Source organism: Alkalihalophilus lindianensis, from assembly GCF_032843265.1.
Taxonomy (GTDB): Bacteria; Bacillota; Bacilli; order Bacillales; family Bacillaceae_D; genus Alkalihalophilus; species Alkalihalophilus lindianensis.
This window is the reverse complement of the sequence record NZ_JAWJBA010000005.1, coordinates 173,014-230,684: the sequence shown is the minus strand read 5'-3', so window position 1 is coordinate 230,684 and position 57,671 is coordinate 173,014. Positions and strand designations below refer to the sequence as shown.

Annotated in this window: 60 protein-coding genes (1 of these 60 running past the window's edge); 23 read left to right on the top strand and 37 right to left on the bottom strand. The window is 39.6% G+C overall.

The annotated features are described in order from the left end of the window. Positions 1-181 precede the first annotated feature (181 nt). The 6 genes from RYX56_RS16005 to RYX56_RS15980 all read left to right on the top strand — a co-directional run bounded on the left by RYX56_RS16005 (position 182) and on the right by RYX56_RS15980 (position 3,890). Positions 182-742 (top strand): GNAT family N-acetyltransferase, encoded by a 561-nt coding sequence (locus RYX56_RS16005; RefSeq protein WP_317123079.1) that lies wholly within the window; start codon positions 182-184, stop codon positions 740-742. 65 nt (positions 743-807) lie between these two features. Continuing rightward, the gene (locus RYX56_RS16000) at positions 808-930 is read left to right on the top strand and encodes a YfhE family protein (protein WP_082153778.1); all 123 of its coding nucleotides are present in this window, start codon (positions 808-810) and stop codon (positions 928-930) included. A gap of 91 nt (positions 931-1,021) precedes the next feature. After that, complete coding sequence (locus tag RYX56_RS15995) at positions 1,022-1,186, top strand: hypothetical protein (RefSeq protein WP_198530591.1); 165 nt, start codon at positions 1,022-1,024, stop codon at positions 1,184-1,186. A gap of 366 nt (positions 1,187-1,552) precedes the next feature. Next, the gene (gene ectA / locus RYX56_RS15990; RefSeq protein ID WP_317123078.1) at positions 1,553-2,029 is read left to right on the top strand and encodes a diaminobutyrate acetyltransferase; all 477 of its coding nucleotides are present in this window, start codon (positions 1,553-1,555) and stop codon (positions 2,027-2,029) included. 97 nt (positions 2,030-2,126) lie between these two features. Further along, entirely contained in the window at positions 2,127-3,410 is a 1,284-nt protein-coding gene (gene ectB, locus RYX56_RS15985; protein ID WP_317123044.1) for a diaminobutyrate--2-oxoglutarate transaminase, read from the top strand. Between the two features lie 93 nt (positions 3,411-3,503). Beyond that, positions 3,504-3,890 (top strand): ectoine synthase, encoded by a 387-nt coding sequence (locus tag RYX56_RS15980; RefSeq protein WP_047973466.1) that lies wholly within the window; start codon positions 3,504-3,506, stop codon positions 3,888-3,890. A gap of 78 nt (positions 3,891-3,968) precedes the next feature. On the opposite strand, the gene RYX56_RS15975 is transcribed toward RYX56_RS15980, so the two are convergent. Continuing rightward, positions 3,969-4,265, bottom strand: coding sequence for a hypothetical protein (locus RYX56_RS15975; protein WP_317123043.1), 297 nt, complete (start codon positions 4,263-4,265; stop codon positions 3,969-3,971). Between the two features lie 395 nt (positions 4,266-4,660). On the opposite strand from RYX56_RS15975, the gene RYX56_RS15970 reads away from it, so the two are divergent. The 3 genes from RYX56_RS15970 to RYX56_RS15960 all read left to right on the top strand — a co-directional run bounded on the left by RYX56_RS15970 (position 4,661) and on the right by RYX56_RS15960 (position 6,931). Then, complete coding sequence (locus RYX56_RS15970) at positions 4,661-5,467, top strand: glutamine ABC transporter substrate-binding protein (RefSeq protein ID WP_317123042.1); 807 nt, start codon at positions 4,661-4,663, stop codon at positions 5,465-5,467. Positions 5,468-5,579: 112 nt separating this feature from the next. Further along, on the top strand, positions 5,580-6,209 hold the full coding sequence (locus RYX56_RS15965; RefSeq protein WP_317123077.1) for an amino acid ABC transporter permease: 630 nt from the start codon (positions 5,580-5,582) through the stop codon (positions 6,207-6,209). Next, positions 6,209-6,931 (top strand): amino acid ABC transporter ATP-binding protein, encoded by a 723-nt coding sequence (locus RYX56_RS15960; RefSeq protein ID WP_317123041.1) that lies wholly within the window; start codon positions 6,209-6,211, stop codon positions 6,929-6,931. Before RYX56_RS15965 ends, RYX56_RS15960 begins: the two co-directional genes overlap by 1 nt. A gap of 143 nt (positions 6,932-7,074) precedes the next feature. Here the strand turns inward: RYX56_RS15960 and RYX56_RS15955 are convergent, their stop codons facing one another. Then, entirely contained in the window at positions 7,075-8,709 is a 1,635-nt protein-coding gene (locus tag RYX56_RS15955) for a M20/M25/M40 family metallo-hydrolase (RefSeq protein WP_317123040.1), read from the bottom strand. A gap of 135 nt (positions 8,710-8,844) precedes the next feature. On the opposite strand from RYX56_RS15955, the gene RYX56_RS15950 reads away from it, so the two are divergent. Beyond that, entirely contained in the window at positions 8,845-9,600 is a 756-nt protein-coding gene (locus RYX56_RS15950; RefSeq protein WP_317123039.1) for a (S)-benzoin forming benzil reductase, read from the top strand. Positions 9,601-9,646: 46 nt separating this feature from the next. On the opposite strand, the gene RYX56_RS15945 is transcribed toward RYX56_RS15950, so the two are convergent. Next, complete coding sequence (locus tag RYX56_RS15945) at positions 9,647-10,549, bottom strand: aldo/keto reductase (RefSeq protein ID WP_317123038.1); 903 nt, start codon at positions 10,547-10,549, stop codon at positions 9,647-9,649. Positions 10,550-10,723: 174 nt separating this feature from the next. Between RYX56_RS15945 and RYX56_RS15940 the strand changes: the two genes are divergently transcribed. Beyond that, positions 10,724-10,996, top strand: a complete 273-nt coding sequence (locus RYX56_RS15940) for a hypothetical protein (RefSeq protein ID WP_317123037.1) — start codon at positions 10,724-10,726, stop codon at positions 10,994-10,996. Between the two features lie 46 nt (positions 10,997-11,042). On the opposite strand, the gene RYX56_RS15935 is transcribed toward RYX56_RS15940, so the two are convergent. Next, positions 11,043-13,445 (bottom strand): penicillin acylase family protein, encoded by a 2,403-nt coding sequence (locus tag RYX56_RS15935; protein ID WP_317123036.1) that lies wholly within the window; start codon positions 13,443-13,445, stop codon positions 11,043-11,045. A 130-nt stretch (positions 13,446-13,575) separates the two neighbouring features. After that, entirely contained in the window at positions 13,576-14,994 is a 1,419-nt protein-coding gene (gene rlmD / locus RYX56_RS15930) for a 23S rRNA (uracil(1939)-C(5))-methyltransferase RlmD (protein ID WP_317123035.1), read from the bottom strand. A gap of 135 nt (positions 14,995-15,129) precedes the next feature. Here rlmD and RYX56_RS15925 point away from each other — a divergent pair, with 135 nt between their 5' ends. Then, positions 15,130-15,492, top strand: a complete 363-nt coding sequence (locus RYX56_RS15925) for a hypothetical protein (protein ID WP_047973730.1) — start codon at positions 15,130-15,132, stop codon at positions 15,490-15,492. A gap of 60 nt (positions 15,493-15,552) precedes the next feature. On the opposite strand, the gene RYX56_RS15920 is transcribed toward RYX56_RS15925, so the two are convergent. The 9 genes from RYX56_RS15920 to RYX56_RS15880 all read right to left on the bottom strand — a co-directional run bounded on the left by RYX56_RS15920 (position 15,553) and on the right by RYX56_RS15880 (position 24,448). Next, the gene (locus RYX56_RS15920) at positions 15,553-17,007 is read right to left on the bottom strand and encodes a CoA-acylating methylmalonate-semialdehyde dehydrogenase (protein WP_317123034.1); all 1,455 of its coding nucleotides are present in this window, start codon (positions 17,005-17,007) and stop codon (positions 15,553-15,555) included. Between the two features lie 62 nt (positions 17,008-17,069). Then, complete coding sequence (locus RYX56_RS15915) at positions 17,070-18,257, bottom strand: iron-containing alcohol dehydrogenase (protein ID WP_317123033.1); 1,188 nt, start codon at positions 18,255-18,257, stop codon at positions 17,070-17,072. Between the two features lie 146 nt (positions 18,258-18,403). Continuing rightward, positions 18,404-20,185, bottom strand: coding sequence for a sigma 54-interacting transcriptional regulator (locus RYX56_RS15910; RefSeq protein ID WP_317123032.1), 1,782 nt, complete (start codon positions 20,183-20,185; stop codon positions 18,404-18,406). 127 nt (positions 20,186-20,312) lie between these two features. Beyond that, positions 20,313-21,116 carry a delta-lactam-biosynthetic de-N-acetylase gene (pdaA, locus tag RYX56_RS15905; protein ID WP_317123031.1) on the bottom strand — a complete coding sequence of 268 codons (804 nt, stop codon included), beginning with the start codon at positions 21,114-21,116 and terminating at the stop codon, positions 20,313-20,315. 112 nt (positions 21,117-21,228) lie between these two features. Next, positions 21,229-22,773, bottom strand: coding sequence for a fumarate hydratase (locus RYX56_RS15900; RefSeq protein WP_317123030.1), 1,545 nt, complete (start codon positions 22,771-22,773; stop codon positions 21,229-21,231). A gap of 159 nt (positions 22,774-22,932) precedes the next feature. Further along, the gene (locus RYX56_RS15895; RefSeq protein ID WP_047973212.1) at positions 22,933-23,130 is read right to left on the bottom strand and encodes a cold-shock protein; all 198 of its coding nucleotides are present in this window, start codon (positions 23,128-23,130) and stop codon (positions 22,933-22,935) included. Positions 23,131-23,295: 165 nt separating this feature from the next. Continuing rightward, the gene (locus tag RYX56_RS15890) at positions 23,296-23,469 is read right to left on the bottom strand and encodes a hypothetical protein (protein ID WP_198530578.1); all 174 of its coding nucleotides are present in this window, start codon (positions 23,467-23,469) and stop codon (positions 23,296-23,298) included. Between the two features lie 139 nt (positions 23,470-23,608). Then, positions 23,609-24,247, bottom strand: a complete 639-nt coding sequence (locus tag RYX56_RS15885) for a histidine phosphatase family protein (protein WP_317123029.1) — start codon at positions 24,245-24,247, stop codon at positions 23,609-23,611. A 12-nt stretch (positions 24,248-24,259) separates the two neighbouring features. Next, positions 24,260-24,448 (bottom strand): SE1561 family protein, encoded by a 189-nt coding sequence (locus RYX56_RS15880; protein ID WP_047973214.1) that lies wholly within the window; start codon positions 24,446-24,448, stop codon positions 24,260-24,262. A 220-nt stretch (positions 24,449-24,668) separates the two neighbouring features. Between RYX56_RS15880 and yfkAB the strand changes: the two genes are divergently transcribed. Further along, positions 24,669-25,787: a radical SAM/CxCxxxxC motif protein YfkAB gene (yfkAB, locus tag RYX56_RS15875; protein ID WP_317123076.1), complete on the top strand. Its 1,119-nt coding sequence runs from the start codon at positions 24,669-24,671 to the stop codon at positions 25,785-25,787. Positions 25,788-25,824: 37 nt separating this feature from the next. Here yfkAB and RYX56_RS15870 read toward each other — a convergent pair whose 3' ends face one another. Next, positions 25,825-26,625, bottom strand: a complete 801-nt coding sequence (locus RYX56_RS15870; protein WP_317123028.1) for a YfkD famly protein — start codon at positions 26,623-26,625, stop codon at positions 25,825-25,827. A 120-nt stretch (positions 26,626-26,745) separates the two neighbouring features. On the opposite strand from RYX56_RS15870, the gene proC reads away from it, so the two are divergent. Then, positions 26,746-27,549: a pyrroline-5-carboxylate reductase gene (proC, locus tag RYX56_RS15865; protein ID WP_317123027.1), complete on the top strand. Its 804-nt coding sequence runs from the start codon at positions 26,746-26,748 to the stop codon at positions 27,547-27,549. Positions 27,550-27,598: 49 nt separating this feature from the next. On the opposite strand, the gene RYX56_RS15860 is transcribed toward proC, so the two are convergent. From RYX56_RS15860 to RYX56_RS15850, 3 genes are all read right to left on the bottom strand, one after another. Continuing rightward, positions 27,599-28,213: a YczE/YyaS/YitT family protein gene (locus RYX56_RS15860; RefSeq protein ID WP_047973218.1), complete on the bottom strand. Its 615-nt coding sequence runs from the start codon at positions 28,211-28,213 to the stop codon at positions 27,599-27,601. Between the two features lie 34 nt (positions 28,214-28,247). Next, entirely contained in the window at positions 28,248-29,618 is a 1,371-nt protein-coding gene (locus RYX56_RS15855; RefSeq protein ID WP_317123026.1) for an MATE family efflux transporter, read from the bottom strand. A 105-nt stretch (positions 29,619-29,723) separates the two neighbouring features. Further along, on the bottom strand, positions 29,724-30,104 hold the full coding sequence (locus RYX56_RS15850; protein ID WP_317123025.1) for an OsmC family protein: 381 nt from the start codon (positions 30,102-30,104) through the stop codon (positions 29,724-29,726). A 142-nt stretch (positions 30,105-30,246) separates the two neighbouring features. On the opposite strand from RYX56_RS15850, the gene RYX56_RS15845 reads away from it, so the two are divergent. Next, entirely contained in the window at positions 30,247-31,455 is a 1,209-nt protein-coding gene (locus tag RYX56_RS15845) for an MFS transporter (protein WP_317123024.1), read from the top strand. Between the two features lie 473 nt (positions 31,456-31,928). Here RYX56_RS15845 and RYX56_RS15840 read toward each other — a convergent pair whose 3' ends face one another. The 4 genes from RYX56_RS15840 to RYX56_RS15825 all read right to left on the bottom strand — a co-directional run bounded on the left by RYX56_RS15840 (position 31,929) and on the right by RYX56_RS15825 (position 34,238). Further along, on the bottom strand, positions 31,929-32,291 hold the full coding sequence (locus RYX56_RS15840; protein WP_317123023.1) for a hypothetical protein: 363 nt from the start codon (positions 32,289-32,291) through the stop codon (positions 31,929-31,931). 102 nt (positions 32,292-32,393) lie between these two features. Continuing rightward, positions 32,394-33,353 carry an MBL fold metallo-hydrolase gene (locus tag RYX56_RS15835; RefSeq protein ID WP_317123022.1) on the bottom strand — a complete coding sequence of 320 codons (960 nt, stop codon included), beginning with the start codon at positions 33,351-33,353 and terminating at the stop codon, positions 32,394-32,396. 77 nt (positions 33,354-33,430) lie between these two features. Next, on the bottom strand, positions 33,431-33,577 hold the full coding sequence (locus RYX56_RS15830) for a hypothetical protein (RefSeq protein WP_317123021.1): 147 nt from the start codon (positions 33,575-33,577) through the stop codon (positions 33,431-33,433). 238 nt (positions 33,578-33,815) lie between these two features. After that, entirely contained in the window at positions 33,816-34,238 is a 423-nt protein-coding gene (locus tag RYX56_RS15825) for a hypothetical protein (protein WP_317123020.1), read from the bottom strand. 190 nt (positions 34,239-34,428) lie between these two features. On the opposite strand from RYX56_RS15825, the gene RYX56_RS15820 reads away from it, so the two are divergent. From RYX56_RS15820 to RYX56_RS15810, 3 genes are all read left to right on the top strand, one after another. Beyond that, positions 34,429-34,569 carry an FbpB family small basic protein gene (locus RYX56_RS15820; protein ID WP_317123019.1) on the top strand — a complete coding sequence of 47 codons (141 nt, stop codon included), beginning with the start codon at positions 34,429-34,431 and terminating at the stop codon, positions 34,567-34,569. 127 nt (positions 34,570-34,696) lie between these two features. Continuing rightward, the gene (locus tag RYX56_RS15815) at positions 34,697-36,040 is read left to right on the top strand and encodes a cytochrome ubiquinol oxidase subunit I (RefSeq protein ID WP_317123018.1); all 1,344 of its coding nucleotides are present in this window, start codon (positions 34,697-34,699) and stop codon (positions 36,038-36,040) included. A 36-nt stretch (positions 36,041-36,076) separates the two neighbouring features. After that, entirely contained in the window at positions 36,077-37,111 is a 1,035-nt protein-coding gene (locus RYX56_RS15810) for a cytochrome d ubiquinol oxidase subunit II (RefSeq protein ID WP_317123017.1), read from the top strand. A 35-nt stretch (positions 37,112-37,146) separates the two neighbouring features. On the opposite strand, the gene RYX56_RS15805 is transcribed toward RYX56_RS15810, so the two are convergent. The 4 genes from RYX56_RS15805 to RYX56_RS15790 form a co-directional block, all read right to left on the bottom strand. Next, entirely contained in the window at positions 37,147-38,844 is a 1,698-nt protein-coding gene (locus RYX56_RS15805; RefSeq protein WP_317123016.1) for a methyl-accepting chemotaxis protein, read from the bottom strand. 173 nt (positions 38,845-39,017) lie between these two features. Further along, positions 39,018-40,790, bottom strand: coding sequence for a M3 family oligoendopeptidase (locus tag RYX56_RS15800; RefSeq protein WP_317123015.1), 1,773 nt, complete (start codon positions 40,788-40,790; stop codon positions 39,018-39,020). Positions 40,791-40,923: 133 nt separating this feature from the next. Beyond that, a complete protein-coding gene (locus RYX56_RS15795; protein WP_317123014.1) occupies positions 40,924-41,466 on the bottom strand; it encodes a chromate transporter in 543 nt (180 codons plus the stop codon). After that, entirely contained in the window at positions 41,463-42,032 is a 570-nt protein-coding gene (locus RYX56_RS15790; protein ID WP_317123013.1) for a chromate transporter, read from the bottom strand. The genes RYX56_RS15795 and RYX56_RS15790 overlap by 4 nt, the downstream gene beginning before the upstream one ends. A 226-nt stretch (positions 42,033-42,258) precedes the next feature. Between RYX56_RS15790 and RYX56_RS15785 the strand changes: the two genes are divergently transcribed. Further along, positions 42,259-42,708 carry an Lrp/AsnC family transcriptional regulator gene (locus RYX56_RS15785; RefSeq protein ID WP_317123012.1) on the top strand — a complete coding sequence of 150 codons (450 nt, stop codon included), beginning with the start codon at positions 42,259-42,261 and terminating at the stop codon, positions 42,706-42,708. Positions 42,709-42,777: 69 nt separating this feature from the next. On the opposite strand, the gene RYX56_RS15780 is transcribed toward RYX56_RS15785, so the two are convergent. After that, a complete protein-coding gene (locus RYX56_RS15780; protein ID WP_317123011.1) occupies positions 42,778-44,397 on the bottom strand; it encodes a gamma-glutamyltransferase family protein in 1,620 nt (539 codons plus the stop codon). Positions 44,398-44,603: 206 nt separating this feature from the next. Here RYX56_RS15780 and RYX56_RS15775 point away from each other — a divergent pair, with 206 nt between their 5' ends. Further along, positions 44,604-45,152 carry a GNAT family N-acetyltransferase gene (locus RYX56_RS15775; protein WP_317123010.1) on the top strand — a complete coding sequence of 183 codons (549 nt, stop codon included), beginning with the start codon at positions 44,604-44,606 and terminating at the stop codon, positions 45,150-45,152. Positions 45,153-45,190: 38 nt separating this feature from the next. Here the strand turns inward: RYX56_RS15775 and RYX56_RS15770 are convergent, their stop codons facing one another. The 6 genes from RYX56_RS15770 to rnhA all read right to left on the bottom strand — a co-directional run bounded on the left by RYX56_RS15770 (position 45,191) and on the right by rnhA (position 51,457). Further along, the gene (locus tag RYX56_RS15770) at positions 45,191-46,651 is read right to left on the bottom strand and encodes a catalase (protein WP_317123009.1); all 1,461 of its coding nucleotides are present in this window, start codon (positions 46,649-46,651) and stop codon (positions 45,191-45,193) included. A gap of 70 nt (positions 46,652-46,721) precedes the next feature. Continuing rightward, entirely contained in the window at positions 46,722-47,174 is a 453-nt protein-coding gene (locus tag RYX56_RS15765) for a TlpA family protein disulfide reductase (protein ID WP_047973500.1), read from the bottom strand. Positions 47,175-47,256: 82 nt separating this feature from the next. Continuing rightward, positions 47,257-47,802: a peroxiredoxin gene (locus RYX56_RS15760; RefSeq protein WP_317123008.1), complete on the bottom strand. Its 546-nt coding sequence runs from the start codon at positions 47,800-47,802 to the stop codon at positions 47,257-47,259. 271 nt (positions 47,803-48,073) lie between these two features. After that, positions 48,074-49,387: a lysine N(6)-hydroxylase/L-ornithine N(5)-oxygenase family protein gene (locus RYX56_RS15755; protein WP_317123007.1), complete on the bottom strand. Its 1,314-nt coding sequence runs from the start codon at positions 49,385-49,387 to the stop codon at positions 48,074-48,076. 35 nt (positions 49,388-49,422) lie between these two features. Further along, positions 49,423-50,784: an aldehyde dehydrogenase gene (locus RYX56_RS15750; RefSeq protein WP_317123006.1), complete on the bottom strand. Its 1,362-nt coding sequence runs from the start codon at positions 50,782-50,784 to the stop codon at positions 49,423-49,425. Between the two features lie 40 nt (positions 50,785-50,824). Continuing rightward, the gene (gene rnhA / locus RYX56_RS15745; RefSeq protein ID WP_317123005.1) at positions 50,825-51,457 is read right to left on the bottom strand and encodes a ribonuclease H; all 633 of its coding nucleotides are present in this window, start codon (positions 51,455-51,457) and stop codon (positions 50,825-50,827) included. 84 nt (positions 51,458-51,541) lie between these two features. Between rnhA and RYX56_RS15740 the strand changes: the two genes are divergently transcribed. Together RYX56_RS15740 and RYX56_RS15735 are read left to right on the top strand one after the other, a co-directional pair. Next, positions 51,542-51,679: a hypothetical protein gene (locus RYX56_RS15740; RefSeq protein ID WP_317123004.1), complete on the top strand. Its 138-nt coding sequence runs from the start codon at positions 51,542-51,544 to the stop codon at positions 51,677-51,679. A 62-nt stretch (positions 51,680-51,741) separates the two neighbouring features. Further along, positions 51,742-51,993 (top strand): hypothetical protein, encoded by a 252-nt coding sequence (locus RYX56_RS15735; protein WP_012957520.1) that lies wholly within the window; start codon positions 51,742-51,744, stop codon positions 51,991-51,993. Between the two features lie 46 nt (positions 51,994-52,039). On the opposite strand, the gene RYX56_RS15730 is transcribed toward RYX56_RS15735, so the two are convergent. The 4 genes from RYX56_RS15730 to nadB all read right to left on the bottom strand — a co-directional run bounded on the left by RYX56_RS15730 (position 52,040) and on the right by nadB (position 57,028). After that, positions 52,040-53,404: an MATE family efflux transporter gene (locus RYX56_RS15730; protein ID WP_317123003.1), complete on the bottom strand. Its 1,365-nt coding sequence runs from the start codon at positions 53,402-53,404 to the stop codon at positions 52,040-52,042. A gap of 132 nt (positions 53,405-53,536) precedes the next feature. Continuing rightward, positions 53,537-54,634 carry a quinolinate synthase NadA gene (gene nadA, locus RYX56_RS15725; RefSeq protein WP_317123075.1) on the bottom strand — a complete coding sequence of 366 codons (1,098 nt, stop codon included), beginning with the start codon at positions 54,632-54,634 and terminating at the stop codon, positions 53,537-53,539. A 1-nt stretch (position 54,635) separates the two neighbouring features. Next, on the bottom strand, positions 54,636-55,490 hold the full coding sequence (nadC, locus tag RYX56_RS15720; protein WP_317123002.1) for a carboxylating nicotinate-nucleotide diphosphorylase: 855 nt from the start codon (positions 55,488-55,490) through the stop codon (positions 54,636-54,638). Between the two features lie 14 nt (positions 55,491-55,504). After that, positions 55,505-57,028, bottom strand: coding sequence for an L-aspartate oxidase (gene nadB, locus RYX56_RS15715; RefSeq protein WP_317123001.1), 1,524 nt, complete (start codon positions 57,026-57,028; stop codon positions 55,505-55,507). A gap of 83 nt (positions 57,029-57,111) precedes the next feature. Between nadB and RYX56_RS15710 the strand changes: the two genes are divergently transcribed. Then, a protein-coding gene (locus RYX56_RS15710) for an IscS subfamily cysteine desulfurase (RefSeq protein ID WP_317123000.1) crosses the window boundary here: on the top strand, positions 57,112-57,671 show its 5' portion. 586 nt of this gene lie beyond the right edge of the window; only the first 560 of its 1,146 coding nucleotides appear in the window; it begins with the start codon at positions 57,112-57,114; its stop codon lies off the right edge, out of view.

The following is a 57,671-nucleotide window of genomic DNA, read 5'->3' as shown; positions in this document are numbered from 1 at the left end:
GATAATATCGCATTATTTGACCTTATAAACAATTATATAAGCTTTGGGAAGGCAATTGGTGCGCCACCATTTCACTGGTTCTAGTGGGTTCGATTCCCACCCCGAATTTGATACTTCATTATATTAAATTCGAGGGTGGAAGAACTCATCTGCCCTCTTTAAAAAGGAGGGCTTTTTTGTGATTTTAAAGAGACGAGACGTCGCTGATTCTCATGCTTTGTTCGAACTGTTGGTTGACCCGGCTGTATTTCCATATGTTCGTCATAAAGCTTCTTCCTATGATGAGTTTGCTTTCTTAACAAAGCAAACCATAGAAGCTGAGGAGCGCGGCGAACTCATATCCCGAACGATCGTCGACGAGTGGGGCGAACCGATTGGTACCATTAATTTATTTGATGTGGCAAAACAAAGCGGGTTTTTAGGAACTTGGATTGGCAAACCATACTTTGGTAAAGGCTATAATCAATTAGCTAAAGATGCTTTCTTTGATGAGCTGTTTTTTCAGTGTGAGATTCAAACTGTTTTTATGCGAATTAGAAAGGAAAATATCCGTTCTCATAAAGCAGCAGCAAAGCTTCCATACACGACTTTAGCCAATGAGCTTAGACCCGATATTTATCAACAAATAAATGAACAAGCAGATGTGTATGATTTATTTCAAATAGAGAAGGATCAATACCACCTACACTTAATGAGAAAAGACTTGCAACATACACAATCATTTGAAGCAAAAGAAGCTTAATTGGATTATTTTCCTATTCTTTGCCCACACTATGACTATCCATGAGTGAAAGTGAGGGGATTTAGATGGAAAGTAAAAAGCGCCATGCTACCGAAGAGCGTAGTACATTACGTAAAGCTCAAGAAGTTCGATTTGCCTCTGAATTTAGAGCAGCAGATCGCGCAGCAAGAAGAGCTTCCAAAAGCTAACACTAATAATTAAACAGATCACATCCATACTATAGGTAGAAAAGCAACGCACTTGCTTTTCTAACATATCAACCTTTAGGGGGAATTGATCATGGGTAAGAAAAACCGCAACAAACAACAACAAGAAATGCAACAACATCAGCAACAACATCAGGCTGAATTTGCTAACGAGTTGGATCCTGCTGGTCATAGTGAACAACAACGTCAACAGCAACAAAAGGCTGCTGGAAAACGCTCTAAAAAGAATCAACAATAATTTTACAAAAAAACAGATAAGCGGCTTTGTTCCGCTTATCTGTTTTTTGATGTTATAAAACCTTCCATACCCTTTGTGCTATAAGGGTTTATGACTTTCATCCTCTTTTTTTCTGACTTTTTAAAAATATCAATTTGTTAGAATACTTAACGATAGCGTAGGATTTAAAACCTTCATAGCCCTTACCTACCTTCATCCCACCTAAGCCCTATTTAAGCGGAATAATCCTTGTTAAGCTCGTTTGCCATCCTTATCTCATCATCATATGATTAAATACGTATTAGTGAGGACCAAAAAGAATATTTTAAGGAGGAAACTGACATTAATAGTCAACAAGCAACTACAACTGCTAAAAAAACAAATCATATTAGCCTCTTAAAACCAACAGTTAATGATGGAGCAGCAATGTGGGAGTTAGTTAACAATTCTACATTGGATCAAAACTCTGCTTATAAGTACATTATGATGTGCGATTTTTTTGCAGAAACATGTGTTGTTGCCAAAGATGATGAAGAAAAACTAGTTGGCTTCATCACTGCTTTCATCCCTCCCACTAAACCAGATGTCGTTTTTGTATGGCAAATTGGAGTGGATCCCTCTCAACGAGGAAAAGGCCTTGCTTCTCAAATGTTAAATGAATTAGTACAAAGACAAGGTGCTAAGGATATTCGATATGTAGAGGCCACTGTCACCCCATCCAACAAAGCGTCACAATCACTGTTCCGCAGATTAGCTCGTGCTCACGATACAAATTGTGAAGTTCTCGATTGTTTCTCTGAAGAATTATTCCCTGGTGACAATCATGAAGAAGAATTGACGTTTCGAATAGGACCATTGCGGTAATTAAGTATTTAGGCAATGTCTCAAGTTACCTGCGAGTTCACGATATACCCACACAAATTAAAGGTATTGGATTTATTTAAAGGAGGAGAAAGTAACGATGAAACAAACTGACATGAATATATTTTCACAATTAGAATCTGAGGTAAGAAGTTATTGCCGTAGTTTCCCTACTGTTTTCACCAAAGCAAAGGGCTATAAGATGTGGGATGAGGCAGGTAAGGAGTATCTCGATTTCTTCTCTGGCGCCGGTGCCTTGAATTATGGTCATAACGAAGAAAGCATGAAGCAAAAGTTAGTCGATTATATTATGAGTGACGGAATTACTCATTCACTTGATATGGCGACCGCTCCAAAAGCTGACTTTCTAGAGACTTTCAATAACGTCATTTTAAAGCCCCGTGGTCTAGAGTATAAAGTGATGTTCCCAGGACCAACTGGTACAAACACAGTTGAAAGTGCATTAAAACTGGCACGTAAGGTAACGGGACGCACGGACATTCTTAGTTTCACGAATGGTTTTCATGGAATGACGATTGGTTCACTTTCTGTTACAGGAAACTCTTTCAAACGTAAAGGTGCAGGAATTCCATTACAAAATACAGTAACAATGCCATACGACAGCTTTGTAAACGATGGCCTCGACACTCTGGAGTATCTCGAACGTTTCCTAGAGGATAGTGGTAGTGGAGTTGCGATCCCTGCTGCAATGATTCTCGAGACAGTCCAAGGTGAAGGCGGTATTAATGCTGCAAGATTCGAGTGGTTACAACGAATCGAAGAGATTTGTAAGCGTTGGGGCATTTTATTAATTGTCGATGATGTTCAGGCTGGTGTCGGGCGTACTGGTACATTCTTCAGCTTTGAGAAAGCTGGTATTAAGCCTGATATCGTTTGTATGTCTAAATCTATTGGTGGGTATGGTCTTCCACTTGCCATCACTTTAATTCGTCCTGATCTTGATATCTGGGCACCAGGTGAGCATAACGGTACGTTCCGTGGAAACAACCATGCTTTCATTACAGCAACTCAAGCTCTTGAGTTCTGGAAAGATCCTGACTTTGAGAGTGAAATTCAAAGACGATCTGAACATATCTACTCATTCTTAGAAGAGATTGTAAATAAATACCCTGAAGTCAAAGGTGAAGTACGCGGTCGTGGTTACATGGTTGGTATTGCAACTAAAGTTGATGGATTAGCTGAAAAAGTTGCCGCTGAAGCATTCAATCGTGGCTTAATCATGGAAACATCAGGACCAAAAGATGAGGTGTTCAAACTATTCCCACCATTGATCATCGATGATGCAGGACTAGAAGCAGGATTTGAAATCATAGAAGCGAGTGTTAAAACAGCACTCGAAGCATCTGAGGTTGTTCCTTCATAATTTAGATGGCCTATCAAGGGGGGGTTATTGACTAACTTAGCCCCCCCATATCAACTAAGACATTTCACACTAACAATACGGAGGTATGCAGACATGAAAGTAGTAGCACTTAAAGACATTATCGGTTCAGAACAAGAAGTAAAAGGTGAAAACTGGACAAGCCGTCGTCTTCTTCTAAAGAAAGATGGCATGGGATATTCTGTACATGATACGGTGATTAAAGCTGGTACTGAAACACATATCTGGTATCAAAATCATCTTGAAGCTGTTTATTGCATTGAAGGTGAAGGTGAAGTAGAAACACTTAAAGATAATAAAGTGTGGCCAATTAAAAAAGATGAAATCTATGCGTTAGATCAGCATGATGAGCATCTCTTACGTGCTAAAACAGATATGCGTATGGTTTGTGTATTTAACCCACCTATCACAGGTAAAGAAACGCATGACGAGAATGGTGTTTATCCAGTTGATGAGGATTAATCAATAGTTATTAAAAAAGCCCCGTAAAAGTTTAATTTTTACGGGGCTTTCGCTATAAGAAATAAAGAATCTGCTTCTTTAATGTATGAGCATTTGTTTAAATTCTACATCAGCCTCATCTACACCTAGCTTCGTCAAAAACAAGATCGCTTCGGACAAATCATCTACCGGATATTGAGTCAGACAAATATTCGATGCTTGCTCAAGATTCACTTGGAATAGCGTATCTTCTCTTAATTCATCCTTCAATTCAAATAATACTTTTAAAACATCTTCATCTTTTTCAAACGTTACATACCCATCGCGTTCATTGAAATAGACGATCAATGGAATTTGAGTATGCGGATGAACAATATGAGCTTTAAACAGATTCATACTAGCTCCCCCCTAACTTTTCCATCCTTGGTACTTATACATTCTTTATTTAGATATTTACTACAGTATGATTATCTTCTGCTTCAATTAACTTCTTTTTTTGTACACATCTAATCCTCAGTTAAGCTCATTTTACCATGCGTCCATTCAACTACCCTCTTCTACCAGAATTCAACCATCCTTTTATTACTAGTTTTAATATACCAGTTTTTGAGCCCAATCGGGACAAAAGTATGAATTTCCATGCCTAATCGTTGGAAATAAATATATCTTTACCATTTTTATCATAAGTCCACTAATTATTTTCAGAAAATTTTATTTTATGTTATAATTCTGTAACATAGAGTCTTAAGCAATCCTACATATGACTCTTATATAAAAAAAGGGGGAATTTGATGAAGAAGAGTTACTGGAAATCCATATTGTTCGGTGGTCTATTACTAGTAGCCACGGCCTGTGGATCGAGTGAAGACACTAGTGGTGAGGCTGAGGGAGAAGCTACAACAGACGAGGGTGAAAGAGAATCTTATGTTGTTGCAACAGACAATGCTTATGTCCCGTTTGAATTTCTTGATGAGGAGACAGGAGAACTTGTTGGATTTGATATTGATCTAATGACTGCTATTGCTGATGAGGCAGGGTTCGATATTGAATTTGAAGCCATGGAATTTGATGGAATTGTTGCAGGGATTGGTTCTGGTCGCTTTGATATCGGAATCGCTGGTATGACGATTACAGAAGAACGTAAGGAAAACATCGATTTTTCTCAACCTTATTATGAAGCTGGATTGATTGTTGCGGTTCAAGCTGATAATGATGAAATTAATTCGGTTGATGATCTAGATGGTAAAACAGTAGCAACTCGTACTGGCTCAACTAGCGAAACGTATATCCGTGAAAATACAGGCGGCACCCCTGAAGCATTCCCACAAATTACAGAAGCGTACCAGAATGTCATTCAAGGACGTGCTGATGCAGTTATTTATGACATTCCAAACGTTCAGTATTATGCCTCTACAGAAGGTGGCGGCCAATTAAAAACAATTGGTGAACCATTAACAGGTGAAGAATACGGAATTGCTTTTCCAAAAGGATCTGAGCTTCGTGATATAGCGGATGAAGCACTTACTACTCTTATGGAAGATGGCACGTATGCTGACTTATATGAGAAATGGTTTGGTGAGCGTCCTGAAGGCATGTAAATAAATAGGTGGCGCGACAATAAGTGTCGCGCCTTTTTTATTAAATCCTACCAAATATAAAAAAATTGAGGTGAGAACGTTGACAACATTCGCATTCATCAGTCCTCATTATATGAATGTCCTTCCTTACTTACTAAAAGGTGTTCAATTAACCTTACTCATTACACTTGTCGGGGTATTAATTGGTTTTGTCATTGGTGCATTTGTTGGACTTGCTAGAATTTCTAATAACAAATTCATCTACGGTCTGGCAACGGTTTATGTAGAAGTCGTTCGTGGTACTCCTATTTTAGTACAGATCCTATTCATTTATTTTGGTTTTCCAGACTTACTAGGGATTACATTAGATAAAGTGACAGCCTCTATTATTGCCATTGCTCTTAACGCTGGTGCCTATATCGCAGAAATCGTTCGTGGATCCGTTGAATCAATTGAAAAAGGACAACGAGAAGCAGGTCGCTCATTAGGTTTAAGTTCAACTCAGACAATGCGTTATATCATTTGGCCTCAAGCATTAAGAAGAATGATCCCACCACTCGGGAATCAATTTATTATTAGTTTAAAAGACACGTCTCTCTTCTCGGTAATTGCTGTTGGAGAGCTGTTGTATCAAGGTAGACAATACTCAGCCGCAACGTTTACATATTTCGAACCGTATTTAATGGTGTGTGCACTCTACTTACTCATCACCATACCAGCTAGTGTATTTTTACGCCGAATTGAACGGAGGTTAGATCGCTAATGATAAAAGTAAATGACCTACGAAAATCTTTTGGAGAAACAGAAGTATTAAAAGGGATCACGACTCAGATTCATGAAAAAGAAGTAGTTTGTGTAATTGGTCCTTCAGGATCTGGTAAAAGTACATTCTTACGTTGTATAAATCTACTTGAAGATATTACAGCTGGTGAGATTATAGTAGATGGTAGTAATTTAGTTGACCCAAAAGTAAATATTAATGACGTACGCTCAAGAGTCGGAATGGTATTTCAGCATTTTAACCTTTTCCCTCATAAGTCGGTGCTAGAGAACATTACATTAGCACCTATCAAAGTTAAAGGCATGGCGAAGGCTGAAGCAGATACACTTGCTAGGTCCTTACTTGATAAAGTAGGACTATCAGAGAAAGCTGACGTCTATCCTAATAGCTTATCAGGCGGTCAAAAGCAACGGGTAGCCATTGCTAGAGCTCTTGCAATGAATCCCAAAATCATGTTGTTTGACGAACCAACCTCTGCCCTTGACCCAGAGCTTGTAGGAGAAGTGCTTGAGGTCATGAAGGATCTTGCCAAAGAAGGAATGACGATGGTTGTCGTCACCCACGAAATGGGCTTTGCCAAAGAAGTTGGCGATCGTGTCTTCTTTATTGACGAAGGCATTTTCATGGAAGAAGGCGAACCAAACCAAATCTTCGATGACCCACAACACCCAAGACTAAAATCCTTCCTAAGTAAAGTGCTGTAAGAAAAGCGGAGGCAACTTGTCTGGCTGCAGCTAGACAAGAAAACGGAAGTGTTCGGTTAGGTGAGAGGTCGGTGGAGCTTTGGCAATGAGAAGTGGAATCGATAAAGGGAGAAAAGATGCCTTGGCGTCCTTTCTCCCTTTTCTTATTTTTTCGTCATTTGATCAATAAACCGTATCAACATCTGTGGTGCTATATCCGTAAAGAACGGCACATGCAGTCTCTCTGTGCGCTTGTGCGCATCTTTTCCGAAAGGTCCGATATTTACGGTTGGCATTTGCAACTTTTGCATTGCATCTAGGGGTAGGTCATACCCATTTGAGAGCGTAGGCATTTCTTTTTCAAGCGTTTGTTTGACTGATAATCCATCCTCTATCTTCCCATAGCTCACATCAGAAAGTCCTGGAAAGTAATCTTTTTGAGTAATCACCTCACCAAACCTTTCTTCAGTCCATTTTTGCAATTCCCCTACTTCCTCTAGTAATCTCGCCTCAAAAGGTTCTTGAGCATTTAAACGGACCGCTGGGTAATACGGTGGTGCTAATGTGACGAGATAAAAAGGAGCAAGTTCTATAAAGTAATCCCCGACCTCTTTAGCTAATGCGATCGTAACATCACGCGTATCTCCCCCATTTTGGTAAACACGCTTTGAAATGGACTCCAATTGGTCGAGAAACGTTTGCCCATACAAGGCGATCCCTTTTTCTTTTAGCTGACCATATGTATAAACGGAGATAGGTGGATTTTTCTGCTTAACATAATACCTCTGATACCGTTTTTCTAAGCGCTGATCCATTTTCTCTCCACACTCTTCAGCCACTTTCTTCACTTCAGTTAATACCTCTTGAGCCGTTTTTGTGTAGGTAAGGACATTGAAGGTGGCATAGGCAAACGTCGGGGTTTGCACATTGTATTCATATTTCAAATCACTTAAACGTAATACAGTAGGTGGTGGGACTAACTCATCTTTACTCTGCTCAAAAAAACGTTCAGATAGCTCCATCTCACTGACCACTTCAGAAATCATCCAAGAAGCGTTCACCCCAGCTAGTGGTTCTCCTACATGTGTTTCCTTTCCTACCGCACAGACAAGAGGCAACATTTTTCCAACCGAGCCCGTATAAATATATTTAGCTGTGTCCCCTGGAAAGCTAGTGAAGCTAGGTTCAGAACATAACCCTATTATATGCTGATATTGTTTTGATTCTTTAAGACAAGCTAACCACTCAATTGCAGCTAACATCCCTTCTGAATTGCGTTCTTCATCAGGTGTGGAAAGTAATATTAAATTTACTTTCTTCTTTTGTTCAATCGCATCAGCTAAAACAGCCATTTGAATAGCTAGCCCTGCCTTCATATCCATCACACCTCGCCCAAATAGCCACTCGCGGCTTTCAATATCTGCTGCGACCTCTGGTGAGACATCTTCTAACTGCTGCATTTGCTTGGTGTAACGGTCACTATCAAACGCTATATGTTTGTATTGACCAAAGTCATCAATACCTACTACATCAAAATGGCTAAGTAAGACATACGCTTTTTGATCATTGGGATCGCCTTCATATATAGCGGCAACATTAAATCGATTCCAATGATCGTTTTTAACAGGAATACGGTAGACCTTGTCTTGATATTCTTTGAAATATTCAATCTCTCCGAGTAATTGTTCAATCTTCTCTCCCATTTCAACTTCCTTGGATGTTCCTACTACACTTTCAACTGTTGTTAGTTGTTTTAATAAGTTTATAAGCTCATCTTTTGTGCTCCATTTCCCTTTCATAAAGCCACCCCAATTTCAGCAATAATCTCCTTATGTCAGAATATCACAAGTATTCTTACTTTGATATGCAGCAATACAGTATTTAACTCTAACTCTATGATAAAATAATAATTACTAATGAATGGGAGGAAAAATATGAACTATTTAATTGTGACTGGTGCTTCTAAAGGATTAGGCCAAGAGATTGTAAAAACCTTTGCAAGTGGTAACTCTCATATCATAAGTATTGCTCGCACTGAAAATACTGATTTACAACAGTATGTAAGTGTGAAAGGTGGGATACTCTCACAACTTTCCTTTGATTTGGCTAATATTCATGAGATCGACTCTCTCATGAAACAAGTATTTGATGTCATCAACCTGAAGGATGCAACAAGCATTCATTTAATTAATAACGCTGGAATGGTGGCCCCTATTAAGCCGATTGAGAGATGCGAACCAGAAGAAATCATTAAAAATCAACATGTAAACTTATTAGCTCCTATGTTAATCATCTCGTCCTTCTGTAAAATAACCTCTTCTCTCCCTATTGAAAAGCGGATCATTAATGTGTCTTCTGGTGCTGCTAAGAAACCAATTTACGGATGGAGTAGTTATGGAAGCGCGAAGGCAGCACTAGATTTATTTAGTCAAGGTGCTGCTCTCGATCAACAAGAAGCGAATCTTCCTGTTAACATTATCTCTTTTCATCCTGGGATTATGGATACCGACATGCAAGAAGAAATTCGCTCCTCCTCACAAGAAGACTTCCTGAATGTCGAGACCTTTCAGAATTACAAAAAAGAAGGAAAGCTCCTTCCTCCCCAAAGAGTCGCTGATGTTCTCTTTTCGCTAGTTTCGAGCGAAGCATTTCCTAATGGCCAAGTTGTAAGTGTTCAAGATTATCTATAAAAAATAGCCCTCTAAGCGATCACTTAGAGGGCTATATCCTGTTTTATTAAGGTACGTCATGTCCCATTGAACTGTGTAAAATCTCAAACCATTGATCTAGATTTAATTCCATATTTTTAGAATCTATTGCTTGTTTGATACGATTAATATTACCTGACCCCACAATTGGCATAATCTTAGCTGGGTGTTTTAAAAGCCAAGCATAGGCAACTTGATCAATACCAGTTGCTCCTATTTCCTCTTGTACTTTAGTTAGCGTCTCACGTAGACGAAGACTTTTGTCGTCCGTCCCAGTGAAAAGCTTTCCTCCTGCAAGAGGTGACCATGCCATTGCGGTTAGGCGCTCACGCAGACAAAGATTAAGCGTGCCATCATCCATGTTCTCTAGTTCATAAGGCGAGACTTCAATCTGATTTGTCACAAGCTTCTCTTCTAAATAAGATTGTAGCATTGTGAACTGATGGTCTTTGAAGTTCGACACGCCAAACGCTCTTACTTTTCCGTCCTTTTTTAAGGTGGTAAATGCTTCAGCAACCTCACTCGGGTCCATCATTGGATCAGGGCGATGAATTAAGAGCACATCAATATAGTCAGTTTGTAAATTATTCAATGAGCGGTCAGCGGAAGCTATAATATGTTCCTTAGACGTATTATAGTGATGAGACTGATGCTCTGGTCGATTCTTCGATTCAAGTACAATCCCGCACTTTGTGACAATTTCAATCTTCTCACGCAATGAAGGATTCAATGCTAAAGCCTCACCAAATAGCTCCTCACATGTATAACTCCCATAAATATCAGCATGGTCATACGTTGTAATTCCTGCTTCATATGTCTTTAAGAGGAGCGACAATGTCTCTTCCTTTGTGAGATTCCAATCTGATAATCGCCATAAACCATGCACAAAACGAGAGAATGATAAATCTTCTGTTAGCTGAATGCGTTCCATTCGTTAAATCCCTCCACCCCTTTAATCGTCTCATTATAACGCGCTTACCCTTTAAAAGAAAATCTTTTCATTTGTGGACCTAAAAGAATAAATTACTCTTTTCTGACATACATAATGATGTACTGCTTTTTCATCCCATCCAAACGTACATCAACTTAGAAATGAGGCGATTAGATGTCACCACCCGTGCAACCGCTAAAAAATGCTGGTCTTGCAGCAGTATTAAGTGCATTATGGTGCGGTCTTGGTCAAATCTATAATGGTCAAATTGGTAAAGGGCTATTATTCATGTTCATTCAATTTATCAATGCACTGCTCTGCTTTGTTATCATTGGCTTTATCACATATCCAATTATGTGGATTTGGGGTATGGTTGATGCCTATAAGCAAGCAGAAGAGCTCAATCAACAACAAACAACTATTACTCAACATCAACCCGAAGCTTAAGCAAAGACAAAGTCCTCTATGCGAATCATTGCATAGAGGACTTTTTTTATGGTGTTAATAGAAGCTGCTTACTTTCCGTTTGATATTCTTCAGGATTCAATAATGTCTTATGGTATCCTGCTGATGTCCAGTCTTCAATTTGATTGTGATACCAAGGACTTCTCACATGTCCTGATTGACCAGGACCTACCACATGCTCACTTCTAGATAAATCAGCAAGGTCCATCACACCTCTCCAACCTGCTCCACTTGTAACCTTTCCTGTTTCTGCATTCCAACTAGCTGCCATGACTGTTACTCGACTTCCACTTAATGGAGTTGGCTCTTGGTTAAAGAGTAAGTGTAATGGCTTAACACTTGAAAGTGGATGTGCAAACGCAATGGAATGAAATTCACCCCAATTCCAATCATTTGCATCCCTTCCTTGAAGATCAATGATACGGTCTGTTGTTTTCTGCAAGGAGGTTAATAGCCACTCCTCCATCCCACCTTGCGCTTCGATCCATTGACTCTCCTCGCCTCGATTTACCCGACGTATTATTTCATCAACCGCTCCAGCTCGGTTATCAAATAAGTCCATCATCGATTCATCAATTCGTTCTTTAAACAACTCATCTGATAGTTGCTGCATCCATAAATGGAAAACAAGAGGAGCACCTAAACTTTTATGATCTTTAAAATCCCACTCACTCAATAAGAGTAGCGCACCTTCATCTTCTTCTCTTAGTTCTGACGATTCGTTAACTCCATCAAGCAAAATAGGAAGCATTTCTTCAGCTTGTAAGTTATGAATATCATTTTGAAGCATTTTCATATCCTCTGTGGTGAGCATATCTCCATTTTCTAGCACATCATAAATTCGTTGCTGCCTGAAAGGTTGGGCCCACGTATGAGTAAGGTGATGAGGGTATTCATCATCCACAATTTTATTATTGGCGGTTGCGATAAAGCCCTTTTCCGGATTTACTAGAGTTGGCAGTTCGTCCCACGGGATAAACCCTTCCCATTCATATTCACCAGTCCAGCCAGGCACAGGAATCAAGCTATCTCCTTTTGAGCGAATCGGAATCAATCCATTTGCTCGGTAAGCGATCGTCCCGTCCGTTGAAGCAAAGACAAAGTTTTGTGCAGGAGTATGAAATGATTCCAATGCCTCCATAAATGTATCCCAATCTGTTGCTTTATTAAATTTCAACACGGCTTCTAACTCTGGTGATGGAAGATGAGCTGTCCATTTAAGAGAGAGAGCATATTCATCCTGCTCATCATAAGCAAACTCTGAGATGATCGGGCCATGTCTTGTCACTACTACCTCATAAGGTACATCTTCTTGGTCTTTCACTTTAATATCCTCTTGAAAAACAGTCGCTTCCTCCCATTCCCCCATGTATTCAAAAAGGTAAGCGTTTTCCTCATTTCGTTTTTCTATATATAAATCCTGCACATCCGGCCCTACATTTGTCACACCCCAAGCGATATCTTCATTGTGCCCTAAAATAATGCCAGGGACGCCAGCAAAAATAACACCCGTTACATTCTGCTCAGGCGACTGGAGATGGCTTTCATACCAAATCGCAGGAGTTGCTAGACTTAAATGTGGATCATCAGCAAGTAAAGGTAACCCAGTTTCCGTCTTCTCTCCGCTTACTACCCAGTTATTACTACCATTGAATGGATCGGGAATAACCGCTGCTAAAAAACGATCTCTCAGATCCAACTCATAGGCTTGCAATTCCTCAATCACGAGAGCCCCTTCTTCAGGGTAAGTAGGAAACAACTCAAGCGCTTCTTCATCAGAAAAATTTTGTGCTAGATAATAACGAAAGGCTTGCCCTTCCCAATGCCCCCCTAAATCAAAGGCCATATACTTACCAATCGTCAGTGAGTCTGTAGCCGTCCACTCCGTTGGTTCATACCCTAGGATCCTAAACTCAATAGGCAACGTTCCTTTATCTTTGGCTTCACCAATAAAAGCATTAACCCCAATCGCATAAGCTTCAAGAGCTTCTTTAGCTTCATCTGAATACAACTCAGCAGATGCCACAGCAGCTCTCCTTAATCCAAATGTCCGGAAAAATTTATCGGTATCAAGTGCAGCCTCACCAACTACTTCACTTAACATTCCAGAAGCTTGTCTACGACTTAAGTCCATTTGAAATAAACGATCTTGAGCGGTCACATACCCTTGTGCCATATAGAGATCTCTATCACTACTAGCTTCAATGTGTGGGACCCCTGATTGATCTCTCCACACAGATACCGGAGCGGAAAGAGCTGACAAGGTCACTTCTCCTTCAACGAGCGGGATCGGTTTCATTACTTGCATATACGCCCATATACCTATTGCCAGAAGGATCAGCAACACCCCAGCTAGCGACCAAGCGAGAAATTTTGGCCACCGCTTTTTTGTTTTTATCGTACTTTGTTCCACACCCGTCTGAGTCGCCAATTGAATCCCCCTCTACTCTTTATACATACTTATTCATAATAGAGAGGCTATAATCCTCTTAGTCCTTCACTTTTTCTTCACTAAAAAAGAAAAAGAGCAATTAGGTAGTTACTCCTAATTGCTCTCTCTATTATGTTCTGGTTAAAATCGTCACACTTTCAACTTGTGCTGTCCATGGGAACATATCAACTGGTTGAACATTTTCAACCTTAAATCCCTTGGTTCGTAAATGCTCAATGTCTTTAGCTAAAGTAGATGGATTACACGAAACATAGACCACACGTTTTGGCTTCACTTCAACAATTGTTTTTAATAGCTTCTCATCACAGCCTGTTCGTGGTGGGTCCACCACAACGACATCTGGTTTCCACCCTTCTTTTACCCACTTAGGTAGCCACTCTTCCGCTGTGCCTACTTCATAGGTGAAATGCTTATAGCCATGATTATCAGCATTTACTCTTGCATCAATAATCGAAGCCTCAATCACATCCATCCCTCGAACTTCAGAAGCACCGTCCGCTAACCACAAGCCGATCGTCCCTACTCCACAATAAGCATCCACCACTTTTTCAGTACCTGTTAACTTTGCTGCACGTTTTGCTTCATTATAAAGCTTAACTGTTTGAATAGGATTTAGTTGAAAGAAAGCTCTGGCGGATAGTTCAAAGGAAATATCGCCTAGCTTCTCTTCAATTACTTCTTCTCCCGAAAGATGAACCGTTTCCTCACCAAAGATTAACGAGGTTTTCTTCCCATTAATATTTTGCATAAGCGAATTAACTTCAGGCAAACGCTTTTGTATTTCATCAAGCAAGACATCTCTTCTTGGAATTTCTTTTTCATTCGTTACCAACACCACTTGTACATGACCAGTCTCAAACCCTACTCGTGTAACAATCGTGCGAATGACCCCTTGATGCTTACGTTCATCGTAAATCGAAATATTTAAGTCTGCTAAAATTTGTTTCATCACTCTCGTCACTTTGTTCGTTGCCTTATGTTGGACCATACAAGCAGATAAATCGATTAACTTATGAGAGTTCATCGCGTACAATCCCGCAATCACACGCCCATCTTTCTTAGCTACTTGCAGCTGGCTTTTATTACGGTAGTACCACGGGTCATCCATACCAATGGTTTTTTGAATAACGAGCTTTTCCATCTTAAGTTTTGTGTGCCGTTCAAAAGCTTGCCTAATAATATCTTGTTTCTCCCGTAATGTTGCTGCGTATTCCATATGCTGCAGCTGACACCCTCCGCACTGGTCGTAAATTGGGCAAGGTGGCTCAATTCGCTCTTTTGATTGTTTACGGATCTTCACAATTTTTGCTTCTGTGAACCTCGCCCCAGCTTTTGTTACCTCGGCAACAATTTCTTCGTTTGGAAGAGCACCTGGTACGAAGACTACTTTCCGCTTGAAATAGCCTACACCTTCTCCATTTATTCCGAGGCGTTTTATCGTTAATGGCATCTGTTGACCAACTTTTAATTGGACTGACTGCTGATCCTTTGATGGACTTTTGGCGTGTTTTTTATGTGATGGTTTCATGTTATCAACTCCGTCCTCTTTTCCGGCTCCTATTATAGCATGTATCACCCATTCTTCCTAAACTTACTAGGTCGATTCACCTGTTATCTCTGATAGAATAAATGAAGGAATCACATAACGGAGGAGAGATTGTTCGTGTCTATACCAACAGATGTTGCATCCCTACAAATCATGGCTCATGTATACAAACGTGCTAGCCTGCAATCGATTTTTGATAAAACGGTGGAAAGCCTTGTTGAACAAGTACCGTACATCGATTGGGTAGGGATCTATATGTATGAAAAGCTAGATCATAAGCTAGTAGCAGCTTCTTGCCTTGAAGATGATCTAAAGTGGGAATGTAACGGTGAACTAAAATTCCCAATTAAAAATGCTGCAGGAGAAGAAACCGGTATGCTGGTTGTACGTACTCGTCAACCGATTGCCTTTGATGTAACAGATGTAACCACCTTAGAAACGATTGCTTCAGCTATCGGTGAGGAAAGTTTAGCAAGTTAAAGAAACCACCCGTCTACACATATAGACGGGTGGTTTTACGTTTACCTAACCTCCTTATAATTAATAACGAGCCGTCATCATTTTTCTTTTCGTATAGAAGTTTACTCCATCTTTCCCATTAGCGTGTAAATCGCCATAGAAAGAGTTTTTCCATCCAGAGAATGGGAAGAAGGCCATTGGTGCTGGGACATTGACGTTCACACCAAGCATGCCGACCTCTATATCCTCACGGTACTGACGAACAGCTTTTGCACTATCCGTATAGAGTACTGAGCCATTCCCAAAGTCTGACTCGTTGGTAACTTCAATTGCCTCTGTTAAGTCCTTCACTCGCACAATCGATAACACCGGAGCAAATATTTCATTTTTCCAGATGTTCATTTCTGTTGTAACATGATCGAAAATCGTTGCTCCTAAAAAGTACCCATCTAAGTCTTGTCCATCCTTACGTCCATCTCGAACTAAGGTTGCGCCTTCCTCGATTCCTTCTTCAATTGCTTGGTGTACTTTGTCTAAATGAGATTGACGGATGACCGGACCAAGATTTACAGATGTATCACAGCCATCACCCAAAACTAACTGATCAGCCGCTGTTGTTAATTTTGAAATAAAGGTGTCAGCAATATCCTCTGTAACAACCACAACGGAAGTTGCCATGCACCGTTGGCCGGCACTACCAAAAGCTCCTCCAACAATCCCTTGAATCGTTTTTTCCAAGTCACAATCAGCTAAAACGATTGAATGATTTTTAGCACCTGCAAGAGCTTGTACTCGCTTGCCATATCCAGCGCCAGTCTTATATACATATTCAGCTACTGGTTGCGAGCCAACAAAAGAAATCGCATCGACATTCTTGTGTTCAAGCAAGCCATTTACAACATCATGTGCACCATGAACTAAATTTAAGACACCTTTTGGCAACCCTGCTTCAACAAATAACTCTACTAATCGTTGTGCCAACAATGGCGTACGCTCAGAAGGCTTCAGAATGAAGGTATTACCACAAGCGATTGCTAGTGGGAACATCCAACAAGGAACCATCATCGGGAAGTTAAAAGGAGAAATCCCTCCTACTACCCCAACAGGATATCTGTACATACTAGACTCTATATCTGTTGCAATATCAGGCAGTACCTCTCCCATCATAAGGCTAGGTGCACCTGCTGCAAACTCAACACACTCAATCCCACGTTGAACTTCCCCATAAGCATCGTCATAGCATTTCCCATTTTCCTTCGTAATAAGACGAGCTAACTCATCATAATGTTCCATCAATAACTGATGATACTTAAATAAAATACGTGCCCTTTTTGGCACAGGAGTCTTCTTCCACGTTTTAAAAGCTTCTTTAGCGGTTGTCACCGCTAGGTCTACATCTTCTTTTGTTGATAATGGCACACGTGCAATTTCTTCACCATTTGCAGGGTTTGGTACAATTTCGACTTCAGTAGATTTAGATGCTACCCAATCGCCATTAATAAAATTCTTTAATAAAGCTTTTGTTTGCACTTTCATAAGAAAAACTCCTTTTATAGTTATAGTTTAAAAGATAAAAAGTAATCAGTTGTTGCCCATGTTTATACGGTCTTAAGCGAATACTCAAACGTATAAGCATGTCTATATAAAGAAATAATTTCTTTTTCATCTGGTACTTTTGGGTTGTTAGCTGGACTTCCACTAAGAAGCGCATCCTTTGCCATTTTCTCTAATGCAGCTTCAAACTTTTGTTCTTCTACACCCCATGTTTTAATATTAGGTATATTTAGTTGATGGCATAGGCGTAATATATGAGTAACGACTGCATTGGCAAGTTCCTTTTCTGTAACCCCTTTCATATTTGGGTATAAGAATCGACCGATTTCAGCTAATCTCTCTTGGCAAGCATCCTTGGTATAATCTAGAATGGCTGGTAATAGCATTGCATTAGAGATTCCATGAGGAACATGGAACAAGGCACCTAATGGTCTCGACATTCCATGTACTAAACACACTGATGCGTTAGAAAAGGCCATACCTGCTTGCATTGATGCGTATATCATTTTATCTCTTGCTTCAATATTCGCTCCATTATGGTAAACTTCTAGAATATTTTCTGTAATGAGTTTAATAGCAGAAAGCGCCAGGTGATCGGTAAAAGGTTGAGCCTTCTTAGAAATATAAGCCTCTAGTGCGTGTGTTAGAGCATCAATACCGGTAGCAGCTGTTGTATTCTTTGGAGATGAAATCGTTAAAACAGGATCAACTATAGCAATTTCAGGCATAAAAGCTGGTTGCTTAATCATCATCTTTACATCATTGCTCGTATTCGTTATAACCGTAACATCAGTCGCCTCCGAACCCGTCCCAGCTGTAGTCGGAATCGCAATCAGCGGCAGAGGCTTATTTGTAGCAAGTGTCTTTAGATTCATATAATCACTGATCTCGCCCTTATTCGTTGCTACCACAGCAACAGCTTTTGCCGTATCAATGCAACTTCCTCCTCCTAGTGCAACGACTACATCACAATTTTCCTTTTGTGCAAGCATTAATGCATCATAAACATATTCATCTGTAGGCTCACTCGAAATATCAAGAAAATCTACATAAGAGATGTTAGCTTGTTGTAAGTGAGTATGGCAGTTTTTTAAGTTTCCTAGTTTCTCCATGACACGATCACTAATAATTAATGCTTTCGTTCCTAGTTTAGCTGTTTCTTCCCCAACTTTTCCAAAGCTTCCTTGTCCATAGTAAATACTTCTAGGTAAGTGCACTGTTGAAACATTCATAGACAACCCTCCCTTTGTTCTTGCTTATATACATTGCAAGAGACGTGCCAACTTTTCAAATATTGAAAATATTGAGCTTGTAGTTAGTGACCTTAAAAGGATGTTGCTATTACTCTACGCCAAATCAACACACTGTCGCTTTTTCGCTACACATTAAGCCGATACTGTTTCATTTTTTTATAAAGGGTCGATCGATGGATGCCTAGACGATGAGCCGCTTTTGTTTTATTCCCGCTCACCTCCAGTAAGGTTCGTTCAATCATTTCTTTTTCATATTCTGAACGATCTGATCTTAATGTATGACTCTCTTTCGCTTGAACTGGCTGATCTCTTATTAATGGAGGTAAGTGCTCTACACTGATTAACTCTCCCTCAACTAAAGTAATTAATTGCTCAGCTAAGTTAACAAGTTGACGAATATTACCAGGCCACTCATAAGAACGAATCAATTCCATCACTTTTTGATCCATTTTCTTTTCTTCCATATGATAATCTCCGGTGAACTTTTTTAAATAATGGGAAAATAATACAGGGATATCCTCTCTTCTTTCTCGCAATGACGGAACAGGCAGGTGAATCACATTTAGACGATAATATAAATCTTCTCTAAATTCTCCATTCTTAACTTGCTCTAATAAATCTTGATTTGTCGCAGCAATAATTCGCACACTTATAGGAATACTTCTATTCCCTCCCACTTTTACAACTTCGCGTTCTTCTAGCACTCGAAGCAATTTCGTTTGCATATGCTTAGGCATATCGCCAATCTCATCTAAAAAGATCGTTCCATTATGAGCCCTTTCAAACTTCCCTTTACTTCCTCCTCTTTTAGCTCCAGTAAACGCTCCTTCTTCGTACCCAAATAATTCTGCTTCCAGTAGATGCTCAGGAATTGCTGCACAATTGATAGCAATAAAGGGGCCATTTGCTTTCTTACTGGCTAAGTGAATGGCCTTTGCAAACACTTCTTTACCCGTTCCACTTTCTCCTGTAATTAAGACCGTCGCATTTGTCCTCGCTGCCTTTTTAGATAGTCTTTTGCACGCATATATTTCTTCACTAACACCAAGTATTTGATTAAATGTTACACAAGATTGATCCTCTACTTGAGTCAGTTCTTGCTCCGGTTTCATGTTTAACTCCAACCTTTTAGAGGAGGCCGTTGCATTCTCTAGAATACGATACAACTCACTAACTCCTTCAAAGATCAACATTCCAATTGCTCCGATCAATTCATTATTTTGCCATATTGGGATACGATGAACAATCATTTTTTGGCCACTAATAACCTGTACTTTCCCCCTCTCAGGGACCCCCGCCTTTGCGGTGAAATGTAATTGAGTGTTATCAATCACATCTGTTACATGTTTGCCCACTACATCATCAGTAACACCTATAAAGCGACGATACGCCTTATTCATTTTAACGATAAAGCCATTCTGGTCTACAACAGTCACTCCCTCATATGCATTATCAAGAACCACATCGATCATATTCACATTATGTTGGATGGAACGGATAAGAAAATCTTGAGCCTTTAACAATTCGGGCGGCTTAAGAGCACCTACAATTTTTTGTTCTTGATCGATAACGGGTATAACCACACCTTTAAAATCGATCGCTAAAATCGTATCCTTCGTTGAGACAGTTTTCGCTTCTTCAATCCAAGAAGGATCAAATGGTTGATCTAAACGATATCCCTGTAGAAGCAACTCAAAGATCCTATCATGTTGTACAACCCCTAAAACATGATGCACCTCATTAATGAAAATCAACTCTTCATTTCTTCGTTTCATAGCTTCCATTACTTCTTTTAGTGATTGATGATTAAACACAAGAACATGCGGAGTGGTCATCCAGTGATGAACGACTAATTCAGACTGTAAATCATCTTCATTCATTAAACTTATCTGATTAGCACCATACATTTGATTATGTCTCCTTTCTTTTGTAAAAAAAGAGGGCATTCGGTATTTTCTTCTAACTTTATCACACTTATTAGGACCACAATGAAAAAACCCTCATTTTATCATGAGGGCTTTCGAGATCTCTTTTTTAGGGAAATGGAAGTTGTTGGAGCTGTTTTGTAAACATATAATCATCTAAACTTTTAAATGTATACCCCTGTTTTCTGGCATCCTCAATGACTCTAGGTAGAGCTTCTGCATTATCCTGTGAGACAGAGTGAATTAACATAATAGCGCCAGGGTGAATTCGTTTCATTATTTGATCATAGGCATATTGCCCACCTTTTTGTTTATCAACTTCCCAATCTTTATAAGCCATTGACCAAAAGACATTCGTATATCCTAGCTTTGAAGAAAGAGCTAAGGAGCGTTCACTGAACTGCCCACGTGGCGGTCTAAGATAATGCATCTCCTCTACTCCCGTTAACTCAGTGAAGGAACTCTTCACTCGTGTTAATTCATCCATTAATCGCCCATCACCGACTTCAGGTAAACTGGGATGATGCCAAGAGTGGTTTCCTACAATATGTCCTTCATTTACCATTCGCTTAACAAGCTCAGGTGCCGTTTGAACATAATGGCCTGTAATAAAAAATGCTGCTGGTACGTCTTTTTCTTTTAAGACATTTAAAACATCTTCGGTAAAACCATTTTCATATCCATTATCAAATGTTAAATACAATTCTTTTTTCGACGTATCCCCAATAAAAAAGCCACCTGTTTGTTCAAGTAATTGAATATAATGAGGTTCTGTTGTCACTGGTTTATTATCTTTCTCTGGCTTATAGTTCCAATTATACGTTTTTGAATCATATCCATGTGCTTCTATTCCAGAACCTAAAGAGAAACATACGAAGAAAAGACATAGGAGGACTGCTATTTTTTTCATCATGATGAATCATTCTCCCTCACTTTTTTCTTAGTTTGTCTCTCGTTTGAAGCAATATGTATGCTATTCTCTTACTTGCACAAACAAAAAAGGGTAGCAGTCGCTACCCTTTTTCTTATTTAAATACCGGCTCTTTAAACTCAGCCAATTTCTCAAGCGATGATTTATCAACATCTGCATGTAAGCTATTTCCATGTGAATCCATCGTAACAATCGCAGCAAAGCCTTCTACTTCTAGGTGCCACATCGCTTCTGGAATTCCGAATTCCATCAGGTCAACACCTTTAACCCCTTTAATACAGTCAGCATAATACTGAGCTGCACCACCGATTGCGTTTAGGTAAACACCACCATGTTCTTCAAGCGCTTTTAGCGTTTTAGGACCCATTCCACCTTTGCCCATTACAGCACGGATACCGAATTTTTTCATAATGTCACCTTGGTATGGTTCTTCACGAATACTCGTTGTAGGACCTGCCGCTTTTACATGCCATTCGCCTTGCTCATCTTTAAGCATAACTGGTCCACAGTGATAGATGATTTGACCATTAAGATCAATTGGTGCATCATGGTCCATTAAATGATGATGAATCGCATCACGACCTGTGTGCATCATTCCATTAATAATGACTACATCCCCTACTTTAAGTTCACGAATCTTCTCTTCAGTGATTGGTGCTTCAAGTACAACTTCACGTGCTTCAGATTTCACCTCTGCGGCATCAGAAATTTCTTTACTTTCTGTGTTAAGGTTAACATTTTCTCCATCTTTATATAACCATTTACGAATCTCGCCAGACTCTTGATCGAGTACGACACCTAGACGACGATATGCCCAGCAATTATAGGCAACAGAGACAAAGAAACTAGCTGGTAAGCGGTGCATCGCTCCTACCTTACAGCCTAGTAACGTAGCTTCCCCGCCAAATCCCATTGTTCCAATACCTAATTTATTGGCATTTTCCATCACGTAATCTTCAAGCTTTTGCAGATCTTCTACAGGATTAACATCATCTACTGTACGGAATAATTGTTCTTTCGCAAGTGAATAACTCGTTGTACGATCTCCACCAATTCCGACTCCAATGAAGCCTGCACTACAGCCTTGCCCTTGTGCTTGATAGACCGAATGCATAATACATTTACGAATGCCATCAAGATCACGACCAGCACGACCCAGACCTTCTAACTCTGCTGGTAAGCTATATTGGATGTTTTTATTTTCACAGCCGCCACCCTTTAAGATAAGACGAACATCAATTACATCTTCTTCCCATTGAGAGAAATGAATAACAGGTGTTCCTTCACCTAAGTTATTCCCACTGTTTTTACCTGTTAGGGAATCTACAGAGTTAGGACGCAACTTTCCATCTGCAGTTGCTTGCTCCATAGCTTTATGAATCGCTTTTTTTATTTCAATTTGATTCACGCCTACAGGAGTTTTAATTTCAAAAGTAGGCATACCAGTATCTTGACAGATCGGTGACACCTTCTCATCTGCCATTTCAATGTTTTCTGTAATCGTTGATAAAGAAAGCGCTGCACGAGTACCTGCATTTTCCTGTGTCTTTGCTTTTGCAATCGCACGACGTACATCATTAGGTAGATTCGTAGACGTTTCGACAATTAATTCATAAATGCTTTGTTGCAATTTCTCCACTTCTGCCAGCTCCTTTTCCGTTCTTCTCTATACTTGTCATTCTCTATTATACTGCTAGTCCAAACATTCCGAAAGTCCAAATTGAAAGCGTCTACAGTTTATTCACCAAAAAAAGACAAATAAAAAAGGACCCCTATAAGGAGTCCTTCTTTTATATTATTACTTAGTTACGTTAGCAGCTTGAGGTCCACGAGCACCTTGCTCGATATCGAATGAAACAGCTTGACCTTCTTCAAGTGATTTGAAACCGTCACCTTGGATAGCTGAGAAATGTACGAATACGTCATCTCCACCTTCAACTTCGATGAAACCGAAACCTTTTTCTGCGTTGAACCATTTAACTGTACCTTGTGTCATTGAAAATTCCTCCAGCGTGGATTTTATCCACAAATATATTACTACCCTTGCTCATGTAATCTAATAAGAAGAAAACTACTTTTAAAAGAAAGTCTTAACTTTATCGAGACATCCGAACAGGAATAATTAAGTTCATCATAACATGTTCAAAAAATAAAAGCAAATTTATGTTGTAATTTGTTCAAGTTCCTCTTCAAAATAGAAAGTGTGGGGGTATTCCTTTACTGTGTATGAGTATCTTTTCATATTAGCCACGTAGCTGAATTTGCTCACCGTGACCGTTTCATTTAGTGACTTTAAGAGCACCTTTTCATTCGTTTGGAACTTATTTTTTCTCAACTTTTTTCCCACTTTCTATTTTTAACGTTCCTTCTATTGTCTCACAGATCTCATCGATGTAAACAGCTAAGGATACGGTTAAACGAAAAAGCATTAAGGAAACCCTGCTCCCTAACGCTTTTTTGTATACCAATATTTTTTATAATAAGCCCATTTTTTGTGAAGCAATGGCTTCTGTTGTTAAGTGATGGTCACGATTCACATAATGAAACAAGGGCTTCCATGACTCGGTCCATTCAATATGTGTCACACTTGTATTACCAATTTGAAATGGTCGATGAACTTCTCCCCAATTCTCTCCTAGCATGAGATACATCAGGAAAATACTAATGAACCCGCCATGGGATACAATCGCTACATCATCTTTATGATGTGCTCTTTTTAATTGATCTACTATATACGCACAACGTTTAGTCAGCTCTTCCACTGACTCCGTACCCTCTAACCCTGAAGTCAGAATAGACTTTTCTTTAGCTTGTGGAAACTGTTCATAAATTTCTTTTCGAGTTAACCCTTGAAGAGGTCCAAGATTCACTTCACGTACCTTTTCCCATTTATGAACGGTTTGATCCTTGTAACTTCCTATCGCAATTGCTGTGTCATACGCTCTAGTTAAATCGCTACTATAAATGTGATCTAAATGTATGTGTTTAAAGAAATCCCCAAGTTGTAACGCTTGTCTCTTCCCTAGATCTGATAAAGGGAAATTATGCCAACCTTGAATCTTTCCTAATCGATTTCCTTCTGATTCTCCGTGACGGATTAAATAAAGATTCACTATGCTGCCCCCTTATTCAGACCAGTCATTCCGAAATTGTTTGCATTTTAATTCGATATCATCAAGCATCGTTAGCAAACGATCAATTTCTTCAACCCCTGCTTCTTCAGGATCAATAGAATCTAATACATTCATAAGTAAGTCTAATCGACGATGTAAATAATCCATCTGTTCTTTTTTATCATGAATGGCTCCACCCACAAAAATCGCTCCTTCACATGCCTACTATTTCTTATCGTTACGCGCTCATTTCGGAAAACTGTTTAAAGTTTAACAGATTCATTTCATCCACACAACTAGACCCTCTTCATCTGTAACGATAAGACTTTTTCTTATCTCGCATTTACGTTATGATTAGACTGAACAACTAGAGGTCACAAACTTCCTCAAAGCAGATATTTGCCAACATAAAAGGAGTTCGATTTTCTTGAATCAAACATTACCAAAAATCACGCCTTCTTATGATCCGTGGGAGGCATATGAAGATATAAACTCTTTCGGTCATCTTAAATTAACGAATATTGAGTTTACGACGACCACACTTTGCAACATGAGATGTGAACATTGCGCCGTTGGATATACATTGCAACCTAAAGACCCTACGCCACTCCCATTAGAATTGCTAATAAAGCGTCTTGATGAGATACCTCATTTGAAAGCTTTTAGTATTACAGGCGGGGAACCCATGCTCTCAATGAAATCTGTAGATCATTATGTAGTGCCCCTCTTAAAATATGCTCACGCGCGTGGGGTCCGCACACAAATCAATTCGAACCTAACACTTGATTTAAAACGGTATGAGAAAATCATCCCTTATCTTGATGTTCTTCATATATCTCATAACTATGGGAGTGTAGAGGATTTTGCCGAAATTGGATTTGCTGTTATGGATCGAAAGCCTAGCTTTGAACAACGTGCTGCCTTGTTTGACCGAATGGTAGAAAACGCAAAAGAACTAACAAGCCGCGGAGTCATTGTTTCTGCTGAGACAATGATTAATAAACGTACCATCCCTCATTTGGATAAAATTCATCAACAAATTGTAGAAATGGGCTGCCAGCGTCATGAAGTTCATCCTATGTATCCAAGTGATTTCGCCAGCAAACTTGAAGTTGCTACATTAGAAGAGATTCGTAACGGAATCCACCGTCTACTAGATGTTCGCAACCCTGATACTTGGATGTTATTTGGTACATTACCGTTTTATCCATGTAGTGATAACCAAGAAGACCTAGTCCTTCAAAAGCGCTTGTTTGAAGAAAAGAATGTCACTGTCCGCAATGACCCAGATGGTCGTTCAAGATTAAATGTAAATATTTTTGATGGGGATATTATTGTGACTGATTTTGGTGATACACCTCCACTTGGAAATATTCAAGATACCTCTTTAAATGAAGCATATGAGAAATGGAATAAGACAAGTTTAAACCATTCATTATCATGTCATTGTCCATCTGTTAAATGTCTTGGTCCTAATGTGCTTGTAAAAGATGCCTATTATCGTGATATTGACTTTACAACTAGAAAAACAAACATCTAAAAAAGTCGTCCGCTACGAAGTGGACGACTTTCTTTGCTTACTTAGGTTGATTTGCTGCAACAAACCCAAAGGATAAATGATCTTGAACTGGAATCCAAGCTCCCACGCCTTGTTGAGTTACATTTTTCACTTCAAGCTTTCTTTTTCCACCTTTAAAAGAAAGATACACTTCACCATACGTGACCTTTCCTTTTTCATTAGCTGCCGGAACATAACTGTGCAAATATCCAACCTGATTTGGTGCGATGTTGTAAGTATTATTCTTTCTTGTCCCTTGCCCAATAACTGTATCAAATGAGAGTGGTAAATTCGTGTGTTCAGCAGCTTTAATCATCATCATCTTTTTAACTGCTTCACTATTTGGAATCTTAGCTGTTAATCCGCCACTAACTCGTTTTTGTTGCTCCTGGGTATAAGCAAGCTTTTGCGGAGCACGTCCACCTCGATTATCCACATAGTTTGTGTTTACTTTCTGATATTCCCAATTCACTTCAGTCCCTTGAGATTCATAAGCAAGAGGCCATTCCCCTAAATAGATGGACGCTCGAAAACCAATCGCAAGTTTCGAATCATTGATCGTTGATTCATTAAAAATTCGAATGAGATCTGGATTCTCAATTTTCACATCTGTTGAATCAAGTAATTCTTGTGCAAGCGTACTTGGCTGAAGATAAGGCAGATCTTGAGTAGGGTTTGTATACGTGTTTTCTTTTGAGATAGGCAAGACTGAACTTGGGACGGTAAAGTCTTTCTTACCTTCACTTTCGCCTTCTGCCATTGCTTGAAGTGGTGCACACAAGATGAGAAACATAACAAGTGCAAGAACAATCCGCTTCATGATCCATTCCTCCTTAATAGGTTGATTTTTTCTGTTATCGGTAGTGTAAACCGCAACCTTAAAAAATATCCGTTCCTTTCCGTTTGCTCTTCTTTTTGATACCGTATAAGAAAAGAAAGGATGAAGAAGATGCATATTTTATTTATCGGTGCCGGTCGAATGGCTGAAGCTATTTTTTCTGGAATACTAAACAAGCACAATAAAGAAGTAACGATTACCGTTTCCAATTTATCGAACAAGGAAAAATTAGTGAACTTAAAAGAAAAGTACCCAATAGAAATAACAGAAGATTGGACGGAGGTAATCGATCAAGCTGATACCATTCTTTTGGCTTGTCCTCCAAGTGCTCATGATAAAGTATTGAACCAACTTTCACCCCACGTAAAAGAACAATTTGTCGTGACCGTGGCCGCTGGTGTAGACCCTACTTTTTTAGAAGCCCATTTACCAGAAGCGGTCGCTGTTGCTTGGCTTATGCCTAATACGGCAGCAAGCGTAGGGAAATCAATGTCTCTTTATACGTATGGACAACATGTTACACCTCTACATAAAGAAAAAATGAAAGTCATTCTTGATTCGATTGGTCAATCAAAACAGCTAGCTGAAGAACAGGTTCATAATCTGACTGCTGTAACAGGAAGTGCACCTGCTTACTTATATTATTTTGTCGAAGCTCTCGCCGATGCTGCAACTGAATATGGACTTACGTCAGAGCAAGCTCAGAATCTGGTTAATGAAATGGTCATCGGCAGTGCGGAAATGCTTAAGAACTATAAGGATCCTTCGATCTTGAGAGAACAAGTTACCTCTCCCGGGGGCGCAACAGATGCAGGATTAAAGTCATTACAAAAAAATCATTTTCAACAAGCGATTATTGAAGCAGTTAGAGCAACAAATGACCACGCTAAAGCGAAAAAAAACTAAGAAAAAAACAAAAAGGTCTGAGCTCCCACTCAGACCTTTTTGTTTACTATTATGCTTCCTTTGTTCCATAGACCATTCTTTCAAGTTTCGGAAAGAAGAATTGAATTAACGGACCAATTAAAAAGGTAACTAATATTGTCCCAACTCCAATGGGACCTCCAGCAGCAAAGGCTGCTATTAAAGCGGACACTTCACCAATCGTTTTCGCTACCATTAGCCTTACTCCAAACAAGTCCTGAAGCACAAACATAAAGCGATCAATCGGAATAACTGCAAATTTCGCTTGTAAGTAAGTCGCTATACCTAAAGCCATCATGACAATCCCAATGGTTAAAACAAGATATTGTAAGACAACTCCTGTTATAAATACATTTGGAAAAATGAATAACAACCAAAAATCGATAAAAAAGCCAAGTATGACGATCGTGATCAATGATAAGATCTCCGGTTTCCTTTTAGATAAGATCGCATTTAAAATAATTAAGAAGATCCCAACTAAAATAACCCAGTTCCCTACCGTAAATGGAGTCATTAGTGAAAGCCCTACATTTAGAGCATCCCATGCCCCTGCTCCTAAGCCGGCCAAAATGGTCATCGTAATCCCGAATGACAAGATCAATAATCCAACAAGATAAAATAGTCCTCTTTTAACTGTTACTGACATCTGCTAATTCCTCCATCAATGTATCAACTATTACTTATTTTGTACCCTCTGTCTGTTTTGCAACATCTTCACTTATTTTTCGCCAATTTCCGAGGAAATAATAGCTCGCTGCAATCACACTACTGACTACAAAGCTCATCCCCATACCAAGGGCTATCCCTCTTTCTCCAAACCATTGGGCAAATAAGTATGTTAGTGGAAAGCGTAAAATCCAAAAAGAGATGATATTCAATACAAGAACTTGAACCATCGCTCCAGAAGCTCGAACAATCCCATTTAACACAAAATTAATTCCTAAAAACGGATAGAAAAAGGCAATCGTCTGAACATACATTTTCCCAAAAGCAACTGTATCAGGATCTTGTATGAATAGTGACACGAAATACTCTGCCCCAATAAACATAATCGTACTAATAATGAATGTTACCACCACAATGAGAGTCACTGCTTCTTTTGCAACCTCTTTTACTCTTGCCCATTGTTGTGCTCCTATATTTTGCCCAGCCATACTGTTTACAGCAGAGCCGAGTGTTAAAGCTGGCAGCATAATTAAGCTATCTAAGCGCTGCGAGGCTCCAAATCCAGCAACAACATCTTCACCGAATCCTGTCACCACCGTCATGATCGCTAAAATACCGGCTGATATCGCCATCATAGATAACCCAGCTGGCAAACCCATTTTAAATAAAACAAGGAAGTACTTCTTCTCAGGTAGGGTTGGCATACTAAACGGAACTCCTGCACGGTAAATAGAATAAATCAACCCATACAAAAAAGCGGTTCCTTGCGCAATGATGGTTGCATATGCTGCCCCATCTATTCCGAGGTTAAATACACTTATAAACAAAGGGTCAAGAATTGCATTTAAAATAACCGCAAGCATAACAAAACGAATAGGTGTTTTACTATCACCTAACGCCCGTAAGACAGTCCCTATGAAATTATAACCAAATAAGAATAAAATCCCAACAAAGTTAATTTTCAAATAAGACTCTGCATACGGGAGAATCCCTTCTGGAGTCCCCATTACACGCAAAATACTCCCTGAAAATATAAAACCAATGGCCCCAAGCAATAGAGCGAGAGAACCTAAAACAAATACAAATGCATTTAAGGATTCCTTTAATCCTTTTTCATCATTGGCCCCTTTTCGTTGAGAGAGGACAGTTAATGTCGCTCCGTTGACTCCAATAATAAACGACAAGATCGTAAAAACAACAGTAGCGGATATGGAGACTGCACCTAATGCACTAGTACCTAGAAGATTCCCTACCCATAATGAATCAACAAATTGGTAGGAAGCTTGGAGTAAATTAGCAAAAAAGATTGGCCACGAAAAGAGTAGCATCTTACGTCTAATACTTCCTTCTGTAAAATCAAGCTGCTTTATTTTTGCCGTTTTCATATGTATCCCTTCTTCTAATCATGTAAGCTTCATTATAGTATGATCAGCTGTTAAATAGAAAGAGAAAGCCCTACTAACAACATAAGTCAGTAGGGAACGAACCTCTTATTTCAACTCAAAGGATTCTGTAATGTTGATGCTATCTTTTACTGATTGTACCATTGAGCAATTCTTACGAGTAACTTCTAATGACTTCTCGATTTTTTGCTCTGTAGTATCACAACCACTAATCGTAAAATGCATGTGGATGGCTTCTATCTCTTGCGCTCCTTTTGGATTACGAGTTATGTCAGCTCGAACATGAATATCCTCATACGGAATTCGCTTCTTTTCTAATACTTTACGTAATACACCACCACTGCACACAGCTATCGACGATACTAATAATTGATAAGGTCTAAACCCGTACTCCGCATTCCCTGAAATCTGTAAGCTTCCATATTCCACTGTTGTTTCAAAACCGTTTTCCTTCATCGTAAATTCCATTATGAACGCCTCCTTTTTTCCTTCTCTATTGTACCGATTTCTGAGTAATCCGTCATTTGTTTCGTTTAAGATAGTCATTCCCTTACATACAATGTACAATAGTCTTTGTGACAAATCATCAAGATAGGAGCATGATGATACGATGACTGAAGGAAAAGCAGCTGAAAACCGTCCTTTATACAGATTGATTGTATTGATCATTATGGTTGCCATTGCAGGATTTGCTCAAGGCATGCTCTTGCCTCTTCTCGCAATCATGTTAGAAGATGCTGGTGTTTCCTCGTCCTTAAATGGATTAAATGCAGCCGCTCTATATGTTGGCGTTTTACTCGCCTCCCCATTTATTGAACATCCTGTTAGAAAATACGGCTATAAACCTGTCATTACGATTGGATTAGTCTTAATGATCACCTCACTCCTCTTACTCCCTTTATGGCAAGCTTTTTGGTTTTGGTTTGTCCTAAGGATTATTATTGGTATTGGTGATAATATGGTTCACTTTGCGACACAAGTATGGATCACTACAACAAGTACACCGAAGAACCGTGGACGGAATATTTCTCTTTATGGACTCGCTTTTGGTTTAGGCTTTGGAGTTGGGCCTTTTATGACACGATTACTTAGTATTAATGAATGGTTACCATTTTTACTATCTGCTGGATTGAGTATGCTGGCCTGGCTTTTAATTTTGCAAATGCGAAATGAATTTCCGGCAACAGATATGGAAACTGGCAGTCAGTTATCAACTTGGAAGCGATATAAGGAAGTTTTCAAACTGGCTTGGTTCGCTTTCTTGCCAGCCTTTGGATACGGCTTTCTTGAAGCTTCCTTACATGGTAATTATCCGGTCTATGCCTTGCGCTCAGGAATGACCATTGAACTGGTCTCCATTTTATTGCCAGCTTTTGTCATTGGAGGGCTGATCACACAGCTTCCTCTTGGATTACTAAGTGACCGAGTCGGACGCAAGAAAATCTTGCTCTTTTTATCGAGTTTCGGAGCGCTTTGTTTTTTTGCCATGATTGCTTTTGAGAGTTCGACCACGATCTTATTCATTTTATTTATCTTAGCTGGTGGTTTTGTAGGTTCATTTTTCTCACTAGGGGTCATGTATCTGGCTGATCTTATTCCTACACATTTACTGCCTACGGGTAATGTGATGATGGCTATAAGCTTTGGCGTAGGCAGCATGATCGGACCACTTGTTGGTGGAATATTTATTGATATTTTTGAGTCAGGGAGTATTTATTATTCTATTGGTGGGATGCTCGTCTTTATTTTTATCACCGGCATTACCTTTAAAAATAAACAAGCGTCGCCTCCTACTAAAGCAGCAACTGAAAACATATAAAAGCCCTCGTTCAAGAGAACGAGGGCTTTGAATTAATGGTAACCGTTTTGTTTATTAGCTGAACTACTTGTTTTATGATTGTTGGCATGCTTATGCCCAGAGTGATGAGCATTTGCTTTTGGCTTTTTCTTTTGGCTCATGTCATACACCTACTCTCATCAAAGTAATGGAGGTGACCGACGCAATGTGGTCACCTCCATTCACCAACCTAGAACAGATATTCTTTATTCAATGAACAATCTGGGGTCGAAACGATGTTTGTCTTTAGGAGACACCTCACTTCAATATTGTTTACTAACAATCCTGAAAGTCTATGTTATTCTCCTTCAATGTAATCACCTCAATTAAGGTTATCACTACAAATTCGCAACTTGCCTATTGTATCTCTGAACAACTATTTGTTCTAAAGTCGGTGTTAAGCACAGCAGATTATCTACCGTCCTTAAACATTATCATGTCCGATTTTTTTTGAGTTATGCATGAGGTTTATTTTTTAATTGCTTTACTTCTGAGGCAGCATCCTTTGTAGCTTGGATAATCTCCTCGGAACTTTCTTTGAGGTGAGAAGCAGTCTCTGATATCTTTTTCACATCTTCACTAATATCACGAATAACTTGTGAAACTTCTGTTGCAGTATCACGAACTTGATCAAAGATTTGCTCACGGTTTTCACGAATAAAGGTCAAGGCTTCAGTTGTACCCTGTTTTAATTCAGACGCTTCTTCCTTTAACTTCTCGCGCCATTCTTTCTTCGCAAGAATTACCGTAAGGGCAACAGCACCGCCAATCCACAATCCTTTGCATAGCGTTTGACAAGGTTTCTTTTCCATTTCCATAACGCTTTCCTCCTCATAAGTGGCCTCTCTTATAATATTACCAATAAATTCAGAGAAATAAAAAGGAATGTTAATTAATTAAAATTATGAATGAATAACCATTCACTTTATCTCAAAATAAGTGAGGTCATTTTCATGCCGTTCGACAATAAGGTCGTCATCCATTAAAAGGTCCAAGTGACCAAACACTTCAGAAAATGTTAGTTCAGGTTGCTTATGGTGACTACGTCCAAACATTTTAGCACCTAGCTCATTAACCGTCATTTTCCCACTCTTTAAATGGTCATAAATCACACGTGCCCTGTCTTCTTGAGCTGTTAGTCGATTATCAATGAGCGTAGTCACATCCGTAATCGATGGGCCATGCCCTGTGTGTAGTTCGCTTATTTGTAAATTTTTTATCGTTTCAAGAGATTCACGATATTGTAATAATGTTCTCGGTCTTTCCTGCCCTTCTAGAGGAGCTTCAAGTAAAGCATTCGAAGAAACTTTAGATAATAAAACATCTCCACCAATTGCAACTCCATCTGACTCCCTTAGAAACAACAGATGACTTTGTGCATGACCAGGTGTTTCTATGACTCGCCAATCACTTAGACCTGGTAACTTATCTCCGTGTGCAACAAACACGTCAACATTCGTCTTATCCACAAAGTGAAGGTACCCTAGACTTGATCGCTCAATCACTTTAAGTTGTTCCGTGTTCAATCCATGTCGAAGGTAAAGTCGTTTAAAAAAGCGAGCATATTGCATAAAGAAGTCAGGATCGCGCGAGAGCCATAATTGATTTAACTCATGCCCAATTACCTTCGCCTTGTTAAATCTTGCGACTAACCCCACATGATCAGGATGATGATGTGTTAAGACTACTTGCTCTACATCATCGACTGAATACCCAATTGACTCAATACCACTCTTTAATAACTCCCAACCTTCATCCGTTTTCGGACCAGTATCTACTAGCGTTAACGTTTCACCTTCAATTACATAGCAATTCACAGGACCAACAAGAAATGGTGTAGGAATGGTAAGACAATGAATCTTCTCTGTCTTCACGGCCATAACAATAACTCCTTCCAAAATTCACTTCATTAAAAAAGAGAGATGTTTAACAATTGTTAAACATCTCCATTTTAACATTAATTGTATGCTTGTGTAAGAAAATGATCTGTCTCAAGAGGCTCGAAGCCTTCTTTATCAACTTTCTTCAACTCGTTCAATTCATGTGTTAAACTCTCAATTTTTCTCTGTAGATCTTCAAACTTTTTCTTTTCTGATACTGTCATGCCTCTCTCCTCCTAGTTGTTTCTCTTTATTTTGGGAATGTCCTCCTCACATCGAACAACCGTTCAATTAGATGAGGAACAACTCCAATAGCTTTCTTTAAATGTTAAAAATATTCTAACAATTAAACAACCTCTTGTAAATACCTAAATTTTATGGTAAGCGCTTTCATTTAAGATTAATTTTTTCCAGCTCTTTTTCATCTAAAAAAAGCATACCAGCTAAATGATATGCTCTCCTTTATTCAAACCTTTGCAGTTGCCTTAGTAACAATTCTTCGTACTGCATTTGGTTATAAATAATTTGCAGTGATTGATGAACATAAAGCGTTATGGTTTGATTCATTAACTTCATCATTTGTACTTTCCGATTTTCTAATCGCCTTATTTGAATGTCGAGCCCTTCTTCATATGTAGAAGGTGGCTGGAAAATTTCTTGATCTACTTCAGGCCAACGTCCATTCATTTGATAAAATAACCCTCTAAGCCAGTCGTAATGACTTCTTCTACTTTGAAGAACTTGCCTCCATAAAAACGAAGCCTCTTCCCTTGTCGCAACTACAGATAAATAATCAATCATTAGCACATCTGAACTTTCTGTTTTCATCAATTCTTCTATGATTGAATTGGTTTCGGCCAATTGTCTTAAGGCATGACTATTCATCAAACCACCCTTTCACTTTTTTACATCTTATGTGAGAGAGAAATACATTAGAAACAGTCGACACAAACCGTCAAATTTCATCTTTATCAAAAAATTGTAACAATTTAACCCTCATATACTTTCTACCCTTGGTATAATGTAAGTACAGCAAGCCTGTCTTGCTAGTCATACGAATAAGGAATGGTGGTTAATGAGACGTCAAGCCATAAACTTCGATAAATTAGTTCTTGAAAATAAAAAACAGCTTTTAAATGATCCAGAATTTCTCGCTAAAGTCGAAAGAAGGATTGAAGAAAGAAATACTCCATCTAAAACAGTCAAAGCCAAGTAATCATCCTTAACGAAACCATCTCATATTGAGGTGGTTTTTTTGCATTTGGAAAATTTAGTGCATAATCCCAGTGATCACAACACAAAGTAAATGCATGGAATACATCAGCTAGAAGGGAACGAACGAGATGGATAACGTTTTATTAGCACGCAGTTTATTTGGATCGTCGATGGCGTTCCATATTATTTTTGCCACATTAGGGGTTGGGATTACTCTAATGATATTGCTCGCTGAAATTATGCGTTTACTAAAGAAAGATGAGGATTACGGACTTCTTGCAAAAAGGTGGACGAAAGGTGTAGCGATTTTACTCGGGGTGGCGATTCCCTCTGGCACAATCGTTGCGATTATGTTGTCTCTATTATGGCCTGGCTACATGGAAATTGTAGGTCAAGTCATTGCTCTTCCGTTTCAAATTGAAATCTTCGCCTTCTTTATTGAAGCGTTATTTCTCTCTATCTACGTATATGCCGCTGATCGTCTTACTCCCACAATGAGAATCGTCAGTGTTTTTTTTGTGGCTTTAGGCGCAACTGCTTCGGCCGTTTTAATTACGGATGCACATGCTTGGATGAATACACCGAGGGGATTTGATTATGTAGATGGGGTTGTGTCCAATGTTCGCCCACTCGAAGCTGTATTTAACCCAAGCATCTATGTAACGGCTATGCACGTGATTGGGAGTGCTTATATGACAGGCGCCTTCATGTTAGCTTCTGTTGCCGCTTATAGACTATTTCGCGGTGGATTGACTGATCGTGAGACAACTTACCACAAAAAAGGATTAATGCTTTCATTAGGTGTTGCCTTACTCATGTCCTTCTACACTGCAAATAACGGGCATGACACAGCAATTATGCTACATGAGGAAATCCCCGTAAAGCTGGCGGCAGCTGAAGGTCTATTTGAAACCCAATCTAATGCTCCCCTTGCCATTTTGGGTACACCGGACCCTGATGCCGGTCGTGTAGTTGGTGGCATTGAAATAGCTGGAATGCTTAGTTGGTTAGCAACCGGGACAACAGATGGCGTTGTTCAAGGGTTAAATGATTTCCCTCAGGATGAGTGGCCCCCACTTTTTGTCCACACCTTATTCAATCTAATGGTAGGAATCGGTACAGCGCTTCTTGGATTAGCTGCCCTTTACTGGGTCATATGGTTTTTGGGACGAAAGAAACAAAAGCCGTATCCTAAATGGCTATTAGGTGCGCTTATTCTTGGTGGCCCCCTTGCTATGATTGGGGTTGAGACCGGCTGGATTTTCAGCTGTACCGGTAGGCAACCGTGGACAATATTTGGTATTCAACGTACTTCAGAAGCGGCTACAAACTCTGGAAATCTCGGTATGCTCTTCTTTTTATTTCTAACTCTTTATATTAGCTTGCTTGTCTTAACGGGACTTGTTATGCATTACTATTTCAAACGTAATCCGGTTACCCATGAACTTGAACAACCTTTATCAACTACGTAGTTTTCACTTCAAAAAGAAAGGGGATCAAACATAAAAATGGAGAACGTCTATATTGCCATTATCATTTTGTGGATCTTCTTATTCGTCTACGCCATTGCAGGCTCGATCGATTTTGGAGCAGGCTTTTGGGCAATGTTCTATCGAAAACGAACGGACACAAAAGCAGCCAGCATTGCGAATCGTTACTTATCCCCTTCATGGGAAGTAACTAATGTTTTTTTAGTGTTACTTGTTGTCGCGCTTGTTGGTTTCTTTCCTGGTGCGGCTTCATCTCTAGGGACGATTTTAATTGTCCCCTTTTGTCTCGTCTTAATTTTATTGACAATCCGAAGTGCATTTATGGTGTACTCCTATTCAGTTCAAAAATACACGAATATGCTTGTGATTATTTCTGGAGTGACCGGGCTTTTAATACCCGCACTTCTTGTGAGCATTTTACCTGCAGCAATAGGAGGTTTTGTTGAAACGGTTGGCGACCGGCAATATGTATTAGTGAATCAACTTTTCACAAGTCCAACATTCTACACCCATATCGGCTTTGGAATAAGTACAGAGCTTTTCTTATCTTCTCTTCTTTTAAGTGATTATGCGAGAGAGGCCAATTCTGAAGAAACCTATCATGTCTACCGTAAAAATGCGATTGTTCTAGGACCGATAACGTTAGCGTTCGCCGTTGCTGCTATTTTCACCTTGATCCCTGAAGCTTTTTGGATGTTTGAAAACATGGCAAATGAATGGCTTTGGTTCACTTTATCCCTACTTGCCTTTACCATTGGCTATAGTGCCTTATGGTGGCCTTCTAAAAAAGTAAGTATCGGGCAACCGCGAGTAGCTGTTCTATTGATCGCTCTCCAATTTGGTTTGGCTAGCTTTGCCTATGGTTCTGCCCATATGCCTTATTTCTTATATCCAGACGTAACCATTTATGATGCCTTTACAAACGATACCATGTTTCAGTTGTTGCTAATCGGATACGGGGTTGGTATGGCGGTTCTAGTTCCAATTTTTATTTTCTTTTGGAGATTATTTATGAAAGATAAACGTTATTTAAAGCAAGAAGAATCTCATTAACAGATAAAAAAGAAGGATCAAATGATCCTTCTTTTTTAATGATCTATTTTAAATGTTTTAACAAGTTGTTGTAGTTCTTCAGCCATTGTAGTTAATGCATGGGCTGATGAGGTTACCTCTTCCATTGACGCTAAAGTCTCTTCTGCCGAGGCACTGACGGTGGAAGTGTGTTCAGCTGATTCTTTGGCAATGCTCGTCATGTTATTGACCGAGTCAGAAACGACAGATGACTTCTCAGCCATTGCTTGAGCTGTTCGATTCATCTGTTCTATTTGCTCATTCATCGACTCAATTGCTTCACTAATCGCCGTAAACTTTTCATCCGTTTTATTTGCTGTTTCAAGTCCCACACGCACTTCTTCCTTTACAAGATCCATCATGGATACTGAAAGCTTCGTTTCTGTTTGCATGGCTGAAATTAAATCATTGATTTGCAGCGTGCTATTTGAAGATTGTTCAGCTAACTTTCTCACCTCATCTGCTACGACTGCAAATCCTCTCCCATGCTCACCTGCTCTTGCTGCTTCTATCGCTGCATTTAAGGCAAGAAGGTTTGTTTGATCAGCAATGCTACGAATGACATCTAAAATACCACCAATCTCTTCAGCTTTTGAAGACATTCCTTGAATCGCTTGATCAGAATCTTTAACGGATTGATCAATGGCATTCATTTTTACAACCGTTTCTCGAACGAGCTTGCCACCATCGGCTGCGAATTGGCGGGACAACTCAGAATGCTCCTCTACATTTGTCGCATTTGAAGCAATTTCTTCTACACCGTTTGCTACTTCACTTAAGAGCACTCTACTGTGATCAGAAGCATGCAATTGATCATCTGTCCCCTTTGCAATTCTCTCTATAGCTGAAGCTGTATGCTCGGTTGCGCGAGATGTCTGCTCAGCACTAGCTGATAACTCTTCTGAGGAAGCCGCCACTTGATCTGAGTTTGTTAATAATTGACTCACTAATGTACGAAGCTGTTCCTGCATTAATCCAAATGCAGTTGCTAAAGCAGCCATTTCATCATTGCCTCTCACTTTATCAGCCGTCACTGTTAAGTCACCACTTGCCATTCGTTCAGCAGCTGATTTCATTTGTTTCAGTGGTTTTGTAATAACTGTTGATAATATGATACCTAATCCAATAGCTACAATAAATGCAATGATACTAATAATGACTGTTAAAACAATCGACTGTTGTACATCACTTGCTATTGCATCTGCTCTTTCTGTACGATAGTCGGCAATTTGATTCGTAAACTCTTCGGATTCTGCAAGTATTTCCCTAGCAATTGGGAGGACTTCAGTATTTACAATCTCAATTGCTCCTTCAGGATTCAATTGAAATTGATTGATTGCAACATTTGACTGTTGCAAGTAATCGCTATTTAGTTGGCTTAGTAGCTCCGTTCTCTCGGCTACATCTCCATCAGGTATTAATAGTTTAAGCTCTTCTATATACACATTCACTTGACCATTATATTCATAGAATCGTTCAAGCATCTCTCGCTCACCTGTCAACATGTATCCTCTAAGATTACTGCTCGTCCGATTTAAATTACTTTCCATTCTTAAAGAAGTCACTTCTAGATCTCGAACTAAACCAGTTAACTCCTGGTATGACTGGTCAACTTTCTTAACATTTATGTATGAAAACAAACTAGCAATACTGAAAATAATAGCGACTAAAACGAAACTAGCTATCAACTTTTGACCTACTGAACCTCTCCCCATCTACTTCACCTGCCTTATATATTTGCAATTTTTGATGAATTCCATCGATTGCAAATATATCTTACCATAATATCTCTAAAAAAAGACACAATATATTACCTTTTATACCAGTAATAAAGACCTATCAAATAGAAAAAACCAAGAAGTAACACTTTACTTCTTGGTCATTTATACTAGTTATCTGTTAACTTCATAAATTCATCCACATCGGCTAAGACAACATTAATTGCTTCTTGCCAGAATGTCTTAGTTGATAAATCTACTTGTAAGTGTTTTTCAGCTAATTCTTCAACACTCATACTCGCTGTGTCTTCGAGGAGAGAGATATAATCATCTTCAAATGAACGCCCCACTTCAAGAGCACGCTTATAAATTCCCATACTAAATAGGTAACCAAACGTATAAGGGAAATTATAGAAAGGGACACCCGTAATATGAAAATGAAGTTTTGAAGCCCAGAAAGTTGGTGAATAGGTTTCTAGTTGATTTCCATACGCCTCGCGCTGTGCTTCTTCCATTAGTTCATTTAACTCACCTGTTGAAACGAGCTTTTTTTTACGAGCCTCGTAAAAGCGAGTTTCAAAGAGAAATCGAGCATGAATGTTCATAAAGAAAGCAAGTGCTCGGTTCACTTTATTTTCAAGTAAAGCAAGTTTCACCTCTGCATCTTCGGCCTCACTGACCAGTGCATCCGCTACAATCGTTTCTGCAAAAGTCGAGGCTGTTTCTGCAACATTCATCGCATAACGTTGGGCAAAAGGTTGTTTTTCTTTTAAGCAGTGACTATGGTAAGCATGACCTAATTCATGCGCAAGGGTAGCAACATTGGCCATTGTCCCGTCATACGTCATGAAAATGCGTGATTGCTTTGATAATCCAAAAGATGTGCAGAAACCACCAGGACGTTTACCAGCACGATCCTCAGCCTCTACCCAGCCATCACGAAGAGCCCCTTCTGTGAATCTAGCAAGCTTTGGACTAAATTTATTAAAATGCTTAATGATTAAATCACAAGCCGCATCATATGAAATCGTCGCATCTTCCTCTGTTGGAAGAGGAGCATGAACATCGTGAAGCGCAAGTTTTTTCACACCTAGTAATTGTGCCTTGCGGTCCATAAATTCATAAAAACGAGGTTTATTCTCTGTAATAGCCTCCCACATTGCCGAAAGTGTTTTCTCACTCATTCGGTTTATAGCAAGTGGCTCTTTTAACACATCATCCCATCCACGTGCTTCGTACAGCTTTAATCGGTAACCAGCTAAATGATTGAGCGTCGATGTAAATAACGGTGCTTCCTTTTGCCATGCTTCTTCCGATACAACAGATGCTTGTTCCCGAGTCTCTCGATTAGAGCTATTGAGACGATTTTGAAGCTGTCCTGCTGAAAGAAGCTTTGTTTCTCCATTCTCCTCAAAAGAGATTTGCATACGACCTACTGCCTGGTTATACACTGCACCCCATGCATGATACCCATCAATTGCTAGTGCAGCAGCAAGCTTTTCTTCTGCGGGATTTAATTTGTCATCTGCTGCATCCTTTCTTTCTTCTAAATTAAAGCGAACCTCTTTTAATGATTCGGTTTCAATTAACGTGCTCCATTCATCAGGAGTGAGAGCCACAAGTTTTTCTTCAAGACCTACAACAAGATTTTGGACAGCTGTAAATTGTTCTTGCACCTTCCCCTGCCATAATGTAGCCTGTTCATCTTTTACATTTTGAGCAGTTAAACAACTAATAAATGCTCCCGATTCTCTCGTATGCTGCATCACCTCTTGAAGATCATGAATAACTGTTTCAAGTTCTCTTAATGATAGAGATTGATTTAATCTTTGAGTAAACTCTTTTAGAATTTGATCTGTATTCTGAACAAATGAATGAAGCTCCTCAGATGTACTTCCACCTTTAAAAAACGATTCTAAATCCCAATTCTGTGGATAACTCATATGTATATTCCTCCTTAATTATTTCGCTTCTCGTACTATTATCACTTTATCAAACCTTTCTTTATATCGCTATAAGATTTTGAACATTTAAATAAATTTAAAATAGGGCTACCCCGAAGAATAGCCCTAATCGTCATGAAGCACCATGCCCTAAAAATAATCCACCATAAAGCAAAGCTCCTGCAATGACAAAAGCAGGATGTACTTTCCACTTCTCAAGCAAAAGCCAACTAATAATAATTAAAAAGCCTGTTTGTAACCACCCTGCATTCACCACAGATGTATCGAAAAATTGAAACGCTAATACTCCAAGTAAGATGGCAATGGTTGGTTTAATTAAAGCAGTCATTCGTTTGACACGTGGCGAATCTTTAAATTTATAAAGGATACCAAGTAAGAAAATCATTATGATTAAGGAGGGAGCGACTGTAGCAAATAAAGCTACCGAGGCACCCATTACTCCACCTACTTCATATCCAATATATCCCGCCATTTTTGTTGCAATCGGACCAGGCAATGCATTTCCAATGGCAAGTAGTTCTCCAAACTCTTCGACCGTTAACCAGCCGTAACGATTAACGACTTCTGTTTGGATAAGCGGAATAGACGCAGGCCCCCCGCCATATCCGACAATCCCAGGAATGAAGAAGGCTAAAAAAAGTTCCCAATAGATCATGAGGAAGCCTCTCCTTTCTTTTCACCTTTTGGACGAGCTAATAACCCATAAGCAATTAACATTCCTATGATAATGGCCGGATGGATGTTTAAAAATTGATAAGCAATCAGACTTACTATACTTAAAGCTACAGTTATTAGTAAACCAATCCCTTTTTTCGACTGCTTTAGAAATTGAACAGTTAGCACAAATAACATCACTCCAACAACGGGTGCTACAGCAGTCGTCATGCCAGCAACGATTCTTGAGTCCCGATAAGAAGATAGAAGTCCAATAAGCCCAATCATTAAAAGTACTGTAGGTAGAACAGTAGCAATAAGCCCATTCACAAGACCAACCCAACCTCCTACTCTATAGCCAATATACCCTGCCATCTTTGTGGCAATGGGCCCAGGTAGGGCATTCCCAAGGGCTAATACATCAGCAAACTCTTGATCACTCATCCATTTAAAACGCTCCACTACTTCTTTATGTACAAGTGGAATTGCTGAAGGGCCGCCGCCATACCCAAGCATTCCCGAACGAAAAAACGCGATGAATAGATCACGCTGTAAAGTAATATTCATTGTCTCACCTCTGACAAAATGATAGTAAATGATTCCTTTATTATAATTTACGATTACATTTTACCTTATATAACTTAACAAATGAACAATAAATATATATTTTCATTTCTTTTATTTATTAAACACACAAAAAATGCTCCCTGCTAAATTTTTAACGATCAAAAAGTGACAGATGCACCTTGCTTTTATATAATGAAAGAAGCTTAAAGAATAAGTGGTGACTACGATGAAAATAGATGCGACTGATCGAAAAATTTTAGCTTTATTAACAGACAATGGACGAATGTCTTATGTCGATATCGCCAAGGAATTAGGTCTCTCACGGGTTGCCGTAAGGGAGCGAATCCATCAGCTAACTGAAGAAGGTGTGATTGAGAAATTCAGTGTCGTCATTAATTCAGATAAAGTGGGTAAGTCCGTTTCTGCTTTTTTTGAAGTTGATTGTGAACCGACCTCGCTCGTTTGGGTAGCAGAGACACTAGCAGAAAACCCAAAAGTAGCAAGTTGCTATCAAATGACCGGGCCAAGTACTCTACATATGCATGTTTTAGTAGAAGACTTTGATGAGTTAGAGAATTTTATTAATGAAGAATTATATGCATTAGAAGGAATCACCCGTGTAGAGAGTCATATCTTATTACGACGCTTTAAAAGCCGCAGTGGCTTAAAGTTATAAACTTATTTCTAAAGATTATAAGCAAATAAGGAAAGGGTTCAACCTTAACGGATGAACCCTTTTTCTTATTTACCAGGCCGCCACTTCACCGTCCGTACGATGCTCTGTACCACCGACTAGCACGCCCGTCTTAGGATTTCTCCAAATAATCTGTCCTCTTCCAAATGGCCCTCCATCAAGAGCTACCTGAATATCATGTCCTCTTCGCTTTAAGGCTTGTGCTACATGAGTTGGCAAACTCCCTTCCACATGAACCGTTTTACCTTCTGACCACATCCAGCGTGGTGCATCTAGAGCAGCTTGTGGATTCAAATGAAAATCAACTGTATTCATAACCACTTGCACATGTCCTTGAGGCTGCATAAAGCCACCCATCACCCCAAATGGCCCTACTGCTTCATTATCTTTCGTTAAGAAACCTGGAATAATCGTATGATAGGTTTTCTTTCCGGGCTTCAAACAATTATCATGATTCTCGTCCAAAGAGAAATTATGTCCACGGTTTTGCATGGCAATCCCAGTGCCAGGAATCACAATTCCAGATCCGAATCCCATATAGTTACTTTGGATAAAGGAGACCATATTCCCCTCACTATCTGCAGTTGCTAGATAAACCGTTCCTCCTTTTGGTGGAGTTCCTGGCTCAGGAGTCATTGCCTCCTCCCCGATTAACGATCTTCTCTCACTTGCATATGCTTCTGAAAGTAAGGCTTCTGGAGAAATTTTCATCTCTTTAGGGTCAGTAATATAATTCATCCCATCGACAAAAGCAAGCTTCATTGTCTCTATTTGCTTGTGAAGGGTGTCCACTGAATCTTTCTCAGCAAACTCATAACCTTCCAATATCTTTAAAGCTTCTAATGCAATGAGTCCTTGTCCATTCGGAGGAATCTCCCATACATCGTATCCACGATAAGAGACTGAGATCGGTTCCACCCACTCTGGTTCGTAAGCTTCTAAGTCTTCCTTACGCAAGTAACCATTATATTGCTTGAAATAGGAGTCGATTTCATCTGCAATCTCTCCCGTATAGAAAGCTTCTGCGTTGGATTCTGCTATTTTTCTTAACGTATCTGCATGACCCGGCGAGCTCCACATCTCTCCTGCTTCTGGTACCTTCCCGTTAGGAGCAAATGTGGCAAACCATGACTTATACTCCTCCCCTTTAAAGAGCTTCGAAAATGTCTTGAATGCTCCTTTCCAATATGTAGCCAGTGTTGGTGAGACTGGGAATCCATTTTCCGCATACTCAATAGCAGGCGCTAATACTTCTGTAAGTGATAGCTTTCCAAATTTCTTTGATAACTCCGCCCAAGCTTTAGGTGTACCAGGCACTGTAACAGGTGTCATCCCGAATTTAGGTAATTCTTTATCGTAACCTGCTGCTCTAACCGCTTCAATTGATAGCGACTCTGGTGCTTGTCCACTTCCATTTAAACCATGTAGCTTTCCATCTACCCATACAAGAGCAAAACAATCTGAGCCAATACCATTAGACGTTGGCTCTACTACAGTCAAACAAGCCGCAGTAGCAATGGCTGCATCAATTGCATTCCCTCCTTGTTTTAAGATATCTAGCCCTGCTTGAGCTGCAAGAGGTTGGGACGTTGCAACCATCCCTTTTCTTCCATATGTCACATTACGCTTTGATGAATACGGATAACACTGTGGATCATATTGAACAGTCATTACTTTTCCTCCTTGTTTGTAAAAACCTTATATAACTGACGAATAAAAGTGAAAAATTATAATTTTCTTTCAATATGTACTTTTTTTATTATATTACTAGTTTTTTTGTTCGTAAAGCTTCAACCTTTATTTACAAATCCAGTTGCTCATGAAACTAGACCCATGGTAAGGTATATAGAAATTTTATCCACCAGGAGGGTTCACTCATGTTTCTCTATCAAATTCGTAATGACCTCGCATTAAAGCTAGTTTCTATTCAAGATGCCGACGAAACCTTTCAATTAGTGGATAAGAACAGGGCTTATTTAAGAAAGTGGCTCCCTTGGGTCGATTCCTCTAAAACAGTTGAAGACACCAAAGCTTCTTTCCTCTCCTTTTTAAAAAGTTATGCCGAACAAAAAAGCCTTACTACTTTGATTGTGTACCAAGGGAAAATTGTCGGTGTAGCTAGTTTTAATAAAATTGATTGGACAAATAAAATTGCTTATATGGGCTACTGGCTAGGAAGTGAGTATCAAGGAAAGGGGATTATGACCGATGTGGCAAAAGCATTGACTACTTATGCCTTTAACGAATTGAACTTAAATCGAGTTGAAATCCATGCAGCTGTAGAAAACAAAAAAAGTCGTGCTATTCCCGAGCGTCTAGGATTTATAGAGGAAGGCACCGTCCGTCAAACGGAATGGCTCTATGATCATTATGTTGATCATGTTATCTATGGGATGCTTAAAAGTGAATGGGAACAAAAAATATAAAAAAAGATGAGTCTAGGACTAGACTCATCTTTCATTTATTACATTTGCTTTAGCTTCTCAACATACGGTGTAATATCTTTTCCAAGAGAATCAGCTAAACGCTGACCAAATTCTTCATCGGCACGATAGAAGTTACAGATTGCAAGCATCACTGTTTGTTCTGCTACATCTTCAAGGTCTGCAGTAATGTTTTTAATCACTGCATCTTGCTCTTCTATAGAATAACGTCTCCACACTTGACCCGCTTGACCGAAGTCATTTTGCTTATCGATCGGTTGACGACCCGTTACCCCATGAATTGGAGTTTGTGGATCAGTATAAGCACCATCTTCCTTTGGTGTATCTTCATAGCGGTTTGGTTCGTAATTAATATGACCTGGTTGCTGCTTATATGTCATTGCACCATCACGCTGATTGTTATTCACTTGCGCAAATGGGCAGTTAATTGGAAGCTGTAAGTAGTTTGGACCAACACGGTATCGTTGCGTATCTGAGTATGAGAATAGACGGCCTTGTAGAAGTTTATCTTCTGAAGGCTCGATACCAGGTACGACAACACCTGGGTTAAACCCAACCTGCTCCGTTTCAGCAAACACATTCTCAGGGTTCTTGTTAAGAGTCATTGTCCCTACAAGCTGATAAGGGATATCCTCTTCAAACCAATCTTTTGTAGCATCTAATGGATCAAAATCAAATTTGTCCATATCAGCCGGATCTAGAATTTGAACATATAGATCCCACTCTGGATAGTCACCCTGTTCGATCGCCTCATATAGATCTTGTGAAGCATGATTAAAGTTATCAGCTTGCACCTTAGCCGCTTCTTCCATTGAGAGGTTCTTCTGACCTTGTTTTGGTACCCAACGGAATTTGGTATAGACCATGTTGCCATATTCATTAATCAACTTAAAAGCATGAACACTTGATCCACGCATATGACGGTAGCTCGCCGGAATCCCTTCATCCGAGAAAAGATGGGTCATCATATTTGTTGATTCAGGACGAAGCGTCATGAAGTCCCAATAACGATCAGGGTCTTGAAGATTCGTACGTGGGTCAGGCTTTAAGGAATGAACCATATCAGGGAATTTCATTGCATCACGAATAAAGAATACAGGTAAATTATTACCAACAAAGTCCCAGTTCCCTTCTTCTGTATAGAACTTGACCGAGAATCCACGCGGATCACGCAAAGTCTCAGGTGAATGCTGACCATGAATAACCGTAGAAAAGCGAACAAATAGAGGTGTTTCTTGTCCCTCATTTTGGAACAAAGCAGCTTTTGTATAACGCTTTAAACTATTCTTCACCTTAAAGACACCGTGAGCACCCGCACCACGTGCATGTACGACACGCTCTGGAATACGTTCACGATCGAAGTGGGCCAGCTTTTCGATCAATTGGTAATCTTCAAGTAGCGTTGGGCCTCTTTGACCTGCTGTACGTGAATTTTGGTTATCATAAATGGGAGCACCTTGGTTCGTTGATAACTTTTTCATGATGTGAATTCCTCCTAATAGGCTTAAATATCGTTTAAAATTCTATTTTCTTCTAAAGAGTTTAAGAGAATTACTTCTGTTCATTTCCTAATACACGATTCACACGTTTACGAAGCATATCCATACCACTTCCGCCAGCTTGGAAGTGACGAAGCTTTCCTTCTTCATCAAATACATAGTAAGCAGGGACATATTTATTCTCAAATGCATCTGTTAATTTGTGTTCACTATCAATAAAAGTAGGCTGACTAATGTCATGACCTTGTGCCATCGCTTCAATAACAGACAACTCAAGATCTTTTTCTGAACGTGGCATGTGTACTGCCACTACATTTAATTCATCCTCAAATTCATCACGGAATTCATTGATCTCAGGCATAGCTTCCTTACACAATCCGCAACTTACAGACCAAAAATGGATTAATGTTGCTTTCCCACTTGATAGCAATTCTTCCTTTGTAACTTCATCATTTAACCATTTTGTTGCACCTGTTAATTCTGGCATTTCTTCACGTAATTTCATTTCAATTCTCTCCTTCTCTCTGAATCATTTATGTTAGAGAAAGGGACAATCTGCCCCTTTTTATTTAATTTAAGATATTTTATTAAAGGGTTTCTTGACCAGGCTTCCAGTTAGCCGGGCAAAGTCCACCCGTTTGCAATGCTTGTAAGACACGTAATGTTTCATCCACATCACGCCCAATGTTGTTGTGATTAACGACCGAATACATTAATTCACCTTCTGGACTGATGATAAATAATCCACGAAGTGCCACACCTTCATCTTCTACAAGAACGCCATATTCACGTGATACCGTGTGATTTGTATCAGCAGCTAATGGATAGTTCAACTCTCCAAGACCGTTGTCATCACGAGATGTATTGATCCAAGCTTTGTGAGTATGAACTGTATCTGTTGATACCCCTATAACCTCTGCATCTAAATCTTCAAATTCATCAAAACGATCACTCATAGAAGTAATTTCAGTTGGACATACAAAAGTAAAATCCATTGGGTAGAAAAATAGGACTGTCCATTTATCTTTTTTCATATTTTCTTCAAGGCTTACTTTCGCAAATTCTTTGTTAGTCATAACAGCTTCCATTTCGAATCTTGGAGCTTGTTTTGCTACCATACGTTTGTCAGTCATTGTTAGAACAACTCCTTATTTATAATTATTATTATTTAATTACAGTTATCATTTTATCCAGGAAGACAACTGATGTCAACCCTTATTAATAATAATTTTAATTAAATAATTAACGTTATTAAATTTTAAATATAATCAGTGCTCCAAATAGTGATATAAAAGGAATATAGTATAAGGTCTTCTCAATATCGCTGTTTAATTTTATCAATAACTACTTATTAATGATAAATAATATGCTCACTGAAAATAAAAAAATGATCATAGCCACTGACTATGATCTGTTCTCTTTTCTATCAAATTGTTGAAAAACGGTATTGGAATGCAATGGATAGATCTCATCACCAACAATTGAATTGATAATGGTTTGGTTCCGTCTAACGGATAGTGCTAGATTTGTCGCACTAGCACCATGAGAATGCTCTAGATTAGTAAGTATGAATATATGATTGTTACGTTCATTATGGAAGGCTAATCGATAATCACGCGTGACGACAAATTCTTTCTCACTTTCCCATTTAAAGTCATCTTGCATATTTAACAACCACTTTGGCATATACGGTTTATAGCCCGTAGCAAAAATAACCTTTTCTGATTCATGTGTAAATTCTTCTTCCTGTTGCCATTGTTCGCATTTAAGTTCATATAACCTTGGCTCTACTTTCACTACATCATTCACAGCAGTCATAGCTTGAATTGTAACGGCAGGATCTTCCCTGTTGATCGAGCGGTGGTACAGAAGGTCATAAATAGCATGTAACGTTTCTGCTTCCACGCCATTCCGCAATCCACCAAGCATCGGCAAGGCATCTTTCCTTTTGTCATAAGGAAGCTTCTGAAAATAATCAACATAATCAGGAGAGAATACTTCCTGCCCTAGCTTGCCTGATTCAAGTTGAAAGAACCCCGCCGAGCGGGTGAACCACGTAAGTTGATAGTGATTGTCTGCTTGCGTTTGCAGAAGATCATAAAACACTTCAGCTGCGCTTTGCCCTGATCCTACCACCGTTATGCTTCTTGCCTCTTTGAAATCTTGTTCATAATGCCTATATCGACTTGTATGAATAATATCATCATTGAGCTTTTCGTCAATTGGACTTGGGATCAATGGAGCGCTTCCCGTTCCTACCACAATATGTTCAGCCGTACATTTAAACGTTTCTTTTGATTGTACAGCCTGAACCTCTACTTGATAAATTTTATTTCCCTCATCATACACTACATCTGTAACGAGATGACCAAACTGAAGATTACCAAGCTCCGATACGACCCATTTGCAGTAATCATTGTATTCAAGTCTTGGCACATCAAATCGTTTGAAGAAATAAAATTGGAACATACGATTGTGTACGTGCAAGTAATTAAGAAAGCTGTATTGGCTTGTGGGATTTGCAAGGGTAACTAGATCTGCCAAAAATGGTACTTGAAGGTCAGATTGCTCAAGCAACATTCCAGGATGCCACTGAAACACCTCAGATTTATCAAAAAAGACGGCTTTCTTATCCGTTCTCTCTTCAAGCAATGCAGCTAATCCTAAATTAAAAGGACCAACTCCAACACCGATAACATCGTAATGACTATCTTTCATTTATGATTACCTACCCATCTTAGATTTTCAACGAGCTAATTCATTAATTTGCGCAATACCTTCATCGTTAATTTACCTTGTTTATATCTTAATGGAAGATCTACTTTTGTCGATTGCTTCAATATACTCTTGCGATGAGAGAATGTACGGAAACTTTCTACTCCGTGATAGGCACCAGTCCCACTCTCACCTACACCACCAAAAGGTAAGTAAGGAGTAGCTAAGTGCATCACCGTATCATTGATGCAACCCCCACCAAAAGATACGTTTTCAATAATTGTCGCTTCAACCTTTTTGCTTTCTGTAAAGACATATAGAGCAAGCGGGTTCGCTTTTTCACGCACTTTATCTAAAACTTCATCAAGCGATTGGTACGTAAATATCGGTAGAATCGGTCCAAAAATCTCTTCTTGCATAATGGATGAGTTCCATTCTACATTCGTTAAAATCGTTGGTGTTAGTGTGCGGTTCTCCACATTGTAATGACCACCTAGTTGGACTTCACCATCATGTATAAACCCTACTAACCGTTCTAAATGACGCTCACTTACGACTTGCGGATAAGTTCTTTGCTCCAACGCTTTATCAAATAATGCTTTAGCATGCTTTTTGATCTTTTTCAAAAAGGAAGGGTACACTTTTTCATGTACAAGAACATAGTCGGGTGCTACACAGGTTTGACCAGCATTTAAAAATTTCCCCCATGCAATTCGCTTAGCAGCAAGGTCTAACTTTGCATCATCAGAAACAATAGCTGGACTTTTGCCACCGAGCTCAAGTGTTATGGGAGTCAAATTCTTTGAGGCTGCTTCCATTACGATCTTTCCGACTCCTACACTTCCCGTAAAGAAAATATAATCAAATGGCTCTTTTAATAGAGCTTGACTCACATCAACCGCACCTTCTACCGTTTTGATGTACTCTTCATCAAACGTTTCATCTAACAGTTTAGCAATCACTCTAGATGTGTGTGGGGTTAACTCTGAAGGCTTAACGATGGCACAGTTTCCAGCAGCGATTGCTCCGACTAAAGGAGAGAGCGCTAATTGAAGGGGATAGTTCCATGGAGCAATAATTAAGGCCACACCATACGGTTCATAATGAATTTTTCCAATTGATCCGACATGAGAAGCAGGTGTTTTAACCTTCTCTGGTCTCATCCATTCTTTAAGATGCTTAAGCGTATGCGTGATTTCCTGATACGTTGGGCCAAGCTCTGTTAAAAAAGCTTCTTCATTCGTTTTATTAAGATCCTTTTTCAATGCTTCAAGCAACTCATCTTCATTTTGCTGCATGGCTTCTTTTAACCGTTCTAATTGCTTTTTTCGGTAGCGGTACTCTTTTGTTTGACCAGTATAGAAGAACTGCTTCTGCTTTTCTCGTAACAACGTGTACATAGTTGGCCCCCCTTTAATTAGAGTTTTCTTTACTATAACTTTATTTTCTTCCGTAGTCTGCTTTGATCTCTCCCCATTTTTCCGTATGCCATTTTAAGATTGGGTTTTGATAATCATTTTCCTGTAACCATTTTTCGGCACGATCCATAAGGGACCAAATATATGCCGTTCTCTCGTTGCGATCAAGTGTTGATTTTGCTTTCCTTTGTTTGACCCATTTAATAGCAGTCATCGAATCTGAATAAATAGGTTTATTTGAACCTTGCTCTTTTAAATAGGCTAATCCATGGACAATCGCCAGAAACTCACCCATGTTATTAGTCCCAATATGAATTTCATCATGAGCAAATAAAATTTCACCCGTCTGCGTGTGAACTCCTTTGTATTCAACAATTCCAGGGTTCCCTCTACAACCAACATCTACTGAAATGCTATCCCAGTTCACTTCTGCTACAACATCTACTTCTTTTTTTGCAGAAGTGCTTCTTTTGGTTTTTGATGGCGATACCGATGTTGTTCCTCCACTAAAAGCTGCCTTTGCTTCAGCTTCTGACTGAAAGGACTTAAAACGAGCTCCTGTGAAACCTTTCACTTGTGCTTCACATTCTGCCCAAGTGGTAAAAATACCTTTTTCTCGTCCATTCCAAACCACATAATATTTCTTTTTGGCCATCGTGACACCTTCTTCGTATAAGTTTTCGCTTTAATCAAATAGTAACAATGAAACCATAATTACACAACGAAAGGAGTACTGATGATGACTAAACGTAATAAGCAACAAAATAAAGCACTTACTAATAACCAAACACCAACAGAAAGCATGTTTAATCAAGAAGTAGCAAGCGAAATGATTGATAATGGATCGAATAAAGCAAACGAGAAGAAAAAGAAGTAATCATGTATAAAAAATACCATATTGGGATACCCTGTTGAAAAAACGTTTAGGAGGGTAAACTCATGAACATTACGATTAATCGAAAGCGATCTGTGAAGGAAGTAGGAGATCTCGTAAGCACAAAAAGTAATAAGCTCTATGCGATTATCGAGGATAAGGGTGAAAAATATCCTTATCACCTCCTATGTCTAGAGAGCTTTACGATTATCGAAAGTTATGATGAGCTCCCTTCGAACCAAGAGATTGAAGAAGATATAGGTGAGAAGCTTGACGGCATTTACCAACATCGTGATTCCCATATTACCTTAAATTAAAAAGGCTGTTTCAAAAGTGAACTGATCACCTTGAAACAGCCTTCTTCTATTTTCCTTGAGTTAATTCAACCTTCACACGTTCTTCAACCACACGCAGCCTCCATAATAGGGCCGCTGCACATACGGCTAAACCTGTGATCAGCCCAATCCAATAACCAAATGGACCGAATGCTGTATAGTTTGCTAAAGCATACCCAGTCGGTAAACCGATCAGCCAAAATGAAACGAGCGCCATTACAAATGGAATGTTTACATCTTTATGCCCACGTAACACACCTTGGATAGGGGTTGCAATCGCATCAGATAATTGGAAGAAGATCGAGTATATTAAGAAGGCTTGAATGAGTCTTGCTACAGTTGGATCATTCGTATACAACCCAGAAACAGGCTCACGTAAGACAAAGATAATTAAGCCAGCCACAACTCCCATTCCCACGGCAATCCAGATTCCCATTTTACTGTATTGCTTCGCATCGTAGAAACGCTTTGCTCCTACTTCATATCCAACAGCAATCGTTAATGTAAAGGCGATACTGAGTGGGATCATATATAAAAATGATGCAAAATTAATCGCCGCTTGGTGTGCTGCAATCGTTGCTGTGTCAAACTCACTCATTAATAATGTCACTGCTGCGAAGATACTCGTTTCAAAGAAAATGGTAAAGCCAATCGGTAAACCGAGTATTAATAATTCTTTCCACTTCGCAAACGATACACCGTAGAAGGTTTTAAAGATACGGTAAATCGAAAAAGGCTCTACACGAGAGACGAAATACACAGTAACCCCAAAAATACACCAATACGTAATGGTCGAGGCTATGCCTGCCCCGACTCCCCCTAATTCCGGGAAGCCCCATTTCCCAAAAATCAGCACGTAGTTAAAAAATATATTAATCGGTAGTGCAAGCAAGGTGATAAACATCGTCACCCTTGTCTGCCCTAACGAGTCAATAAAACAGCGCAAAACAGTATGCATGAATAAGGGTATGATACCAAAACCCAGTGCGATCAAATACTGATAGGCGATACGATGAACTTCTGGTTCAAGCGACATCAAACCAAGTACAGGTTCAAGAGCCAGCCCACCAAAGATGATAATAACAATGGACAAGACTAGGGCTACGTATAACCCTTGTACGACTGTAAACGGAACCTCTTCTCTATTGCCTGCTCCTATACTTTGAGAAATCATCGGAGTGATCGCTAATAACACACCACTTAAACCCGTAAAAACAGGCAACCACAAGCTTGAACCAATTGCCACACCCGCTAAATCATAGGCTCCTGCTTGCCCAGACATCGTCGTGTCAAAGAAGTTCATTGCATACAACCCTAGCTGTGTGATAAGAATAGGCAACATGACTACTAGGAGCAGTTGTACTTTCTCCCGAATCGTCTTTGTCTCTCTCATCCAATCCCCCCTTGCCACTCTATATCAATTTAAAACTATGTCATTATATCACTACAAACCAAGTCGGTCACTCTTATTATCTCCACACTAAAAAAGCTATCAACATCTATATGCTGATAGCTTCGTACTATATTATAAAGACAGAAGCATTCTCTCAATTGCAAGCTGCGCTTCCCTCGCTACGTCTGGCTCTACACGAATAACATTCTGTGGTGTTCCACTAGCAATCACATCAAGGGTCCAGACGAAATGAGGCAGGTCAATTCGGTTCATCGTTAAACAAGGGCATAAATCAGGATTTAGTGATTGAATCGAGAGATGAGGGTTGTTATTCATTAATCGTTTCACTAAATTCATCTCAGTTCCTATCGCCCACTTGCTGCCTCCTGGCGCCGCTTCAATCTGTTCGATAATGTATTTAGTGGAACCTGCATCATCAGCCGCCGTTGTCACTTCCCATGTACATTCGGGATGAACAATAATTCTTCGATCAGGCTCCTCTTTACGAATCTGTTCAATATGCTGTAAGCGAAATTTCTCATGAACCGAGCAATGCCCTTTCCACAAAATCATCTTCACTTCTTCCGTTGGATGCATGTTCTCTAATTGCTCTGTCTGCTGGTTCCACACGACCATCTCTTCTAGATTCACTCCTAGTTGATAAGCTGTATTTCTACCTAAGTGTTGATCAGGCAAGAATAGAATTCGTTTCTTTTGTGCAAACGCCCACTGCAACATTTCTTTTGCATTAGATGAGGTGACCGTCGCGCCTCCATGCCTTCCCACAAAGGCTTTGATCGCAGCAGATGAATTCACATACGTAATCGGAATAATCGAGTCGCCAAATTGCTCAGTCAGCTTTGCCCAGGCGATTTCAGTCTGCTGTCGTGTGGCCATATCAGCCATTGAACAGCCAGCTCGCATGTCAGGTAGTATGACGGTTTGATCTTCGTTTGTTAAAATATCCGCGGTCTCAGCCATAAAGTGGACCCCACAAAACACGATATATTTTGCATGGGGATTCGTCGCTGAGACTTTTGCTAGTTGAAGAGAATCGCCTGTGACATCGGCAAACTGAATCACCTCATCTTTTTGATAATGGTGGCCTGGAATAAATAAATCCGGTCCTAACTCATGTTTTCGTTTATGGGCACGAGCAATTAGCTCTTCATCACTCATCTGCTTATAGTGTGCAGGTAGCATCATTTGCGCCTGCTCGAAAATATCCATTTTAAGCATGGGTGACACCTTCTTTCACGCTCACATCAAGACTAATATCAAGTGCTTTGACAGAATGAGTCAGAGCACCCATTGAAATATAATCGACTCCACTTTCGGCATAGGCACGCAAAAGTTCATGACGAATGCCTCCTGATACCTCGACGATAATCGATGGTGGAATAAGCTTTCTCCATTCTGCCGCTTCCACCGGACTGCAGTTATCAAACATTATCACATCTACTTCTTCTACAATGGCTTCTAATACTTGATCACGAGACTCCACCTCAACCTCAACTTTAACCATATGACCAATGTTGCTTCTTACCTTCTGAATCGCTAGAGAAATCGATCCACCACATTGAGCAATATGATTGTCTTTGATTAAGACGGCATCATTTAGCCCAAAACGATGGTTGAAGCCACCCCCACATTTGACGGCATACTTTTCTAACATTCGTAGCCCAGGCGTCGTTTTTCGCGTATCACAAATACGCGCAGACGAGCCCATCACCTCTTGAACAGCCGTATGAGTCTGTGTAGCAATTCCTGATAGACGTTGAATAAGATTAAGAATTACTCGTTCAGAACTGAGCAAATCAACAATCGGACCTTGTACCTCAGCCAGAACGTCTCCAGTCCTCAGCTCTTCTCCATCTCTTTTATGAACCTTAACCTCTATAGTCGGATGAAAAAGCTCGTACGCAGTCTGCAAAATAATCTCGCCACAGAAGATGCCCGCTTCCTTTGCACGAAACAAAGCAATTCCTGTCTCGGCATCAAACATCGCTTCTGCTGTCACATCTCCGTGTCCAATGTCTTCACAAAAAAATGTGTTTAACTGTTCTTTCACTAATAATCGGTTCATCGCCAACACCCCTCCTATGATATGACTGTCTGTACGTCCCTTACCACATGTAGCTTCCCGGTATCACTTCGTTCATGAGCACCACAACTCACTTTTCGATCGAGTGCGGCTGTTGCTAGTAAACTTGCAACGATTCGCATATTGTCACTTGTGATCCTTTTCTTAGACCACAAGGTTCGATTATACTTTCTCTCACTTAGCGGCTCATATTGACTCAACCAGTGAAGTAGCTCTTTCAGATCCGCTTCATTCCGCGTAATATTTAATGCATGTGAGACTCGCTTCTTTACTTCATTCACATTCGGAAGTTTTGGCGTTACCTTTTGCTCCTTGTTGTTTACTGAGAACAATGTTGGTAACGTTGGTCTTGGTGCTAAATTTGCTAAGTATTCACCTAATCTCTCACCGAAAACAATCGCTTCTAATAATGAATTACTCGCTAGGCGATTCGCCCCATGCAAATTGTTTCCAGCAACCTCTCCCACTGCATATAAATGAGGGATAGACGTTTTGCCAAATGCATCCGTTTCGACTCCACCCATATGAAAGTGTGCGCCTGGTCGAATAGGAATCCTCTTTTGCGAGAGGTCTACCTTCCCCTTTTTACAAAGCGCGGCTATCTGCGGGAATCGCTTTTCAAACTTGTGAATCATTGAGGTATCAAGAAAGACTTGCTCACCACGATGAACATACCCTTGAATCACACGAGCCACGACATCTCGAGGGGCTAAATCTCCTAATGGATGCACACTTTCCATAATTAACTGCCCAGCCTCACTAACCAAAAAGGCCCCTTCACCTCGCAAGGCTTCTGATGCCAACCCTATCACCTTACTTTGTGAATAAATGAGCGTAGGATGGAATTGAATAAACTCTAAATCTCGTAATGTAGCTCCTGCGCGCAGCGCCATCGCCAATCCGTCTCCAACTAGTGTTGGGTCATTTGTTGTCGCTTCAAATAATCCACCAATTCCTCCTGTTGCTAGTACAGTAGCACTTGCCCGGATTGTTACCACTTGACCACTCGGTCCGTGAAAGGTTGCCCCAACACATTCATGAGCTACTATGACCAAATCAATGGCTTGATGGTCTTCAAGAATCGTCACATCCCTTTTTTCAAGTAGCTTCCAATAGTACTCCATACATATCTTTCCTGTTTGATCACCATCGTTGTGAACAATTCGACGCTGTGAATGGGCCCCTTCTCTCCCGAGTGCGAGGGTCCCATCTTCTTTTTTATCAAAAGTAAGGCCTTTTTCCATCCAATGTTTTAACCGTTTCGGTCCTTCGTGAACAAGAATTTTGACTAGCTCAGGATCATTTTGATCACAACCCGCCTTCATCGTATCTTGGTAATGGAGCTCGGGGTGATCGACTGATGAAAGAGCAGCGGCAATCCCTCCTTGCGCTCGCCATGAGTTTCCACTTTTCCTAGACCCTTTGATTACTAAAGTTACTTTATAACGCTCAGATGCCTTTAATGCTGTCATAATAGCAGCAAGGCCTCCACCAATAATTAAGATATCTGCTTTTAACATGTAATCACCTATTCTTTACATGTGTCTTGACACCTATATTTACATAAAACTAAACTTATGACAAGAGCTAACTAATGGGAGGAATGAAATTGATCTATTTAGACCATGCGGCAACGACCCCTATATCCAAGGAAGCCATTGAGGCTTGGCTAAAAACAAGTGAACATTATTTCGCAAATACAGAGAGCTTGCACGAAGAAGGAGAAAAAGCACGGCAGCTCTTTTACACTTGTAAAAAAGAACTGGCACGAGTCGTCAACGGGGAGTCTGAAGCTGTGTATTTTACTGGGAGTGGTTCAGAAGCCAATCTACTTGCATTGGAGAGTCTATATAAAGCGAATAAATATAAAGGCAATCACGTAATCACCTCCTCGATTGAACATCCGTCGGTGCTTTCCTTTTTTCAACGTTTAGAAGACCAAGGGAGAGACGTCACCTATTTGCCTGTTCAATCCGATGGTACGATCTTACTAAATACAGTGAAGAATTCTATTCGTAAAGATACGATCCTTGCTTCCATTCAACATGTGAACTCTGAGATTGGAGTGATTCAACCAATAAAAGAGATTGGTCAACTCCTCCGACGTCACCGCATCATTTTCCACAGTGATTGCGTTCAATCATTTGGTAAGGTACCGCTTGA

Coding starts and splice junctions, on each gene's coding strand:
- RYX56_RS16000 (WP_082153778.1), top strand. CDS start 808: ATGGAAAGTAAAAAGCGCCATGCTACCGAAGAGCGTAGTACATTACGT.
- RYX56_RS15995 (WP_198530591.1), top strand. CDS start 1,022: ATGGGTAAGAAAAACCGCAACAAACAACAACAAGAAATGCAACAACAT.
- ectB (WP_317123044.1), top strand. CDS start 2,127: ATGAAACAAACTGACATGAATATATTTTCACAATTAGAATCTGAGGTA.
- RYX56_RS15980 (WP_047973466.1), top strand. CDS start 3,504: ATGAAAGTAGTAGCACTTAAAGACATTATCGGTTCAGAACAAGAAGTA.
- RYX56_RS15975 (WP_317123043.1), bottom strand. CDS start 4,265: ATGAATCTGTTTAAAGCTCATATTGTTCATCCGCATACTCAAATTCCA.
- RYX56_RS15970 (WP_317123042.1), top strand. CDS start 4,661: ATGAAGAAGAGTTACTGGAAATCCATATTGTTCGGTGGTCTATTACTA.
- RYX56_RS15965 (WP_317123077.1), top strand. CDS start 5,580: ATGAATGTCCTTCCTTACTTACTAAAAGGTGTTCAATTAACCTTACTC.
- RYX56_RS15960 (WP_317123041.1), top strand. CDS start 6,209: ATGATAAAAGTAAATGACCTACGAAAATCTTTTGGAGAAACAGAAGTA.
- RYX56_RS15955 (WP_317123040.1), bottom strand. CDS start 8,709: ATGAAAGGGAAATGGAGCACAAAAGATGAGCTTATAAACTTATTAAAA.
- RYX56_RS15950 (WP_317123039.1), top strand. CDS start 8,845: ATGAACTATTTAATTGTGACTGGTGCTTCTAAAGGATTAGGCCAAGAG.
- RYX56_RS15945 (WP_317123038.1), bottom strand. CDS start 10,549: ATGGAACGCATTCAGCTAACAGAAGATTTATCATTCTCTCGTTTTGTG.
- RYX56_RS15940 (WP_317123037.1), top strand. CDS start 10,724: ATGTCACCACCCGTGCAACCGCTAAAAAATGCTGGTCTTGCAGCAGTA.
- rlmD (WP_317123035.1), bottom strand. CDS start 14,994: ATGAAACCATCACATAAAAAACACGCCAAAAGTCCATCAAAGGATCAG.
- RYX56_RS15920 (WP_317123034.1), bottom strand. CDS start 17,007: ATGAAAGTGCAAACAAAAGCTTTATTAAAGAATTTTATTAATGGCGAT.
- RYX56_RS15915 (WP_317123033.1), bottom strand. CDS start 18,257: ATGAATGTTTCAACAGTGCACTTACCTAGAAGTATTTACTATGGACAA.
- RYX56_RS15910 (WP_317123032.1), bottom strand. CDS start 20,185: ATGTATGGTGCTAATCAGATAAGTTTAATGAATGAAGATGATTTACAG.
- pdaA (WP_317123031.1), bottom strand. CDS start 21,116: ATGATGAAAAAAATAGCAGTCCTCCTATGTCTTTTCTTCGTATGTTTC.
- RYX56_RS15895 (WP_047973212.1), bottom strand. CDS start 23,130: ATGACACAAGGTACAGTTAAATGGTTCAACGCAGAAAAAGGTTTCGGT.
- RYX56_RS15870 (WP_317123028.1), bottom strand. CDS start 26,625: ATGAAGCGGATTGTTCTTGCACTTGTTATGTTTCTCATCTTGTGTGCA.
- proC (WP_317123027.1), top strand. CDS start 26,746: ATGAAGAAGATGCATATTTTATTTATCGGTGCCGGTCGAATGGCTGAA.
- RYX56_RS15860 (WP_047973218.1), bottom strand. CDS start 28,213: ATGTCAGTAACAGTTAAAAGAGGACTATTTTATCTTGTTGGATTATTG.
- RYX56_RS15855 (WP_317123026.1), bottom strand. CDS start 29,618: ATGAAAACGGCAAAAATAAAGCAGCTTGATTTTACAGAAGGAAGTATT.
- RYX56_RS15850 (WP_317123025.1), bottom strand. CDS start 30,104: ATGGAATTTACGATGAAGGAAAACGGTTTTGAAACAACAGTGGAATAT.
- RYX56_RS15845 (WP_317123024.1), top strand. CDS start 30,247: ATGACTGAAGGAAAAGCAGCTGAAAACCGTCCTTTATACAGATTGATT.
- RYX56_RS15840 (WP_317123023.1), bottom strand. CDS start 32,291: ATGGAAATGGAAAAGAAACCTTGTCAAACGCTATGCAAAGGATTGTGG.
- RYX56_RS15835 (WP_317123022.1), bottom strand. CDS start 33,353: ATGGCCGTGAAGACAGAGAAGATTCATTGTCTTACCATTCCTACACCA.
- RYX56_RS15830 (WP_317123021.1), bottom strand. CDS start 33,577: ATGACAGTATCAGAAAAGAAAAAGTTTGAAGATCTACAGAGAAAAATT.
- RYX56_RS15825 (WP_317123020.1), bottom strand. CDS start 34,238: ATGAATAGTCATGCCTTAAGACAATTGGCCGAAACCAATTCAATCATA.
- RYX56_RS15820 (WP_317123019.1), top strand. CDS start 34,429: ATGAGACGTCAAGCCATAAACTTCGATAAATTAGTTCTTGAAAATAAA.
- RYX56_RS15815 (WP_317123018.1), top strand. CDS start 34,697: ATGGATAACGTTTTATTAGCACGCAGTTTATTTGGATCGTCGATGGCG.
- RYX56_RS15810 (WP_317123017.1), top strand. CDS start 36,077: ATGGAGAACGTCTATATTGCCATTATCATTTTGTGGATCTTCTTATTC.
- RYX56_RS15805 (WP_317123016.1), bottom strand. CDS start 38,844: ATGGGGAGAGGTTCAGTAGGTCAAAAGTTGATAGCTAGTTTCGTTTTA.
- RYX56_RS15800 (WP_317123015.1), bottom strand. CDS start 40,790: ATGAGTTATCCACAGAATTGGGATTTAGAATCGTTTTTTAAAGGTGGA.
- RYX56_RS15795 (WP_317123014.1), bottom strand. CDS start 41,466: ATGATCTATTGGGAACTTTTTTTAGCCTTCTTCATTCCTGGGATTGTC.
- RYX56_RS15790 (WP_317123013.1), bottom strand. CDS start 42,032: ATGAATATTACTTTACAGCGTGATCTATTCATCGCGTTTTTTCGTTCG.
- RYX56_RS15785 (WP_317123012.1), top strand. CDS start 42,259: ATGAAAATAGATGCGACTGATCGAAAAATTTTAGCTTTATTAACAGAC.
- RYX56_RS15780 (WP_317123011.1), bottom strand. CDS start 44,397: ATGACTGTTCAATATGATCCACAGTGTTATCCGTATTCATCAAAGCGT.
- RYX56_RS15775 (WP_317123010.1), top strand. CDS start 44,604: ATGTTTCTCTATCAAATTCGTAATGACCTCGCATTAAAGCTAGTTTCT.
- RYX56_RS15770 (WP_317123009.1), bottom strand. CDS start 46,651: ATGAAAAAGTTATCAACGAACCAAGGTGCTCCCATTTATGATAACCAA.
- RYX56_RS15765 (WP_047973500.1), bottom strand. CDS start 47,174: ATGAAATTACGTGAAGAAATGCCAGAATTAACAGGTGCAACAAAATGG.
- RYX56_RS15760 (WP_317123008.1), bottom strand. CDS start 47,802: ATGACTGACAAACGTATGGTAGCAAAACAAGCTCCAAGATTCGAAATG.
- RYX56_RS15755 (WP_317123007.1), bottom strand. CDS start 49,387: ATGAAAGATAGTCATTACGATGTTATCGGTGTTGGAGTTGGTCCTTTT.
- RYX56_RS15750 (WP_317123006.1), bottom strand. CDS start 50,784: ATGTACACGTTGTTACGAGAAAAGCAGAAGCAGTTCTTCTATACTGGT.
- rnhA (WP_317123005.1), bottom strand. CDS start 51,457: ATGGCCAAAAAGAAATATTATGTGGTTTGGAATGGACGAGAAAAAGGT.
- RYX56_RS15740 (WP_317123004.1), top strand. CDS start 51,542: ATGACTAAACGTAATAAGCAACAAAATAAAGCACTTACTAATAACCAA.
- RYX56_RS15735 (WP_012957520.1), top strand. CDS start 51,742: ATGAACATTACGATTAATCGAAAGCGATCTGTGAAGGAAGTAGGAGAT.
- RYX56_RS15730 (WP_317123003.1), bottom strand. CDS start 53,404: ATGAGAGAGACAAAGACGATTCGGGAGAAAGTACAACTGCTCCTAGTA.
- nadA (WP_317123075.1), bottom strand. CDS start 54,634: ATGGATATTTTCGAGCAGGCGCAAATGATGCTACCTGCACACTATAAG.
- nadC (WP_317123002.1), bottom strand. CDS start 55,490: ATGAACCGATTATTAGTGAAAGAACAGTTAAACACATTTTTTTGTGAA.
- nadB (WP_317123001.1), bottom strand. CDS start 57,028: ATGTTAAAAGCAGATATCTTAATTATTGGTGGAGGCCTTGCTGCTATT.